Below are 57,671 nucleotides of genomic sequence, written 5' to 3'. Positions count from 1 at the left end.
TGTCTTTGCAGATCCTGATGGACATAAATTTAATGTCTTTAAAATGTAAAAATCTTAAATTTCAATCAAAATCATTTTTGCCCATAAATCCATCTTATTTTCAGTCAGATAGTATAGGTACAGGATGGAAAAACACGGGTTATTTGGACCTTTTATCGTTTTTCTTTATTTGAAGGTATTTTATGTGATTTTGCAGAGATTTTATGGGAGAATAGTCCTTAATTTCACTGGAGAAAACAGGCTGGTGATTTAAAAAACAGCAATATAAATTCAATAGAGATGGGCTAAAGCCCATCTGATAAAACATGACAATCAATTTGGCTTTAGCCAAAACCTACTAAAACAGTTTGAAAAGTTTTAAAGCAAACCGGCCCCTTAAGTTCACTCAAGGGGCCAGTTTGTTGTTCGTATTAGACTACAGAATATTATTTATTCATTCCCAAACTGTTATACAATTGCACCTGCCATATTCCTACGACCTCTTTAAGCATAACAAATGTAAATGCAGCATTATAGCTGTTAGGAAATATTGTTATTTCAGTATCTATAAAATCCGATGCTTTAGGAATAGGTTTTAAGCCAAAGGTTTGAAACAGAGCAACAGATCTTTTCATATGAAACCCCGAGGTCACCAGATATACACTGGATGGCCCCATCTGATTTACTATCTGGCTGGAATATTTTGCATTTTGATAGGTATTCATACTTTGGTCTTCCTTAATCATGTCAGAATCCGGCACCCCCATCTTTTTAAAATTCTCTCTGAATAATTCTGCTTCACTTGTATGTCCTCTTCCTTTTCCGGAAATTAATATTTTACATGGCTGATTATTTTCCCTGTATTCATGATACAATTGATAGGCAGTAACTATTCTGGAATAAGACATGGTATGCAATTTCTCTGTATTGTCAATATCTACCACCCCGCCACCGAGTACTACAATAATGGGATTCTGAGCCGGTGTACTCTTCATCCCTGAAGTACTGATATAGCTTTTCTGCAGATATCCGGAGATTAGTTTACCCAGAAAACCGTTTCCTATAAGGATAATCATGACAACTGCTGATATAAAAATTCCTGTTCTCAGATTTTTACATTTATTTTTTCTTTTCAGCAGAGCGATGATAACTACTGCAAGAAATACTAAAAAATAAGGTTCTGTAAAAAGCTGTAAAACACGGAATAAAAAGTCCAGTAAAAATTTCATCTATGATACTATTGATTAATGCTAAGAAAATATTGGATTTTCAAAGATAAGGTTATTTCATGACTCCTGTTTTTCTCAACAGATTCCAGGGGGCTTCTATCCCAATAAATATAAGATGATGAAGCTGTTAACAAATGATAATACTAAGAATAATGCAGGCCTGCTTTGTTTATAAATATTTTTTATACATTTGCAGTCATAAAATATGACACTATTTAGTGTGTTAACATATATTAATATAAAAAAGTCTCTGCTTTTTTATATAAAATCCGAAACTATAAACTAATAACAATAGCATTGAAAAAGCAAAAGAAAAACACCATTTTTATTACATTATTCCAGATATTTCTAGACAGATATTTTTGTAAGTAAAAAAACTTAGTAACACCTATTAAAGCAGAAATAGCTTACATCATTTTATTCTTAAATAAGTAAAACTATAATTCTTGAATGGTATTTATATTTCAGGAATAGTATGGTTTCGGCGGCCTCCGGCCGCCGAAACCATATCCCCTCACCTTCATCAGGCAAGTTCACTTGCCCACCCTTAGCTCCTTAAAATATACAGCACCATCATAAAACTTTGCGTTTAACCTAAAAAAATATAAATCTCTCGCAGATCAAACAGATTACGCAGATTGTAATCCCCAATCATCTGCTTGATCTCCGAAATCTGCGAGAATTGATAAAAAGAAACAAGCGAAAGAGTTTACTTCTCTTACCATAAAAACATAGTCCCTATCCACTCACCTTCATCAGCAAGTTCACTTGCCCTCCCTTAGCTCCCTAAAATGTACAGCACCATCATAAAAACCTTTATATTCACAAACCTGATAGTATAGCAACAAACCGCATGAGTTTCCAATTCAATAAAATCACTAAATAGTGATAAAACGCATCTTTGCTTACCTTTTTTCACTAGTTTTAAAGCCTTCTAAAAATTACAAAACAATGAAAGAGTTTTTAAACTTCCTGAAAAAAAGTAAAATTTTACAATTTGTAAAAGAATATTTACCTTTTTTTATTATTATTCCACCGTCGTTGGGGGGAATTAAGCAAATTTTTCAGATCAGCATGCATTCTCCTAATCTTGTAAGTAAATGTTTTTCAGTGTCTCAGGTAGTTTTGGATGGCATTTTAATTCTACTCAATATGCCGTTCATGCTGTTTGGTCTGCTCCTGTATTATTTATTTAGAAATTATCCTGAGAAAAAATACAAAATCGGTATAATCCTATTAATAATTGTAGTATTAACGGTATATGCCTATTTGTACTATATTACTAATGACTCATCCGGCCTTATCCAACTTATACTTTACTTAGTTCTGAACGGTGCATTTATACTATGTTACCATTATCAGAAGAAACTATTAACTCAGAAATATGGTAAAGTAGCCTATATAACCTTTATAGCACTGCTCTTTTCATTTCTTAATAATATAATTAGCATAGGAAGTGAACTTCATATCTATAATTTTAGAGTTCTTATAGATAAAGTTAGGTTAAAGCATTCCCAAGCTATGTTTCTATATTCTAATGAAAAGTGTATCCTTTTTGATCTGAATCCGAAAGAAGGTGATTATTTGATTATAAAGTATGAAGACATTTATTTTGATAATAGTGTAACAGAAAGTGAAGAAAAAAAGGCCACTACAGATTCAACTGTTGTGGACAGAACTTATAAAAAATAAGCTGATCTGTTTACTTTTACAATATTACCAAAATAGTACAATCACCATCATAAAAATTTGCATCCAACAAAAAAATAAATCTCCCGCAGATCAAGCAGATTACGCAGATCTTATCCTTTACTTATCTGTATAATCTCCAAAATCTGAGGGAAATTATAAAAAGAAACAAGCGAAAGAGTTTATTTCTCTACTATAAAAACAGAGTCCCTATCCACTCACCTTCATCGGCAAGTTCACTTGCCCACCCTTAACTCCCAAAATATATAGCACTATCATAAAACTTTGCATTCATAAAACGCGTAAGAATAAAATAAACACTAATCTTCATTTTCAATAATAACCACATATATAAAATCTTATTTTCAAATAATTTCCATTTAAAAATTATATTTGTCATTAAAATTTTTCATAAATTAATTCAATGAGCAAACCAATTATATTTGGAGAGATAGAAGGATTCCAAGAAGGACATTTATTCAAAAACCGTCAAGAAATCATGGATAGTAATCTTCATAGAACCTTGCAAGCTGGTATTGATGGGAACATAAAAGAAGGTGCTTCCGTAATAATCCTTTCAGGAGGATATGAAGATGATGTTGATAATGGAAATGAAATCATTTATACAGGCGCTGGCGGCAATGATTCCAATACAAAGAAACAAATAGAAGATCAATCTTGGAGCAACAGAAGCAATGCGGCCTTGTTAGTAAGTATGGACCAAGGATTAGCTGTTCGAGTTATAAGAGGAGAAAAACATAAATCACTCTATTCACCTAAAGAAGGTTACAAATATGCCGGATTATATAGTGTTGTAGATGCGTGGGAAGAAATTGGAAAAAGTGGTTTTAAAGTTTGTAGATTTCTACTAAGATATTCTGGTTCTCAACTTACAGATAATCTATTTCAAGAATTTAATTCTAAACAGCAAAAAATAAGGAAAGAAACCGTAATACTCAGAATAGTGCGTGATACGAAAATAGCTGTGGAAATAAAAAAATTATACGATTTTAAATGCCAAATTTGTAATATTAGTATCCCAACAAAATCTGGTCATTATGCAGAAGGAGCCCATATAAAACCACTTGGAATGCCCCATGATGGAGAAGATAGTATTGACAATATCCTTTGTCTATGTCCTAACCACCATGTTATGTTCGATAAAGGAACCTTTTCTATATTGGATAATTATGAATTGATAGGGCATGAAAATGGAATATTACTTATTCATAAAAATCACAAAATTAAGCCCTCAAATTTGCAATATCATAGAAAAGCTCATGGGTATTAGTGAGTTGTATTTTCTAATATTTCGCCCCTTCTATAGTTTAGTTCATAAGGTTTTTTATTAAAAGTCAATATTTTCTCAAAAAAAAACTTGCGTAGCTAAATAACTACACATATATTTGTAGTCAAATAACTACACAATGAATTTAAGAAGAGATGTTTTTCAGGCGATTGCAGACCCTACCAGAAGATCTATATTGATGCTGGTGGCTGCTCAATCCATGACCGCAGGAGCCATTGCTTCCAATTTCGATACCGCAAGACCTACCGTTTCCAAGCATCTTCAGATCCTTACAGAATGCGAACTGTTAAGATCTGAACAGAACGGCCGTGAAATTATGTACCACCTCAATCCCCATAAAATGAAAGAAATAGCCAATTTTATAGAACCCTTCCGCAAAATGTGGGACGAGAAATTCAATAAGCTTGAAGATGTGATGAAAGCATATCAAAACATAAATAATAAGTAATGGGCAATGAGTAATAAGAGATGAAAGATGAGAGACGAATAGATAATAATATCAATTTTCTCCCACTCTAATACTCTAATACTTTCCCACTCTCAAACCCTAAAACACCAACCTCAAAATATGGAACTTAAAACAAAAATCCACGCAGAAGATGGCAAACAGGAAATCTTCATCATCAGAGAATTTGATCTTCCTGTTGAATTGCTCTTCAAAGCCTATACAGAAGCTGAACTTTTTGAACAATGGATGGGCACCAAAGTGACCAAATTTGAAAACAGACCACACGGAAGTTACCGCTTTGAAACCTTAAATCCTCAGGGAGATGTAGTGTTCAGTGCCAATGGAGCTATTCATGAAATTGTTCAGAATGAGAAAATTACGAGAACTTTTCAGATGGAGAACACGCCTTTTCCTGTTCAGATTGAGTTTTTAGAATTTGAAAAATTAACCGATACTACCAGCAAAATTACGATCCAAACCATTTATAAATCCGTAGACTTCAGAGATCAGCACCTGAAAATGCCATTCGCTCAGGGGATTAATATGGCGCATAACCGTTTACAGGAAATGTTTAGAGAGACGAAGAGATAATAGACGAAGAGAGGAGAGACATGAATACCATAGTTTACATTGTAAGTGCAAATAGTGAATTTTGTTTTGCAAATGAATCGTCAATTAGCAATGAAACAACAACAACCTTGAACATTACACTTTAAACTTCACACGCTCTTACCCTCCCATCCTAAAACACTCAAACTCTCCCACTCTAATACTCTCAAACCCTAGAACTCCAGAACCCTCAAACCCAAAACACATGAATCCAAAAGTTGATTTTTTCTTCGATAAAGCCACGCAATGGAAAGAAGAATTTGAAAAATTAAGAACCATTGCACTAAGTACCGAATTGGTAGAAGATTTAAAATGGGGTTGTCCCTGTTACACCTATGAAGGAAAGAATATTTTCTTAATTCACGGTTTTAAAGAATATTGTGCACTTCTCTTTTTTAAAGGAGCATTGATGAAAGATCCTGACCAGATTTTAATTCAGCAATCTGAAAATGTACAGGCGGCAAGGCAAATCCGTTTTACAGATATTCTACAGATCAATGATCTTGAAAAAGAACTTCGGGCCTATATGTTTGAAGCTGTAGAAATTGAAGAATCCGGGGCAAAAGTTGAAATGAAAAAAACCAAGGACTTCGAAATGGTTGAGGAATTTCAACAAAGATTAGATGAAAATTTGGCATTAAAGGAGGCGTTCGAAGGATTAACACAGGGAAGACAACGGGCCTACCTACTCCACTTCTCCTCTGCCAAACAATCCAAAACCAGAGAAGCAAGAATTGAGAAGTGCATCCCTCAAATCCTGGATGGAAAAGGACTTAACGACTAATCACAAAACTTAATCAATATGGAAACATCAAACCGATCAGAAAAAAGAACAAAAATCATCTATTGGATATTTACCCTTTGGATGGCCCTGGGAATGGTTTCTACAGCTATTGTCCAGCTTATGAAAAACAAAGATGAACTCGCCAACTTCACCAATTTGGGCTACCCCGCTTACCTGATGACCATCATAGGAGTCTGGAAAATTTTAGGCGTTATCACCATCCTTATTCCAAAGCGTTTATTACTAAAAGAATGGGCCTATGCCGGGTTTTTCTTTGTGATGTCAGGAGCAGTTATCTCCCACCTTATTGTTGGAGATACCGCAGCCAGAACACTTCCGGCTGTATTATTATTGGTTTTAGTCCTTATTTCCTGGTATTTCAGACCTGCCAACAGAAAAATTGCTTTTACCAATCATTAATAAAACGATAAAGATGCCATACAATCATTCTGCTATAAGGTTGTTGGAAAAACGCAAAGCCGCAAAGATTAATACAGCAAGACTACTCCAAGACACAAGAAAATCAACGATTTCCAGTAAGGACAACCAAACAATACTGTAAATTTAGATCACCAGCATTAAATTTTATCGCAGATAAAATCCTTGCGTCCTAAAGCAATATTTTTTATAATAATTTGCGTCCTTGCGATTAGCCAACTATTTACTATTAGATGTTGGAAAAACGCAAAGACGCAAAGATTAATACAACAAGGATATTATAAGACGCAAGAAAATCAACGATTTTCAGCAAGTACAACCAAATACAATACTGTAGATTTAGATCAACAGCATTCAATTTTATCGCAGATAAAATCCTTGCGTCTTAAAGCAGTATTTTTTATAATACTTTGCGTCCTTGCGATTAACCAAATAAACATTCATCTTTACAGATGTTGGGAAAACGCAAAGGCGCAAAGATTAATACAACAAGGCGATTGTAAGACGTAAGAAAATCAACGATTTTCAGTAAGTAAAAACAAATATAATATTGCGGATTTAGATCAGCAGCATTCAATTTTATCGCAGATAAAATCCTTGCGTCCTAAAGCTGTATTTTTTATAATACTTTGCGTCCTTGCGATTAATAACCAACTAAAAAATTTATCACAGAAAAAATTTTCACACCTTAAAACCGTATTTTTATGGCAATGAGTGCCTTTAAAGTTAACCCCAAACATTCTCAATAAAACATCATTAAAACGAAATTTAAAATGAAAAAGAAAGCATTAACACCCGAACAAAGCGAAATTCTTTTAAAAGTTTTAAAAACCCGCTTTGAGAAAAATAGGAACCGCCACAACGACCTGAAATGGGAGAAAATACAGCCAAAACTGGAAGCCAACCCTGAAAAACTCTGGTCACTGAACGAAATGGAAGCCACAGAAGGTGAACCTGATGTGGTAGATTATAACAAAAAAACAGACGAATATATCTTTTTCGACTGTTCCCCGGAAAGCCCTAAACGCCGAAGCCTCTGCTATGATTACCAAGCCTGGGATTCCCGAAAAGCCAACAAACCGGAAAGCAACGTCATTGATACGGCTGCTGAAATGGGAATTGAGCTTTTAACCGAAGAACAATACCGCCAGCTTCAGGAACTCGGAAAATTTGATCAGAAAACGTCAAGCTGGGTAAAAACACCGGCTTCTATCAGAGAACTTGGAGGAGCTATTTTCTGTGACAGACGCTATAATACCGTTTTTATGTATCATAATGGTGCAGATTCCTATTATGCAGCGAGAGGATTCAGGGGAATGGTGAAGGTGTAAGAGAGTTTGAGGGTCTCAGGGTGTGAGGGTGTGAGGGTGTGAGAGTTGGAGAGTTGGAGAGTGAAAAAATCAAAGATTTTTTTAAAACTTTAGTGTACTTTATATACGCAAAGTTGGAAACTTTAATAACTTAAGTGTTTAAAGACTTTTGTGACTTTTGTGGTTACAAGAAGGGCCTTATCTACTGCGCTTGGATTCCTACGGAATGACAAACAGAACATATCATACACCACTCTATATAAATCTCAACATTGCAAATATTTAAAACACTTTAGTACACTTTAGCAAGTTTAAAAGAATAGTACATAAGTAAGTACACTTAAGATGAAAATCAAAGATTTTCTTAGAACTTAAGTGTACTTTATATACGCAAAGCTGGAAACTTTAATAACTTAAGTGTTTAAAAACTTTTGTGACTTTTGTGGTTACAAGAAGGGCCTTATCTACTGCGCTTGGATTCCTACGGAATGAAAAATAAAACGTTTAGTCTATTATAAATTACCGGTCTCTCTTTTCCAATAACATTCATGATCCTTTTAGCCATGGAGATTCTACACTCCAGAATATAATATGGACCCCCAGGAAATCCTGAGCATAGCTTACAAATTCTTCTTTGGTAAAAGGTTTCTTTGTTTTCGGATTTTTATATGTTAAGGTGGGTTCCTGAACGGCCATGGCTACCAATGGTAATTTTCCTTTATACTGATGAAAGAATGGATAAGAATTTTTCATCTGGGCATTTTTATTGGGAACAATATCCGGCCCTCCCAATCCTATATTATTTTTGCTCGCAAAATCAAATAAGCGGGACATATACTGATGATCGTTTTCCCATTCACATGGAAAGAAATTGACATACTGTAAAACATAAGATTGTTTGAAAGCATTCCTTGCAAACTTTAGATTATCCAGCTCGGCCTGAAAGTAGGTGTCGCAGCTGAAACCTGTTTTATCTTTTTTCATATCAATATCGATGGCTGTTTCCGGAAGGTTAATGCCCTGGATCTTTCCGTCAAACTTTTTGGCCAACGCTTCTATCAGTTTCTGATACCTCTCCCGAACTGCAGGGTTCCATTGCTGGGTGACCCAACCACTTCCTACGGGTTTATTCTCACCCGGATTGTCATATTGGGCAGCCAGTCCGCCGGTATATACCTTTTCATTTAAAATATAATCGGGAACGTACCTTGCCTGAGGTTCGAAGAACCGATCCTGAAGCTGGATAAAAAGCTTTCTGTCTAAAGAAGTCAGGTAAGCTAAGTCTTTTTCAATACCCGAAAAATCATAAACATCTTTTGATGTTTCCAGTGCTCTCCAGTTATAGACAATCTGCACTCCTCCAATATCTTTTCGCACAATCATTTTCTCAATGTTCTGCAGATCTCCCGACGAGGTATAAATATAGTTTTGGGGCGTTTGTCCCATTAAAAAATGTAATCCTAGCCATACTATTCCTAATCCCAGTATTCTTGTGGTCATTGTCATCGTGATGAATTTAAAAATAATATACTATGAATCATTTTCCGTGCCCAAGTCAGTGATCTTTTTAAACTTTTGAAAAATATTCTTATTTATCTATAATATTCTTTAATATATAAATAGTATCACTAATTTAGCAGTTCAAATTTGATTTAAACAACTGAGGATATGAAGAAATTAATATTACTGAGTGCTGTTTCGGCATTTCTGATCAACTGTAATAAGAAAACAGAAGCTCCTGCTCCTAAAACGGAAGCAGATACCATTGCGGTAGCTGAACCGATAGTAGATACGCTGGGCCCCAAATCATTCTGTTATATAGGTGTGACCGGAAAAGACAGTGTTTTTGCTTCTATTGATGATAATTTAGGAACAATCATTGGGAAATTATCTTATAAAAACAGTGAAAAAGACAGCTCAAAAGGTGATGTCACAGGTTTTAAATCCGGAGATACGTTGAAACTGACTTATGAATTTGCCTCTGAAGGGAAAAAAAGCAAAAGGGATATTTACTTCCTACAGAAAGACAATACATTGACAGAGGGAATTGGGGATCATAAGGAAGAAGACGGACATTCAAAATATGCTGATGAAAAGAAGATCAGCTATCAGGATGGACAAAAACTGAATACAGCAGATTGTAAGGCAGTGAATAAAGGCCTAAAATAATGGTCTCTGATATATAAAAAAACAGCCCTGATTTTGGGGCTGTTTTTTTTATGTTTTATAATTCTCTGTTTATAATTTCTATAAAACTATTCACAGCATCATCTCCTGTATTCCAGGAAGTGATGAGACGGATTGCAGAGAAGTCTTCGTTCACTTTTTTCCAAACAAAAAAATCAAAACTTTCAGACAGTACCTCTATAAGTTCATTGCTTACAATAGGGAAAATCTGATTGGTATAGGTATCTGCAAGAAACTGAACACCCTTGCTGCGGAATGCATTTTTGATTTTCATCGCCTGCTGATTGGCGTGCTTTGCAAGATCAAAATATAAATCATCTTTCATCAGCTCTAAAAACTGGATTCCCAAAAGTCTTCCTTTTGCCAGTAAAGCGCCTTTCTGCTTGATATTAAATGCAAAATCTTCCTGAAGGCTTATCGTATTAATCACGATAGCTTCACCTATCAATGCTCCGTTTTTAGTACCTCCAAGATAAAAGATATCCGTTAATTCCGCTACCCTTTCCAGGGTAAGGTCGCTGATTTCTGAAGTAAGTCCGTGTCCCAGCCTCGCTCCATCCATAAACAGGTATAAACGGTTCTGTCTGCAAAAATCTGAAAGCTCTTCTAATTCTTTAGCCTGGTAAATGGTTCCGAGTTCTGTAGAATTGGAAATATATACCAGCTTCGGCATTACCTGATGGGGTACATTTTTATGGCTTTCCAGCACCGGAATAATATCGGACGGCCTTAGTTTGCCATCCTCCGTTTCAATGCTTAATATTTTGTGCCCTGTTGCTTCAATAGCCCCGGTTTCATTATTTAAAACATGTCCGCTGGATGCGGAAATAGCACATTGATAAGGTTTTAGAATGGAAGAAATAACAATCAGGTTAGCCTGCGTTCCACCGGAAACTAAATAGACTTCTGAATCTGCTTTTTTTATTTTTTCTTTTATGAGTTCTTTAGCTTTTAATGAATACTCATCTTCTCCATAGCCAGCCTGCTGTTCAAGATTACACTGTAAAAGGGTCTGTAATATATTAGGGTGACATCCCTCAGAATAATCGTTTTTAAATGAAAATTTCATAGAGTAAAATTAAAAAAATGTAATAATATTATCCCTATGAAAAAGAGTTAAAATATCAGAAATATCAGGCTTCCGAAACAACTTTCGGAATGATATGTTTTATGGTACAAAATCATTTGGCTGCCCCACCTGATAGTTTCCTTCAGGCTTTATATAGATCTTATATTTCTTTTTGCAGTTTTTATCGAAAGGTTCAATAAAATAAGATTTTCCGTTTTCCAGATAAGCCCCACTCAGTTTGCCGGAAGCAATGGTCAGTGTGATGAGTTTTGTCCCGTCTTCAGACTTTCCTTTAAAACTGTAGATTCCTGCTTTTCTCAGAATATCTGTGGTTTTATTACTCGTTATATATTTTGTTTCCTTACCATAAATATCATACAGATTAAAAATAACTTCCCTATCAGTGATTTCTTTCAATTTATTTTCCTGAATGAATTTTTTAGGATTGAAAGCAAAAACAAAACTCTGTTGTTGCTGTACATGGTAGAACAAGTTAAACAATAAGAATATTATAATATTTTTCATTTATTGGTTTCAGATGTTATTTTCAGAATATAAAAAAAGTAGTCATAGAGCCTGTTTAAAAACGTAAAATAAAAAAAACTAAGCCTAAAAATTGGATAAAAATTGTCATTTTAGAGTTATAAAAACTAAAACTAACCATGTACCCAACTAATTTAACTCAAGCTCAGTGGCAATTTATAAAAAAAACATTGAATTTTGATGAAAGAAAACGAAAATATGATCTTATAATTATCTGGAATGCGATCAGTTACATTGTAAAAACCGGATGCCAATGGAGGCTACTGCCATCAGATTTCCCTAAATGGCAATTGGTTTATTACTATTATTCAAAATGGGCCAATCTTGAAATTTTCGATTTATTACTATCAAAATTAAGAGAAAAAGTACGGCTAAACAGAGGCCAGAAAGCTGAAGCAAGTTTAGGAATTATGGACAGCCAAAGTGTACGCTGGGGAAATAATCGTTCGCTTAATGGCTTCGATGGAAATAAAAAAGTGAAAGGCATTAAAAGGCATGTTGTGGTAGATAAAAATGGCTTTTTATTAGCTGTAATGGTAAGTGTAGCCAATATGCACGACAGTAAAGCGGCTTTATTGCTGATGAAAACACTCCAATATTTATTGATTCCCCTTCAGCTCATCCTGGCAGATGGAGGGTACAGAGGAGATATCGTTGAAGAAATAAAAATTAAATTTAGTTGTATTATTCAAACCGTGATAAGGAATGGTAAACAACATCATGAGTCTGAATCTACCCATCAACGATGGATTATTGAAAGGACATTTTCATGGTTTGATAATGACAGGAGGTTATGCCGGAATTATGAGCTTCTAATGGAATCTTCTGAAAATATGGTCAAATTATCTGCAATAAAATTATTACTGAATAAAATTTAAACAGGCTCTGGTTATATAAAAAAAGGGCTATATAAATATAACCCTTTTTAAATTTCATTTCCTATTTACTTCTTGATAACTTTAGATTGGTTGATCAAGGTTTTGTTATGTAGCAACTTCAACATATAAACTCCGGCAGTAAATTTTGAAAAATTAATCTCGGAATTTATTACACTGTTAGCATCCATTAATCTTCCTGAAGCATCATAAATTTCATAATGAGTGATTTTCTCATCACTATGTATCTGAAGATAATCTTTTACAGGATTGGGAACCAACCCGATCTGTTTCTTAACGATATCACGGGTGGCCAAAGCTGCAGTAATAATTAAAGTAACACTATTGGTACTTAGCTGGTAACACACTTTGCTCTGTGTAAGCTGACCGATAGTCTTATTAAGCAATGCACTTTCAGCTCCTGTAAATGAAATTCCCTGCACCGTATAGGTTCCCACCGGTAATGATGTAAAGTCTGCAGTAGCATTGGTGCTAATTATAGTATTGTTAGCAGAATTAATCGCTGCATACGTATAGTTAACCCCGGCAGGGATATCAATAATATTATAGAATTTCCCAGGCCCCGAAGTACTAAGAACCACACTGGATCCTGCAGGCGTACTACTCAAATTTCTTGTAGTGGCAAGATATTCCACCCCTTTTTCCAAATTGGCACTGAATGATCTGTAATAGGTAAAGCTGGTACCTGTTCCGGAATAAACAGCATTTGACGTCACAAAATTGGCTGTTCCGGTCTGATTTCCTTTAAAGATGGTCACTGCTACTCCACTTGGAGAAGGATAGCTCAACGTATAGCTTCCGGTCTCTGTCACCTTAAATCTAAAAGGAAGCATGCTGGAACCCGACACAAGCAAATGAGGAGCTGTTTGAGTCTGATTGTAGATATACCAGTTTTCCGGGCCCATATTAGCTGCATCAAAAGTCAGCGTTTTAGCATTATAAATATCACTGGATGGTGTTTGTGGCTGCAAATTAAGATTAGCCTGCTGGCTGCCCTGAGCGGCCGTTACCACCTTTGCATTTTCTACAATGATCGTATGGAAGGCATTACAGTTCGAATTGATAATAAAATTGGTATTAGATACATCAAAGAATTCTGCAAAATCATTAATCACTGCAGTCACCTTTATTCTCGCCTTATCGGTATACGGAACGAATGGTAAAGCTACAGCAGCCGTACCATTATTGGGTACATTGGAAGCAAGTGTATAAGGGAAGGTTTCTCCCCCATCCGTAGAAAGAAGAATATTGACCGTATTTTTTAAAACATTGGTCTGGTTAACATCCCATGTTACGTTGATATTAGAATCCGCATTTACGGATACATTTGAATTGGGATAAGTCACCGTTAAAGGCCCTTGGTTGGTCACCGTTACCACTACCTGATCAGAATCTGCCCCTCCTGAAATCACACTGTTATCTCTTACTGTAAATCTCATCTTCATTGTTCTTGCTACCAGAGGAAGCGCTTCTGCTTCATTGGTAGGAGGCGTATTCTGATTGTCCAGGACAAATTTCATCTTCGGGAAATACCTTTCAGTGGTAAGGGTACTCTGCTCTGATCTAAACAAAGGAGCGGTAGTACTGTTTACTGCAGAATATCCGCCGCTTCCGTTGACTGTACTTCCAAATGCCCCTTTATCATTGGCAGTAGCCACATCTACCTGATCCCAGGTGTATGATAAATTGGAGTCTTCAGCATCACTTCCTATTCCTTTCAATTTAAAAGGGGTGTTTTTCGGAATGCTGATGGCTGTATTTCCGGCATTGGCAGAAGGCGGTGTATTCGCTACCGCTACAGAACTAAAGCAGGTAGAAGATACGCTAAGTGTATTTAATACCTGATCAATACTTTTGGCATGGAAGTAATTCAGTCCGTTATTGCCGGTATTCGTCTGATCGTTAGGCGTCGTACAGTTATTTTTATAGGCCATTATCGTAGATCCTGATCCAGGTTCTACCGCCGCTGCGGCATTCCATCCTGAAGTACAGAATGTAGGGCTAGAAGGTGTTCCTCCTACAGCATTATACGTATGTCCTGCCCCAAACTGGTGTCCCATTTCATGAACAATCAGGTTGGCAGACAATGATTTTGGCATAGAAAGCGTCCACTGGCTCCAGGCTCTCGCTTTGAGAGAGGCTGTACAAGGCCTCGGCCCTGCCTGTCCCTGAGCACTTCCGTTAGCTCCCGGCATAATGTTGAAGGTATGTCCAATATCATAATCAGCATAGGGAAGCGTTCCGTTTGTATTGAGAACATCAAATCCAGCCTGTGAGTTGGCTGCAGAAGCAAAAGAAGGATCTACCGTAAAAGGATCTGTAGCTCCATTGGTGAAAATTAAGGTTTTATTGACCGTTTTATCAATCAAAGCAAAGGAAATGGATAATTCCGACTCGTAAATCTGGTTAATAAGATTCATCATAGCTACCAATTCTCCAAGGGCGGCATCCTGATTTCCAAGAGCTGTGGTAAATTCTCCGGTGGTAGCCACTGCCATTCTGAATGTTTTCAAGGTATTTCCATAAGGGAAACCGGTTACTGACTTCTGAACATTCAGCCCTTTGGCTACCGCCTCTAAGCTTTCTCTGAAATCGTTCTCATCAGCTCCACACTGAAATTTTTCACCAAACATTTCAAAAGAATTATAAATCCGGTATTCTCCTTTTTTAGTTTTATAAGGTTCAATAATATAATATCCCTGACCAGACTTGATCATAGCAGAAATTTCATTTCCTACTAATGTAAGCTTTATCTTATCCTGCCTGTCTTTTGAAAATCCGTCAAACGTTATAATGTTATCAAGCCTCTTATTGAGAAGATTATTTTCAGACAGGATAAATTCTTTTTTAGTTCCGTCAATAAGAGTCAATACGATAGACTGATTATTAATTTTTTTCGAATTTTTCCTGTTGGCATCAATATTTCTCCTGAAATTTTCCGTGTTTAAGGTAAAGGTAGTTCCGGGAAGATCATCACTACTCAGGCCATGGGGGCTTAATACCTGTGCATTCATAAGGAAAGATGCACAAATAGAAATGAATGTAATTCTTAGTTTCATTGTTGCAGTTTTTTTAAGCATTAAAGATAAATAATTAATCAATATACAGGGAATAAAATGATATAAAACACTTACATTTAATGATAACTCTTTATTAAAAACTATAAATATTTATCATTCTAAGTGATTTACTGCAAAAAAAGATCATTCCCAAAAATGTTGAAATAACAACTCCATCTTCTCCGTCTGTTTATTTTAATATTTTTTTTTGTTAGATTTGTATTGAAAATCATCTAACATTTTGAAAACAACACTCACAGAAGAAAATTATTTGAAAGCACTGTTTCATTTAGTTGACAATGAAGGAAAAGTAACGATTAATGAGCTCAGCAAATTTTTAAATGTAAAAATGCCGAGTGTCAATAATATGATGAAGAAGTTCGCAGAGAAAAAATGGGTCATTTATGAGACCTATAAGCCTCTGATTGTGACAGAAAATGGAAGACGTGAAGCCGCATTGGTAGTCCGTAAACACAGACTTACTGAAATGTTTTTGGTAAAAAAAATGAATTTCGGTTGGGAAAATGTTCATGAGATTGCGGAGCAGCTGGAACATGTACACTCTCAGATTTTCTTTGATAAAATGGACGAAATTCTGGATTATCCAAAATTTGATCCTCATGGAGAACCTATTCCGGATAAAAAGGGAAATATCATTGCTCAGGATCTGCAGAGATTGAGTAACTGTGAAGTGGGTGAAACTGTAATTTTCGCCTCAGTTACCCTCTCCGATGATGCTTTTCTAAGCTACCTTACCGAAAGAAAACTTCTTCTCAATACCAGAATCAAGATTCTTAAAATTGAAAGCTTCGACAAATCTGTAACTATAGAGATTGAAGGAAAAACAGAAGTACTCAGTAAAAAGGCTACTGAGAAAATACTGGTAAAAAAATAATCATCGGTATAAAGATCAAATAGGTAACCAAGACTTTCACGTCCTATGAGTCTTATTGGAAATTGTTAAAAAACGGTTAAATACTTTTTTACGAAAACTTTGGTGCTTTAAATTTATTAGGTTTGCAAAACTTTCTGCTTGCCACTTCTTTCGTCAAGCAATAAAACATTAATTATTACCCTAAAAATTATGAAAAAAAGCATTCAGTTTTTTATTATTTCCATGTTGCTAAGCCCGCTTGCCAATGCTCAGGTAAGAGATTTTGTTATAGAACCACCTATTAAACCCAACCTGTATATTTACAAAACATTTGGAGTATTTGGGGGAAAGGAATATTCTACCAATGCAGTGTATCTTATTACCAAAAAAGGAGTCGTTTTATTTGATGTTCCATGGCAGAAAACACAGTACCAAAGCCTGATGGACACCATACAAAAGCGTCATAATCTTCCTGTGATTGCTGTATTTGCAACCCACTCACATGAAGACAGAGCCGGAGATTTAAGTTTTTATAACAACAAGGGTATTAAAACCTATGCTACAGAAAAAACAAATGAACTCCTGAAAAAAGACGGCAAAGCAACATCAACTGAAATCATAAAAACAGGGAAGCCTTACCGTATAGGCGGAGAAGAATTTGTGGTAGATTTTCTTGGAGAAGGACATACTGCCGACAATGTAGTGGTATGGTTTCCAAAATATAATATTTTAGATGGCGGATGCCTTGTAAAAAGCAGAAATGCTGTAGATTTAGGGTACACAGGAGAAGCTAATGTAAAGCAATGGCCGCAAACAATGGAAAAACTAAAGGCTAAATATTCTAAGGCTATTATGGTTATTCCGGGGCACGATGAATGGAAAGGAGGTGGACATGTAGAACACACCCTTGACCTTCTGAATAAAAAATAAGATTCAAAATTATATAAAAGGACCTGGCAATTAATTGTCAGGTCTTTTTCTTTTTATATTTGGTTACAGCTTAAGCATCGCAGACACCTTTTCAATTTCCTCCATTGTATTAAAATAATGAGGTGACAGGCGTATAGCCTGATCTACATTTTTTAAGGTAAAGTCAATTAATGCACCATTTTTATTATTTACTTTAAAAATAATATTATTCTCCTTTATTATTTTTTGAATGGTGTCAATCTTTCCATCCTGCTCACAGAAAGTAATAATACTGCTCAATTGATTTCCTTTGTCTAAAATTCTGAACCCATTATCCAGAAGATGGGTTCTCAACGTTTCAGACAATTTTCTGTTGTAGTTTTCAATATTGACCATTCCTATCGCATTGGCATACTTTAAAGCTTCTGTAAGCCCAAGCAATGAAGCATTGGATCTTTCAAAAAATTCAAATCTTTTTGCGGTTTCACTGAGCTGATAATCATCAAATGCAGTCCATTCAGCACCATTACTATCCAGAAATAAAGGGGCCATTTTTTGAGCTAATACATGGTCCGAAACATATAAAAATCCCGTACCTCTCGGTCCCCTTATAAATTTCCGGCCAGTTGCCGTTAAAAAGTCACAATTCATCTTTGTAACATCTACAACCAGCTGTCCTACCGACTGGCAGGCATCTACAAGATATAGGATATCATACTGCTTACAGAGCTTCCCTACTCCTTCCACATTTTGAATTAACCCTGAGTTGGTAGGAATATGAGTCACCGCAATTAATTTGGGGCGGTGCTTTTGGATTAAGTGTTCAAAATACGCAAGGTCCAGCTCATTATCCGGCATATTGACCGCTCTGATCACTTTGATACGATATCTCCTCTGTAAAGAAATAAAAGCAATATGGTTTGATATATAATCATCATTGGTGGTAATGATACAGTCGCCATCTTTAAAAGATATACTTGACAGTGCTTTTGCATACCCATCGGTGGCACTATTCGTAAAAGCAATGTTGGAAGGTTTACTATTAATCAGCTTCGCAGCCTGTTCATAAAACGCATTGATTGGCTCAATGTTTTTCTCTGCCGTGGTATGCCCTCCCAGCTCCTGTTCTTCATATAAATATTCCACCATTCTTTCAACAACAGGCTTAGGCATCAGGGATGAACCGGCACTGTTTAAAAATATCTTGTCTGAACACCCGGGAGTGTCCCGTCTTATTGCATCTAGATTCATTCTATAAGTCGTTATAAATTTGAAAAGTAGTGACTCGGCAAATAGTTTTAATTTGAATAATCAGCATTCACAAAAAATCCCGAATTTTCATCCGGGATTAATATTGTATTACATTAGATGATGTTAATCTAAAACACTCCATCCTCTCTTCGGATTGGTGTTGGTAGAAACTTCCTGTTCATTAACGATAATATTCTCTTTTCTCTGACCGATATAATCAAGTTCGCTTAATTTAGAGAAAATAGTCTCTAAACTTCTTAGCATCTGCTGGATGTAAAGCAAGGGCTCTCCACAATTGTGATGGTCATAATTGGTTTCAGCTACAATAGAAAGCTGGTTCAATAAAGTATGGGGTGCAATTTCGCTCCACTCCAAACTATAATTCAGCATTTCTTCCAGCTCTGCAGGAACCAGAAGCTGAGTCGCGTTGTATAAATGAAGAGCCAGTTTGGCAAAAGACTCAATCAAAAATACTGGGGGCTGCCAAGGGGTAATATTTCTAAACTGGAAATACATATCTCCAAAAGTATTAACCATTGTACTGCATAGAAACTTAACATTCTGTGCCAATGCCGTATTCTGGTTTTTATGAGAGGTCTTTTGAATGATCTTAAATGCATATTGCTGCAGATTTCCAATAGACTTCGCAAAACTACCATAATAATCTACTAAAGCCGGATGACTCTGAACAGAAGTACATGGAGGAATGAAATTCGAATCTACCTGTGCAATATTTCCTTTCAAATCAACTTTACCAATGATCAGATAATTTCCTCCGGAATAACTGCTGTTAAGCGATGTTACAGGAAGTAATTCCAGATGGTGATTCGGTTGGGCATTAGGATGACGTGGTGGAATCTCCTCAGGATCAATATCTCCGAAAGGTACTTTATCAAAAGGGTTAACGGATATCAAAATATAATAATCTCCGTCAGCCTGCTCTTCATTCATCGTTTTGGCCAACGACTTTACACTTATTCTCCTGTCTGTCAGTTCAATACGGTATCCCGCCATGGTCACCGCACTGCATCGCTTGATGACAAGCTGTACATCATTGGTGGCTGTATTATGAACATCAAAAATAGTGCGGTCTGTAATCTCTGTGGAGATAGGTAAAAGTCCGTAATTATATGTAGTAATTCCAAGTGAATTGGAATCTCTGATAGTGTCAATTAAGAAATTATCCTGATCATTAAGGTGTCTTTGGGAAACTTTCATCCCATCTACCCAATTGATTGCAAAATGTTTTATAGGCTGTATCATGTTAAATACTTTTTAGTTTTTTGTGATTATGGTTTTCTTGAAACTCCTTCCTCTTCATGCTGAATGACTCTTTTACAGATCACCACTTCATTCTCAGAAATGCTGTTTGTAGAAATATCCTGGTCAAAATCTATATATTTTCTAAAGCTGAAAAATGATTTCTTGGTATAAAAGATCCAATAATAAGGTTCAGCTTCCTGATCTGAAAGATGGATCACAGAACTTGGATTTTTGTGGTTGTAATCATCTACCACTCTATAAAACCAATCTCCAAAAGTAACTCCTGTCGGAAGTGTTTTGGCTTTAATTCTAAACCTGTTTGTATCTTCTAAATTCTTACTTAATTCAACATTCAGGACCATTAACCTGTCAAAATCTGCACCTTCAAAATCCGGCAGTTTCTGATCCGGAGAATATCTCCATGTCTTGTAAATATCAAAAGGAATACTGATAAGCTGCATATAACAGTAATAGAATACCATTGGAACAACGAAGATCAGTATACTGGTAGCGGCCATCACCGCATATCCTGTACCCTTACTCATCCAGTTGAAAATCAGGGTGAACAGGAATCCTCCAAAAACTATACACGTTAATGAAAGTATAGATTCAAATAAAATGCTCATGGCCAGAGAATCTATGTGCTTTTTGAAATATTTGTGCAGGAGATTAACATGAATAATCCCTAAAATAAGGTAAACAACCTGTGCAATCAGATACCAATACGGATTAAATAAATTTCCGGCAAATCCAAAAACGCCCGGAATAGCCAGACATAAACTGCACAGAAGTACGTATACAATAATTACTTTAATTTTTATCGCAGGTTTGTTTCTCCTGATTATACCAAGTATAACCATCATAATAACTGCGATTAAAGGCATTAAAATATACCTAAAAAAAATACCCTTTACTGAAGAAATTTCCATTTGTTTCTTTTCGAATTTATACTTTGTTGGTAGTTGTAAATATAATAAAATAATTTAGAGAAATGTAGAGTATCCAAGGCGATTGGCATTTCTATCATCATCTTCCAGACTGAATGAATATTCTATTTTTTCTGTAATAAAATTCTCTTCTACATCTACGGTGACAGGCAGAAAATAATCATACAGAACCTGCAGCACTTGTCTGAAAGGATTACCAGGGATATATTTTTTCATCTCCAGATAAGGAATAGGTCCTATATTGACTACCCAATTCCGTTGACCATCCATATGTCTTCCACTGGGAATATAAGTTACTCCCAATCTTGAGTTCCCCAATAACATGGAGTCATCATTTTTCTCCAGTCCATCAATGATATTGGGAGAAAAAGTCACTTCTACCGGTACCTGCAGAAAAGCCGTCATACATCTTTCAAACCATTTTTTATCTCCTCTGATCTGATGAAAAAAGGGTAAAATATGCATGAATATATAAGCATTCTGTTTATCCAGCATATTGATCAGTGGCCAAAGCTCACTTACTGTTTCCAGTAAAGCATCCGTATTGCTGGTGATCTCAAATTCGGCCTCTTTAAGCAATGCGCTTATTTCCGTAAAGAATACCTCCAGCTCAAAAGGACGGAAAAACTTCCGTGCATCTTCCTCTACCCTTTTCTGTTTACGGATTTCCCGTACTACCGTATCAACGTTCTTTCTTGACGCGCCCAGAGACGGTGGATGGAAAAGTCCTTCCGGAAGGTAATCATAGATACCTTCCCTATAGCTTTCTATAGTAAATACTTCTTCATCAAATCCTAAATAGCTGCTCGAAATACTTTTAATATCTTTCAGATAGGCACGGTCATTTACTCCGATCCGCTCAATAAATATATTGCTTACAGCCCTGTGATATCTCAAAAGATTAACTGCCACTGCTTCAGCCTTAAAGTCTGTCTGCAGCTTATTGTAATTCATATCTACAATATTATTCTCATGCATAGTGTTTCCTGTGATTATGACTGGTAAAGATAATATATCTCATAAGTTTGAAAAAATATTTTGCTAATAATTTTATCCTAAAAATACTAATTTATTGACATTAAAAGGAATAATATTAAGTAAATTCCGTAAAAATACGGTAAATACTCACTTCACTCCCTTCTTAGATTTTTAAATTGGCAACTTATAATCAAAGACTTAAAGCCTGCATACTCCTTATTACAGGATATACAACAAAAAAAAACAAAATATCCAACGTCTGATATACCCACCTCTTTTATTTTGATTTACCTGTATTAACAAATATTATAGAATAATTTTTCTATTATTCCATGTTCATTCGGAAACCGGCCGTATCTTTGCAACCTGAAAATTGTTATTTAAAATGAAAAGTATTTATTCTAAAATTCTGATTTTAGCATTCATCTCTTCTTCACTTTATTCTTATGCGTGGGGATTGACGGGTCACAGAGTTATTGCAGACATCGCAGAAAACCATCTTTCGAGAAAAGCAAGGAGGGAAATCAAAAAAATAATGGGGAAAGAGCGTCTTGCTTATTGGGCCAACTGGCCAGACTTCATTAAATCTGATACTACAGGTACCTGGAAGCAAGCTTCATCATGGCATTATGTAAATATTGATCCACAGGCTGATTTCAAAGCTTTTGATCAAAATTTAAAACTTCAGGCAGGCCCAAGTCTTTATACTCAGGTCAACACTTTATCCAGCCAGATCAAGGATAAAAACACATCTGAAAAAGACAGAAAGATTGCATTGATCTTTTTAATCCACATTATGGGTGACCTTGCTCAGCCTCTGCATGTAGGAAGAGCTGAAGATTTAGGTGGAAACAGAATCAATGTTACCTATTTCGGGGATAAAACCAATTTACACTCAGTTTGGGATGGTAAACTGGTAGATTCACAAAAATACAGTTATACAGAATATTCAAAACTTCTGGATATTAAATCTAAGGAAGAAGTGGCACAGATTCAGTCCGGAACACTGGAAGACTGGTTGTATGATTCTCATAAAATTGCCAACAAGATCTATGCACAGACTCCTAACGATTCGAAATTATCTTACGAGTACCAGTACAAATTCAATGATACCCTTGAAAGACAGCTTCTATACGGAGGTTTAAGACTGGCGAAAGTATTGAACGAACTGTTTTAAGGTAAACTGAGAAAATGATCAGGAGTACATCTTAAAAGTCAATTTTAATGATTCATCCTAAATAATAAAAGCGGAACTATAGTTTCGCTTTTTTGTTTTTTAAACTCAAATCTTATTCAGATCTACTAAAATGCAGTTCAAATAAAAAACATAAAAATAGCGTTCCAAGCCGTGAGAGGCACAATTTACAACTAATTTTTGAATCTCAATTTAAATAAATAAAAAATAATTGAAAAAGGTGTAACCTTTTTATATGTTGAAACGTATAATATATAGTAACTCTTTTTTGAGGAAAAAATAGATGAGACAATTAAAAATCACCAAGCAGGTTACCAACAGGGAAACTGCTTCATTAGACAAGTATCTGCAGGAAATTGGTAAGGTAGAACTAATCACGGCGGACGAAGAAGTAGAATTGGCACAAAGAATACGTGCGGGCGACAGAGCTGCACTTGAGAAATTAATCAAAGCCAACCTTCGTTTCGTAGTTTCTGTATCTAAGCAATACCAAAATCAAGGTCTTTCTTTACCCGATTTGATTAATGAAGGTAATTTAGGATTGATGAAAGCGGCAAAAAGATATGATGAAACCAGAGGTTTCAAATTTATTTCTTACGCAGTATGGTGGATCCGTCAATCAATTTTACAGGCGTTGGCTGAGCAGTCAAGAATTGTAAGACTACCGTTGAATAAAATTGGTTCCATCAATAAAATTAATAAAGCTTACGCTCACCTTGAGCAGGAAAATGAAAGACCACCTTCTCCGGAAGAATTGGCTGAAGTTCTTGACATGAGCGAGGAGGATATTAAAGAATCTATGAAAAACTCCGGAAGACACCTGTCTATGGATGCACCTTTAGTAGAAGGTGAAGATTCTAACCTTTATGATGTATTACGTTCTGGAGAATCACCAAGTCCTGATAAAGATTTGATGCTTGAATCTCTTCAAATTGAGATTGAAAGAGCATTGAATACTTTGACTCCAAGAGAGGCTGACTTAGTAAGATTATACTTCGGACTTAACGGAAAGCATCCAATGACTTTAGAAGAAATTGGAGAAACTTTCGATCTTACAAGAGAGAGAGTTCGTCAGATCAAAGAAAAAGCGATCAAAAGACTAAAACACAATACCAGAAGCAAGATTTTGAAATCTTATTTAGGTAAATAATTTTAGAATTATAAAATTCTATAGGCGGAGTCTGTTTTCAGGCTCCGCTTTTTTATATTAAGTTTGTTTAAACTTCACCACAAATCGAAGATTTGATGTTCTGTTTGTCATTCCGTAGGAATCCAACCCTAGTGGATTAAAACTTTCTTGTAACCACAAAAGTCACAAAAGTTTTTAAACACTTAAGTTATTAAAGTTTCCAGCTTTGCGCATATAAAGTACACTAAAGTTTTAAAAAAAATCTTTGATTTTCATCTTAAATGCACTTACTTATGCACTATTATTTTAAACTTGCTAAAGTGTCTAAAAAATAAAAACTTTTGTGGCTTAGTAAAAAGGGGTAAACAGCTTTATTTATATGTTATGAATATAAACATAATTTTCTTTATTGGAGGATCAATTCTATTTTTGATTTTAATTCAATCCGTCGTCTATTTTTATCTTAAACATCAACGGACTATCTTTCTTAATCACATTAAAAACAGACAGTATACCCATATAAAAGATATTGATGCCTGTATCGAAAGTTATTCAAAAATCAGCACCAAAATTACATACCTAAAATCAGATATAATTTTCTTAGACAATGTAATTTTTTTACTGTCCAACAAACCTATTATTGAAATAAGTAACGGCTCGGAAAACTTCCCTTCTATTCAGCAAAGATTTAAACCTTCCACCAAAACAATATCAAATCATATTCTGGAAATAAAAGGAAAGACAAGCATAGGAAATTTCAAAATCACACTAAATTTTAAAAATAAAGACTTTGATATGGATTCAATTATATCAACTGCGTAACAATGTTCAACCTTTCATCAACTAATTAAAATCATATCCGGCAATCTTCATGAAAAGGATTTAAATGTTTACTTTTAATTGTTGAGATCTGATGTAACGATTACGATAACCCATCACTTAATACAATCTATTATGAAAAAAATACTTTTCGCTTCTACCCTGGCTCTGTCCATACTTTCCTGTACAGAAAATAAGCAGCAAAATCCTCCTCTTGTAGAAAATGCTGTCGATAATGCAGAGTCATCCGTTTCAGGCTCTTTTAAAAGCTATCGTGGCAATGGCACAAGTGTAGACAATATCTATTCCGAATTAATTAAGAATGATAAAAATCTGACAGCTCTCAATTCCAGAGTAGTGAAAACCTTTGAGGAAACAGAAAAAGCTTTAGCCGTATATAAAAACATACTCAACACTTCTGAATCTTTTTATCAGGATGCCCATTATCAGACTAAGGCCATTACAGATTCACTGGTAAAACAGCAGATAGAAAAAGAAATTACCTCCAGCTCTGACCGGTACAAGCTTACAGTAAAAAATATAACGGACCGTATCAGTCAAATCACTAAAAATAATGAAACACTGACCAGTACATATACTGCATTCAAAATCAGAAAAACACTTCCCGAAATTGAAAAATACCAAAAAGCTCATCCTTTAAAAACAGATAGTCTGGATAGTTTCATTACCAAACAGAATCAATTGCTGGAAGAATTAAAAAAATTAAAATAATACAATCTCTCATGGAATATAAGACACAATGGCTCACCGATAAAACCCGTATTGAGGAACTGGTAGATTTTTTTATTACCCATAAAACAGATTCCTATATCTCTCACAGTGAAATCATGTATGGCAGAGCTTTAGATTCCCAGCATTGGAATCCGGACCTCAAGGCAATATTTACCGAGCAACTCATGAGCGATTATGACTATGATGGTACTTCAAAATTACATATTTTAATTGTTGAGGACAGCGAAGGGAAAATTGTCGGCATGCTGGTTTTTAATGTGATCAGCAGTCCTTTTAAAAAGTACGCGATTTTAGAAGATATGCTTTTAGATAGTACGGTAAGGGGGCAATCACTGGGAAGTAAACTTTTAGAAAAAGTGATAGAAGAAGCAAAAAACTGGAATATCAGTTTTATTATGCTTGAAAGTGGGGTCAATAATCATGGTGCCCATCATTTTTTCGGCAAATATGGATTCCAAAAGGTATCGGAAAGCTATATGCTAACATTATAACCTAAAGGTGTTTTTTCAATAAAAATTAAATCCGATGAATACTATTTCAATCATAGGAGCCGGTATTGGTGGCCTTACCCTTGGAAACGTACTGAAACAGCATCTCAATGATTTTACAATCTATGAATCTGCTCAGGAAATAAAACCTGTGGGAGCAGGCATTATGATGGCAGTCAATGCCATGCAGGTATTTGACCGGTTAGGCTTAAAGGAAAAAATTGAAAAAGCAGGAAACAAAATCCACAGAATCACCATTGCCAATGAATCCCTCAAACCTATTTCAAAAACGGAGATCCTGGCACTAGAAAAAAAGTATAATTCCTGCAATGTTGCTATTCACCGGGCAGAACTTCAAAGGATTCTTGTAGAAAATATTGGATCAGAACATATTCAGCTCGGCCATTCTTTACTGAAAATTGAAAAGAAAGAAAACTATGCGCTGACGTTTGAAAACGGAATTCAAAAAGAAAGCAGGATCATCTTTGGAGCTGACGGTATAAAATCTCAAATCCGGAATCAGATCTTTAAAACCGGGACTATCCGGAATTCCGGTCAGAAATGCTGGCGTGGTCTGGTAGACTTCAATCTTCCGGAAAAATACCACCAGGAAGCTTTTGAAGTATGGGGAAAAGGGAAACGATTTGGGTTTGTAAAAATTTCTGAGAAAAAAGTCTATTGGTATGCCTGCATCAATGAGAAAAGTTTTGACCCCCATATTACGATAGCTGATATTTTCAATGACTTTGACCCTTTAATTTTAAACCTTATCGGAGCTACTGCTAAAGAAGATATCATCTGTAATGTCATCACCGACCTCACTCCTATTCCTCAATGGTATACAGACAACTTATGCATGATTGGAGATGCTGCCCATGCTACAACTCCTAATATGGGACAAGGTGCCTGCCAGGCTATTGAAGACGCTTATATCATCGGAAGATTACTGGAAAAAAACAAAGATTTTAATGCTGTTTTTGAAGAGTTTCAAAAGATCAGAAGAAAGAAAGTAGATTATATCGTCAATACAAGCCGCAGTATTGGAAAAGTCTCCCAATGGGAACGGGGAAATTCACTGCGCAATTTTTTAATGAGTCTGATTCCGGAAAGCATCAATCAAAAAATGGCTCATAAAATTATAGAGCTGGAAATATAAAAAAATAGCCGGAATTGGTATCCGGCTATTGAAATTTTTCTGATTTCTTTATTTTTCAGTTGGTATAGACTCTATCCAATTAACGATTTCTTCAACCTTTTCCTTAGAGAGCTTTGCGTCCTGATGAAGATACAAGTAGGAAGAAAGTGGCATCTTCCTCTGCTTCACCTGATTCGCTATTGCCTTTAATTTATTGGTTTGTTTACGCTGGCTGTAAAGTCCCCATTCATTAAAATTCAATTCTTTCTTTCCTTTTTGAATATGATTTTCAAGATAAGAGCTTACAGGCTGAACATATGCATAAACAGGGTAATCTGTAGAGTTACTGTGGCAGTCATAACAAGATGTTTTCAAAATAGACTGTACTTTTTGAGGCACTTGATAAATCTTTGAAATATCAGATGAAGGTACCTGCCCATAATCAATATTGCGGGCAGGCTGAATCATTTGAACTATTAAAAAAATAAGGATAAACCCCAAAAGTATTTTTTTAACAGGCTTCATCTGTCTACAATACTTTTTTTATTGATCCACAGTTGATCATTTTGGAACCTTCATAAGGATTCACAATTTCTTTGGACTCACTTATCCAGGCTCCTCCTTTCCCATTATTGTACATTGGGCAAAAATCCTGATATAATTTCAAGCCATCGGTTCCTTTTTCTCCTATTAAATCTGCAATATCATTGCTTAGAGACAGAAGGTGTTCTCTCTGATGGGCAATATCTTCAGAATTTTCACTTATATGCTCTGCATTTTCCGCGGCACTTTCTATAATATCGCGCAACTCAGCATCTTTTTCAGGACTCAGCTTGCTGATATCGACTTTCTTTAAAATAGAAAATAAGCGTTGAGCTGCATCAGAGGCGGCTTTAGAATCATCTTTCGTCAAGGCATTTTTTAAGGGCAGATAGCCTTCAATAATTTGTTTGACTGACACTACTGAAGCGTTTTCGGGTTCTTTTTTATCCTCTACTGCTTTTTCTTTTACTGTTGGATCTGAAGCTAAAACAGGTTTATCTATAGATTGAGGTGTAGCTTTTGTTTCCTTTTTTGATGAATTATTGGGATTATTGCAAGAATATAAAAGGGCTCCCATTACAAACACGGTTAATATATTTTTCATTGTATTCTGATTAGTTTTATAAAAAGTTGTCTGATTAAAAGATTAATAGGTAAAAGTAAGACCGGCTCCCCAGCCCATTTCATTATCATAATTTCCGGAAAGAGATAACCACTTTTGTACAATGTATCTTATTCCTGTTGAGAATTCTCCATCGGAATTAACACTGAAATTACCTCTTAATCTTCTGGACAGCGGGATGTCTTCTCTACTCAGCTCCAATAATACTTTTCCATTGTGGTCAACACTTACATCTGCTGTAATCAACATCGGTAATACATATTGCATCCCGACAATGAAAGCATATTTACTTTTTGAAGCCTTCTGTTGGCCAAACCAGGATTTCTTACCATGAAAATCCATTCCCATATCCTCTGCCATCTGTCTTTCCATGATCTCGTGGTTCTTCTGGATTCTCACTCCCGCATATGGAAGTGCCCATTGGAACTTTCCTAAGAACCTTCCTACTTTTACATTCCCTTCAAAATGATCAAAATTCCAATTGGAATGAAACTCATTGAGATTAGCCCATCTTGGTCCGAACATCGTCATTGTTTCTGCATGCATTTTATTGCTGGCAACATCCAGCATAGCCATAGAGCTGATCATTTTATTGTCCTGCAGGAAGTTCTTCCAGGCCAGTTTTCTATTAGGCAGCTGTGGGTTTGGTTTTGAATTTTCATAACTGAATATTCTTCCCATCCCGGCCATCATATGATACAGGATATGACAGTGGAAAAACCAGTCGCCATCCTGATTGGCTGCAAACTCAATAGTAGTCGTTTCCATCGGCATGATATCCACCACATTTTTCAGTGGAGAGTATTCCCCTTTTGAATTGATCAGCCTGAAGTCATGACCATGAAGGTGCATAGGATGTCGCATCATAGAGTTATTATAGAGTTTGATTCTAAGGATTTCTCCTTTTTTAATCATAATCTTATCTGTTTCTGTGACTGTTTTATTGTCTAAAGTCCACAGATAATGGTTCATATTCCCTTCCAGGGTAAACTTCATTTCACGAACACTGTCTGCCGGAAGAATTGTTTTTTCGGGAGACTTCAGCATATTGTAAGACAGTCTTTTGATGGTCTTTTCTTCCTTCATATCCATTCCTGCATGCTGAGAATGATCTTCTTTTTTATCCTCTTCCTTCGTTTTTACACCCATCATCTCATTCATATGCTTCATGGTCGTTTTCCTTTGGCTTTCAGATAATTCCGGATACATCACTTCATTCATGTCCATCATTTGATTTCCCATCGTCATATTCATCGGCTTCATATTTCCGCTCATTTCCATCATCCCGTTCATCATTTTCATCCCTTCAAAAAGCATTAATCTTGGTAAATTGGGAGCTTCTGTTTTTTCACCTGAACCCAGCCAAAGGGAAGCATGCCCTATCCTGTCTTCTGAAGTGGCCCTGAATTCAAAGCTTTTATTTTCGGGGATGGTGACTTCAATATCATAGGTTTCGGAAACTCCGACAATCAAACGGTCTACTTCTACAGGAACTACGTCATTACCGTCATTTCCTACTACTTTTATCTTTCCACCTCCGTAATTCAGCCAGAAATAAGTGGATGAACCACCATTGGCAACTCTTAATCTTACTTTATCCCCTGCTTTTAGATGGGAATACTCTGAGCTGGGACTACCGTTAATCAGGAATTTATCATAATACACATCACTTACATCCATCGCTTCCATCCTTTTCCATTCATTCAGGGCTTTTGTTCCAAAATTTCCGGATTTGATAGCTTCCCAATAACTCTGAACAGCATTTTTCTTTACGGCATACCAGTCTGTATTTGCCATATGAAGTCTTCTAGCAATCTGCATAGGATCATCATCACTCCAATCTCCCAACAATACCGGTATTTCAGCATTATATTCTGTCTTAGGCTCTCCTTCTCTCTTGTTAAACACCAGAATCCCATTCATTCCTATCTGCTCCTGAAGTGCTTCATGGGAATGATACCAATAGGTTCCATTTTGCGAAACCCTGAATTTGTACAGATGGGTTTCCCCAGGTTTTACAGGCTTTGTGGTAAGGTATGGAACACCATCATGTTCATTGGGTAAAATGACACCATGCCAGTGGAGCCCTGTATTTTCCTTAAGCATATTATGGAGATAGATTTCTGCAGTATCCCCTTCAGTAAAATATAATGTCGGAGCCTGAAGTTTTCCGTTGATCGCAATAGCTCTTCGGTTTTTTCCGGTAAAATTGACGATTGTATCTTTTACGTATAAATCATAACGAACTGTTTTTCCTCCAAAACTAAGTCTGCCATTTTCAGAATTTCTTTTTAACACAGAACTTTCATCTTTTGGATTTTCTGAAGCAATGGGTTGATGCTCTTCTTTTTCCACCAGCTCCATTCCACATTTTGGACATTTCCCCGGCTTATCTGAAATGACTTCAGGATGCATCGGACAAGTGAAGACAGACTGTTGCTGGGATTTTGGCTTGGATACAATTTGATTTTGTGTTGCAGCCTTTACATCAGGCTTTATCACGTTCACTTTTTGAGCTTCATTCGTCTTAGTTGCTTTTTTGATATCAACCTTTGGCTTATTTATTTTAGCTTCTGCCGGTTGAGATTTTGCCACTACTTTGGATATTGATTTTTCCTGTGGTTTTGCTACGACTTTAGGTTTTACGACAACCGTTTTCTTTACCAAAGTCATTTTGCATTTCGGACAGTCTCCAGGTTTTGAAGAGACCACTTCCGGATGCATCGGACAGGTATAATAGGTTTTGGTTGTTTGTGCAAAAGTAAAGACAGAAAACAAAAGCAACAGAAATATGATTAGTTTTTTCATAATATTCCGAACTTTTTAGAAGCTGCATACCTTAAAGCAAATTATAATTTAAGATACGCAACTAATTATTTTAAAGATAAATACAATGTATTATTTAATTTCTGACTTTACACTTCCGCAAGAAAGCATAGCTTTACCATAGTAGGGATTGACAATCTGTTTTTCATCGCTCAACCAGCTTCCGTCAGCCATTGGGCAATATTGTACATACACCGGTTTTTCTGAAAGCTTGAAGTCTTTTGTCAGCGCAATCATATTGTCTGAAAGGTTCAGGAAAGTTTCTCTTTGTGCTGTAACACTTCTTGCCTCAGAGATCGCAGAAGCATCTTTTCTAAGGATATTAAGATTTCCTTCAGACACTACTTTATAATCTACAGCTGAAGCTGTTTTAATGAACTCTGAAGCCGCTTTTGAGGTTTTATCTGCATCATCTGAAGCTAGTGCCGATTTGATGGCAATATAGTTCTGATATAGTTTTGACACCTGAGCGTCTTTTTTAGACTGTGCAGAAAGTGAAAGTACTGAGAATAAAGATAGGGCTGCTGTAATGATATATTTTTTCATTGTTTTAAATTTTAGAATTAATTTTTAATAAAGGATATTAAGGACACATCAGAAAATGCGTCAGAGCGTGTCGTCTGTAACGATATGATCATCATACCGAAAACGACGGACTTATTCTAAATTCTAAAATTACAATGATGAATGTAAATAGGAACCGGTCTGTATTCCGGAGGCCCATTGATCTGAATTTGAGTGAATTTTGAGGCTGAAAAAGATTTGTCTGCAAAGAAAAAATGGTGTGTAACAGGAATTTCAGAAATCTGGCCTAAAAAGTCAATATTAATCAAATCTGATTTTTGAGAATCATCAACTTTTACAACTTTGATTTCTGTTTTACAACATCCTTTCTTCTCTTTAACACCACATTTTCCGCAGATGTCACTTGTTTTCTGGCTTACAGAAACAAATTCCTTCATACAAAAATGAACGCTAAATGCTGCTCCGGAAGAAAATCCAAAGTAGAAAATAGAGAACAATATGGCAAGAATCTTTTTCATTGATAGGACAAAGTTAAAAATATCCGTGAAACCATTGTTATAAAATTCGGTATTGTTGTTACAAAATTCTGGTTTATTAAAAAAGCTCCGGAATATTTTCCGGAGCTTTTAATATTTTTTAGTATTTCATGCGGATTGAGTATATCTACAAAAATACGGCTGACTTCTAAGTTCTACAGTTTAAACTCTAACTTAACATTAAAGAACCGCCCGGTAAGACGTACCGGAACCGGATACATAACATTAGAGTTGTAATCTGTTATCCACTGATTAGCGACCGTATTGTTTATATTGAATGCATTGAAAACCTGAACCCCCAGTGTTAGCTCCTCGAAGTTCCCCCAGAATCCATATCTTTTCTTTTTATCCTTTGGATCAATAAAAACTTTTGATAACCCAAGATCCACTCTTTTATAGGCAGGCAATGTACTTTGATACTGATACGGGTTTGTGAAAACAGGTGCCCCATTCGGAAGTCCCATAGCGTAAACCAATGTAAGGTTAACACGCATTGAAGGGAATCTCGGCATATAATCCTGATAGAACATCGCAAACCTGAAACGCTGGTCCGTAGGTCTTGGAATATTCCCCTGTCCGTCTATATTCTCAAATACCCTTGCATAACTCGCAGACAGCCATGAGTCTACTCCGGGAACAAATTCTCCAAATAACCTAGTATCTATACCATAAGCATATCCGGTAGCATTATTCTGCCCTGAATAACGGATTCTTACATTATCCATATAATAAGGAATCAGGTTATCCATTTTCTTATAATAGAGCTCTGTAGTAAGCTTAAACGGTCGGTCATACATCTGGAATTCATAGTCGTTAGCAAGAATTAACTGTATCGAACGCTGAGACTTTATATTGCTGTTGAAATTCCCATCAAGGTCTTTGATCTCCTTATAGAAAGGAGCCTGATAATAAATACCTCCTGAAACTTTAAATAACATATCAGATTCCCAGTCCGGTTTTATGGCAAACTGGAATCTTGGTGAGAATATTGTTTCTTTATTAAAGCTCCAGTTTGCTACCCTTGCTCCGGCATTGATAAACACTTTACTGGCACCCCAATAAAATTTTTGAGAATACTGTGCATAAGCAGATAATCTTGTGGGCTCAATATTGTTGGCTCCTGCAATATAATACGCCAGCTTAAGATCTCCGGTCCCTCCTCGTGGATCTACAATAGGTCTCGGAAGGCTATACCCTGCCGAATCTACAAGTTTCCATTCGTTGGTAAGATCTTTTAAATTCTCTTTTTCATATTTGAATCCAACTTCTATATCTGTATTGCTATTAGGGGAAAAACGGGCTCTGAACTGCGTTCCGTATGTCCTTACAAAAAGATCATTTCTGGCATGATCTATCTGTGCCCCTGCATCAAAGCTGGGAAGCGGATCTTTTGTAATAGGATCAAAAGTCTGCAGCTTGTAGCCTGACTGTATAGAATAATATTCCTTTTCCCTGTTTTGGTACGCAAAACTATCCAATGTCAGTCTCCATTTATCGGATGGTTTATAATTCATGGAAAAAGTTCCCATCATATTTTTATACTGGTCCTTTTCCTGCCCGTAATAATTGATATATACATTGATAGGCTGCTGAAGTGTCCCAAAAGTAACATCTTTTGCTTTGGGAACCATTTCATAATCATTCTTGGAATAATACCCGATGAATGACATGGAAAACTTATCATTCACGTGATAATTGATATAAGACTGAAAATCCCAATATGTGGGGTTAAAGTCTGTATCTTCATTCAGTGTATTTAAAACAAGATTGGTATTTCTGTATCTTCCTGAAAATAAAGCCGTAAGTTTTTTATTTTTTGAAGCAAGTCCTGTGGTAAGCCTTCCTCCAATTAAACTTGCCTCCCCGGAAAGCTCAAACTTTTCAGGCTCACGGTAATAAATATTTAATGCAGAAGACATTTTATCTCCATATTTAGGTTCAAATCCTCCTGCAGAGAAGTTGACCGTAGAAACCATATCCGGATTAATGATACTCATCCCTTCCTGCTGAGAGTTTCTCACAAGAAAAGGTCTGTAAATCTCAATATCATTGATGTAGATAAGGTTTTCATCATAGTTTCCACCACGCACCATATATTGGGAAGAAAGCTCAGTATTTGAGTTTACGGAAGGAAGGGTTTTAAGTAGCCCTTCAATTCCTCCGCTTATAGAAGCCACTGCTTTAGCTTCTTTGGCTGAAATTTTTACATTGGTAAGATCGTTTGTTCTTCCTGTTGTTTTTTTCTGGAATACAACTTCCTCAATATCGGTTACTTTAGTCACCGTATCCTTTTTTCTGTGTTGGGAGAAAATCAGTACGGGAACTATAAGGCTTAACGGTAAAACTAGTTTTTTCAAAAGAAATATTTTAAGAATTTCTAAAATTAATGTTTTTTTAACAATTACAAAATTGATTCTCTAATTCTTGTTAATTTTTGCAGTAAATCTTCTAATAAATCCAGTCTTAGCATATTGGCCCCATCAGACAATGCTGTTTCAGGTGTAGGATGTGTTTCTATGAAAAGTCCATCTGCTCCTACAGCGATTCCGGCTTTAGCTACTGTTTCAATAAGGTCAGGTCTTCCTCCTGTCACTCCCGAGCTCTGGTTAGGCTGTTGTAATGAATGGGTAACGTCTAAAATGACCGGCGCATATTCTCTCATTGTAGGAATACCTCTGTAATCTACAATCAGATCTGTGTATCCGAAAGAGTTTCCCCTTTCAATGATCGCTACTTTCTGATTATCAGAATCTGTAATCTTCTGAACGGCAAATTTCATGGCTTCCGGAGACAGAAACTGTCCTTTTTTCAGGGTAACACATTTCCCGGTTTTTGCAGCTGCCACCAAAAGGTCTGTCTGACGTACCAAAAATGCAGGAATCTGTAAAACATCCACATACTGTGCTGCCAACGCGGCATGCTCATTTTCGTGAATATCCGTTGTCGTAGGAATATTGAATGTTTCACCTACTTTTTTAAGGATTTCAAGAGATTTTTCTTCTCCAATAGAGGTAAAAGAATCTACACGGCTTCTGTTTGCTTTTTTAAAACTTCCTTTGAAAATATAGGGTATATTATATTTGTCTGTGATCTCTATTACTTTTTCTGCAATCCTTAAGGCCATATCTTCACCTTCAATAATACAAGGTCCGGCAATAAGAAAAAAGTTTTTTGAATCTTTGTGTTGGATATTATCTAAATACTGAATCATTTTGTTGTAATTAAAAAGTTCAGTAAAAATACTGAGAAAGTTTCAGAACTGGAAATTATTTGGGACTTTCATTATTTCTCAGTTACAGATTCTCTTAAATTATAATTAACGGTCTCATAATCTATACTCCAGCGAAGTAAAATTTTATATCTTTATGTAATGAAAGCAAAAGAAACTTTGACAGAATTCTATGCTTTGCATGGAAAAGGGGCTAGCAATATAAGCCCGTTCAATGTGTACCGTAGGGAAAGTTTTGAATGCAGTGCGCATCTGGAACCCGTCTATCGAAGAGATTTTTATAAAATTTCAATGATTTCAGGCGGAACCGGAATATTAAGCTATGCAGACCGGTTTATCAAAATTGACAGGCCCTGCGTTGTTTTTCTCAATCCACTTATCCCTTATTCATGGGAACCTACTTCTGCAGTACAAACCGGTTATTTCTGTCTTTTCACAGAAGACTTTGTCAACCCTTCACTAAAGAATGAGAGCCTTTCAAAATCAGTCTTGTTCAAAGCTGGAGGCGATCACATATTTTTTCCGACTGCCGACAGTATTGAGTTCTTAAAGACGGTTTATGAAAATATGCTTAAAGAAGTACAGTCAGACTATCACCACAAGTATGAGCTTCTGAGGAGCTATGTCCAGATCATCATGCACGAGGTGATGAAAATGCAGCTTCCCCAAACATTTCACAAACACCTGAATGCTTCAGAGCGTATTCATACTTTATTTTTTGAACTCCTAGAAAACCAATTTTTCATCAATTCACCCGATAAAGTACTCTCATTAAAAAATGCCAATGAATTTGCCTCTCAGCTGAATGTACATACTAATCATCTGAATAAAATATTAAAGGAAACTACAGGCAAAACTACTACAGAATGGATTTCCGAGCGTATCATAAAGGAAGCAAAGTCCCTTTTACACTTCAGCAATTGGGATATCAGTGAAATTGCATATTGCCTCGGATTTGAGCATTCTTCAAATTTCATCATATTCTTTAAAAAAAAGACGGGCGAATCTCCTAATCGGTTCAGAAAAAGAGTTCTTTCCATTTCATAATTTTTAGTTTGTTTCGCATAATTATTTTTCTCCCACAGAGCCGAACTTCGTCTTATCTAAATTGAGAAATAATGACACAACAAACTTTAAAAGGAAAAGTAGTTCTTATCACCGGAGGTACCACGGGTATCGGACTGGCTTCCGCAACATTGTTCCTGAAAAGCGGGGCCAAAGTGGTAATTGCAGGACGCAGATCGGAACAAGGTAATGCAGCGATAAAAACATTACAGATCATAAGTCCCGAGGTCCGTTTCATCCAGACAGACGTCTCAAAGAGCAATGAAATCCAGCATCTTATTAATGAAACAGTGAAACATTTTGGAAAGTTGGATATTGCATTTAACAACGCCGGAATTGAAGGTCAGTTTTTGAAGATTGACGAGACTCCTGAAGAAGAATTCGACAGGGTAATGAATATAAACACAAAAGGAGTCTGGCTTGCCTGTAAATATGAAATCACACAATTTAAGAAACAAGGAACAGGCGGAGTCATTGTCAATACCTCTTCCTGGCTGGCCCGGGGAGCATCTGTAGGCTCGGGAGTCTATTCAGCAAGCAAAGCAGCTTTGGACGGATTGGTCAGAGCTTTAGCTGTGGAAACCGCTTCTGAAAACATTCGTATCAATAACATTCAGCCTGGCTATATCCGTACTCCTATGTTTGATAGGTTTTTTCCTGAAGAAAATGCCGAAGAGGCCATAGAGCCTTTTAAGAAACATGCACCCATCGGACGTTTTGCTGCTCCTGAAGAAGTTGCTGAGCTCGTTCTATGGTTAAGCAGTTCTGCTTCATCATTTATTACAGGTGAAAGCATGCTGATAGACGGAGGATTGGCTATTGGAGGACAACGATAATCTATTTAAAAATGAAAAAATTATGCTTTTTATTTTTTTATATGCTGGGATATCCACAGGATACAATGAATGACTTTCCAATTTCAAAGAATATGGCAACAGACACTACAAAAAAAATAACATTATACAACAGGCTTTACCAATATGGAATAGCAGATGCATTTGTTGGGGGACTTTATAAAGGAACATTACCTTTAAAAGATTTAAAGTCAAAAGGTGATTTTGGATTGGGAGCCCCTGACATGCTGGATGGAGAACTCACGATATTAAACGGAAAAGTATACCAAACCAAGGCGACAGGGATTACTATTGAGGCTGGAGATCAATTTAAAACCTCTTTATCCTTTGTTACCTTCTTCAGACCAGACAAGGGGTTCTCTATGGAAAAGGAAGCAGACAAAGAAGCCGTTTTTCAGCTGATAAGCGCGAATCTTCCCAATAAAAATTCAATATATGCTATTAAAATAACCGGAAGATTCAGAATGGTCAAAACGAGAGCTTTCCCACCTGTCAAAGAGGAACCGTTTCCTGTATTAACCTCTATCTTTCATACACAGAAAACTTTTGATTTTTCACATACAGAAGGGGTGCTGGTGGGGTATTATGTTCCGGAATATCTCAATGGCATCAATGTAAAAGACTTTCACTTTCATTTTCTTTCTGCCGATAAAAAACAAGGGGGACATGTTCTCGATTTTGTAGGTGAAAATCTAAAAATTGAGCTTGCAAATTTGAATAGTTTTGAGCTGGAGCTCCCCCAAAATAAGGATTTTCAAAACTTTCAGTTTACTACAAAAAACAATGAAGCTTTACAACGGGTAGAACAAGGAAAATAACTTCCTTATAGAGTTGGTATAAATATCAATGGTTTCATATGCATCTCAATGATCCCTATGAAACCATTTTACTTTTTTACTGCCAAACAATTATAAATGAAAATATCTTGGATCCGGATAACGGAAAATAAAGTCAAGTTCCGAAATTAACTTTGAAGACAGGATTTTCTTTCCCTTCACTTCATCAGCTTCAATATCCGGTAAATCCTTCTGGGCATGAATTACCTGGTTTTTTGACGGATGCATCGGAGCCGTCACATTATAAAGCTTTCCTTTTGATCCCTTTTCTATCATTTCTGAAATCACCCTGACAATATCAGTATAATGAATATGGTTGACTGCAGCATCCGCATTGGTCACAGTATAGTTTTTAAGAAGCCTGTGATCTCCCATCAGACCTCCCAATCTTAAAATATTCACCTGTGGATATGTATTTCTGACCAATCGTTCTCCCGAAACCTTTTCTACAGGTACATCTTCTTCGGTTAAGTCTTTTGAAATATCCGGATAAACACCCGTAGAGCTCATCAAAAACATCTGCCCTTTGAAATCGCCAATAAATAATGACAAATTCTTAATTCTGTTGTATAATGAGCTTACACAGCAGCTTTTCTCTGAAACCGGAATCGTAATAATCAAAGCATCCATATTTTGAATTTCTTCCCATTGCGGGTAGGGCTCTGTCAGCTGATAATCCATAAAATGAGCAACCTTTGCACAAAATCCTTTAGCATTCAGTTCATCTGCTTTATCCTGTGTAGTGGTGGTGGCACATATTGTATATCGATCAGACATAGCTGTTGCAATTCTTTCTCCCAGCCATCCGTAGCCTATAATTCCAATCTTTTTCATAAGTCTGATTTTTTTTGAGAAGAAAGCATTTCATCCAGGACAGCTGTTAAAACAGTTTTTGTTTCTTCATTGAGATGGATGCATTGCTGAACCGCTTCCGGAATATGTTTTGCCTTTTCCTGAAGCGCCTTTCCTTTTTCTGTAAGGTGTATAAGCACTACCCTTTCGTCCTCTGTGCTTCTGGTTCTCGTTAAAAGTTCATGGGTTTCCATTCGTTTCAATAAAGGAGTCAGAGTTCCGTTATCCAGATGAAGGTGTTCTCCTATTTTACCGATATTCATCCCTCCATTCTCCCATAGAACAACCAGAACCAGATATTGAGGATACGTCAGTGAAATTTCATCCAGATAAGGTTTGTACAATCCTGTGATATATCTTGAAAGAGCATATGTTTTAAAACATATATGTTCGGAAAGAGCCATCATAATTTTTTATTAAGCAACAAAAGTAGTATAATTATTTTGTGCACAATATTTTTGTGTACAAATTTTTAGGATATGAATAAAAATAGTAATCTGTCACGAAATACCACTACACTTTAGTGTAAAATTACTATCATTCGTTTATTTTATTGCCTGTTTCTTATTTACACCTTCGTTTTTTTATTAAATTCGCAATGAATAAACCTTTAAAAACTAAGATTAAGCATGAAAAACACTAAGCTCTCCGGTCTGTCTATTGACGAACTCACCAAAGAAGACAAAAAACGTTCAGCCATTTTTATTTCATACTGTATTATTATTGGAATTATGATTGGCGCTTCCATCTATGCCACGATCAAAAATGGATTCAGCGTCATCAGCCTCCTTTCTATATTTTTCATTCCAATGTATCTAATCATATGGAATAATCATAGAGAGGTACGCAAAGAAATCAGATCCCGTAAATCCAATTAAAAACTTTACGAAATGCAGAATACATGTTTAAACTGTAGTCAGGCCGTCACTACAGTGTATTGCGGCAGCTGTGGACAAAAAACCAGTACCCATAGATATTCTCTTAAACATTTTATAGAGCATGATTTTATCCATGGCGTCTGGCATGTGGATAAAGGTCTTTTGTTTACAGTAAAAGAATTATTTACCAGGCCTGGTCATAGTGTAAGAGAATATATTCAGGGAAAAAGAGTTAATTATTTTAGTTTTATAACACTCTTAGTACTTGCGATCACGTTCTCTGCACTCATTTCACATTATTCTCATATCAATTTTGGAGATCTGGTTCCGGAATCGAGTAAATCTACCATGAACTCTTTTCAGAAATTTACGTCTGCTTACCCTAAAATAGTAATGCTCATTACCATACCTATCACTTCTTTTTTCAGTTATATCTGGTTTCGGAAGGCCTCTTTTAACTATTCTGAACATCTTGTTCTCAATTGTTATAAAATGGCCGCTGAAATGATTGCAGGCATGGTATTTACTTTAATTACCTTGTTTTTTGATAACAGCAAGACTCTTACTTATCTGTATTTGTTAGCGACTTATCTTGTCAGCCTAACTTATGGAACTTGGTTTTATTTCCAATTCTTTTTTCAATCGGGATATTCCAGAGTATCCGTACTTTTCAGGAGTCTTATGATTCCCCTTACTTTTATGCTCTTTGTAATGGTTATTGGATATTTATCGGGTGCTATTGCTGCTGCATTACATTAAACTATAAAACCCTATTATAGAAAAAGGGCTTCCAAATTGGAAGCCCTTAATACCATATCACATATAATAAAAACTTTATTATTCAAATTAAAACTCATTAATCATGACGTAAAAATGTCCCGAGTACAAACTATTTGCATTTCCGGAAATATTGGTAAGATTAATGGTAACACTGGAAGTTGAGGTCATTCTCGGATTTGAAATTGAAAATGATGAATTTCCGGCAAAGTCTCCTGCTGGAGATACCACTACAACTGCTCTTGTAGAAGCAGGCTGAAATCCTGCCGGAACCGGTATTTCCAATGTTACAGATTTCCCCGGAGGCAGATTATTGATTGATACTCCCGGCCATGATTCAAAATTCATCTGATTTTTCTGTATACTTCCCTTTTCTCCCAGTTTAAACTGTCCGTTTACATCCAGCTTAGCAGAAGAGTTCGGAGCAACAGTACCAATCCCTACATTCGCATTATTATTTCCCAAAACAATGGCATTGGCCTGTGAAGTGGTTGCTCCATATCCTACAGCTGTTGAATATTGTCCCAGAGCATTAGCTCCAGAGCCCACAGCCGTTGAATTTTCACTATTGGTAACCGCATTATACCCTAGAGCGGTTTCACTATTGGTATTTGTTTTTGCATTATACCCTACTGCCAATGACTGAAAACCTCCTGCAGAGGAGTTGTTTCCAATAGCTGTAGATTCATTTTTACTGGTTTGGGCATTGTGTCCGATTGCTGTAGACTTAAATGCACCTGCTGATGATTTATTTCCTATGGCCAGCCCCTCATTTGCTGAAACTGAAGCAGCACTCCCAATGGACACTCCCTGGAATGCCGAACTTGAACTTCCGATAGCAATTCCGTTTTGGCCGGCATTGGCTCCCTGTCCAAAACTAACAGAATTATCAACCCCAAGTCTACCGGCAGTTAATGAATTAACTTTAAATATCAAATCATCCATCGTCTTTGTTCCCAAGAATAAATTGGTATTGGCTCCGCCATAGTTTCCCACATTGGTACCGGTAGTATTCCAGCCGTTTCCATCATCTTTAACCATACTTCCGACTGCTGTCGTTGAAATTTTATTCCATTTGGAAGCATACCAATAATAAAATCCGGATTCCGGTAAACCTGCTTTCCCGTTATTCCATACTATAAGTCCGTCAGCAGGAAACTGTATAGTAGTTTGGTCTGCTATAGATTCAAGACTAATACTTGGCAGCAGTACTCCTTTATCTTTTGAATTGATTTGCAGCATTGCAGAACGGTCAGGATCAGGTGTACCTATCCCTACTTGTGCGAATGTAAAACCAGCAAATAATAAAAAAAGAAGACTGAGTTGAAATTTAGAATTTTCCTGCATCACCATGTTTTTTTTGGAGGCGCAAAGATACAAATATTTTAACAAATCAGCAATTTTATTAAAAATAACATAATTAAACACACACAAAAGTGATTAAATTAAACTTTACTCACACTTGAATGAAAATTATTTATATATCAATACTTTAAACAAAAACCATTGATAACCCTCAACAATAACTCTACTATAAATATACCAAAACCTACTTAAAGTATTCTTAAAAATAACCTTATAAAAATGATTTAACCAAAATTACTCACAATCTAATGAAACAACTTTCAATATGATCATTGACCATTCCCGTGGCCTGCATATGAGCATATACAACGGTAGATCCCATAAATTTGAATCCTCTTTTCTTCAGATCCTTAGATATACGGTCTGAAATTTCGGTTGTTGCAGGAACATCCGACAAAGTCTTAGGTTGATGATCTATAGGTTTTCCACCTACAAAATCCCATATATATTGAGAAAAGCTTCCGAATTCTTTTTGTACCCCCATAAACTTCTGAGCGTTGGTTACAGCAGCCAGTATCTTCAGCCTGTTTCTGATAATTCCGGAATCATTCATTAATTCTTCTATTTTATGATCAGAATATAAAGCCATCTTTTGATAATCAAAATGATCAAATGCCTTTCTGAAATTCTCTCTCTTGCTGAGAATAGTATACCAGCTAAGTCCTGCCTGAAAGCTTTCAAGAATCAAAAATTCGAAAATAGTCTTATCATCATATACAGGCCTTCCCCATTCCTGATCATGATATGCTCTATACAGATCATCTTTTTCGCACCATCCACAACGAATTTTTTCCATAGATTAAAAATTTATAGGTTAAAGTTAATACCCATTTTAGAAAAAATAAAAAAAGATTATGAAAAATTTAACAATATCACATCTTTTTAGGAATGGTTATTGTTTATTTACTAACACACAATTCAAATTACAAAATATAATATTATGAACAATTCAGAGTATAACAAAGCGGAAAATGCAGTGAATAATGTAGAGAACTCTTTACAAAATGCAACAGATCAGGCCAAGTGGAAAATCAATGAATTGGCAGACAGAGCCAAAGATTATATTAATGAGAAAAGGGGTAACGATCAGGAAGCTAATCAAGAAGATTGGTTAGACAGGGTAAAAGCTAATGTTTCAGATGCCTGGGAAGATATAAAAGATAAAGCGGATGAGGCATGGGAAAAAACCAAAGATGCGGCAGAGGATGTAAAAGCAGAATGGAATAAGAAAACCAACTAATAATTTCAGTCATATAAATATTTTCAATAAAATGGAGTCTTAAATCGATAAGGCTCCATTTTTATTATGTCATAACCACAATTATTGCTACATTTGTATTTCAATAAACATTAAAAAATTATGTCATACGGTTTACTTAAAGGCAAAAAGGGGATTATTTTTGGAGCCCTTAATGAACAATCTATCGCATGGAAAGTTGCTGAAAGATGTCATGAAGAAGGTGCGGAATTCATCTTATCTAACGCTCCTATCGCTTTGAGAATGGGAGAGCTTAATGGGTTAGCAGAAAAAACAGGTTCTGAAGTGATAGCTGCAGATGCTACTTCTATAGAAGACCTTGAAAAGCTTTTTGATGCTGCGACAGCAAAATTCGGGAAAATAGATTTTATCCTTCACTCTATAGGCATGTCCGTAAATGTAAGAAAAGGAAAACATTATACTGAAATGAATTATGACTGGTTAGAAAAAGGTTGGGATATTTCAGCTGTTTCTTTCCATAAAGTAATGCGTGTAGCTTGGGAGAAAGACTGTATGAATGAGTGGGGAAGTATTTTGGCCCTTACTTATATTGCAGCTCAGAGAACTTTCCCTGATTATAATGATATGTCTGATAACAAAGCTTATCTTGAAAGTATTGCAAGAACTTTCGGTAATTACTGGGGAGCGAGAAAAGTACGTGTAAACACAGTTTCTCAGTCACCTACCCCTACTACGGCAGGTAGTGGTGTAAAAGGTTTCGGAGGTTTCCTTGGATATGCTGAAGATATGTCTCCACTAGGAAATGCTACAGCTCTTGACTGTGCTAACTATTGTGTAACTTTATTCTCTGACCTTACTCAAAAAGTAACTATGCAGAACCTTTTCCATGATGGTGGTTTCAGCAGCTCAGGGGTTACTCAGAAAGTAATCAGCAAGTATGATGTTGAATAATTAAGAATATTATTTTTACTTATAAAATAAGAATCGGCGGCCTCAAAGAGGCCGCCGATTCCGTTAAAAATAATATTAATATGAAGTTATAAAATTACAGTCTGTATAGAATGGGCAGGTGCATTCAGTTTGGCAGCCATTCCTTCTATCCACAGATTTGTGTCGATATCATTGTCTGAATCATTCATAATTACGGTTACCAGTTGTCCGTTTTGATTCATGAAAGCAGTAGACGTAAGGGCAGCTCTGTTAGAAGAACTTCCGATTCTCTGGGCATTTGGTTTAATAAATTTTGATACATGTCCTACGTAGTAATATTCATAGGTATAATGTACTTCTCCGGTTTTGGTATCTGCAATAATTGGGGCAAAGCAGAAATTTCCTTTATGATTAGGGCCTCCGGTTTCATCCAGCAGGATATTCCAGTCTGTCCATAATGCATTTCCTTTGTTGAAGTCGTTAAGCATATTTTTCCCGTACAGCTCACCTAAGCTTACATCATAGATCTGATCCATTTTGAACTGTTCTTTACAGCCTTCGGTAAACGCCAGAAATTTATCTGGAAAAGCTCTGTGGGTTTCTGCTAAATTATCAAAAAGCTGGGTTTTATTATTCCATGTTTCATACCAGTGATATCCAATTCCATGAGCATATTTTGAAGTTTCAGGATCACTCAGGGTGGTGGTTGCTCTTTGATAGATCAGATCTCTGTTATGATCCCAGATCATTACTTTTTTATCTTTATATCCATTTTTCCAAAGGGTAGGTCCCAGATTGTTTTTCAGAAATTCACCTTCCTCTTCTGCTGTGTAGATACATGATTCCCAGCTTTGTGTTGCCATAGGCTCATTCTGAACAGTTAATCCCCACACATTAATACCTCTTTTCTCATATTCTTTGATGAATTGGATATAATAATCTGCCCAGGTTTGATAATACTGATTTTCCAGTCTTCCGCCTTTGTATAAACTCTTATTAGACTTCATCCAGGCAGGTGGACTCCAGGGAGAAAAATAAAAGGTAAAGTTATTGCCTATCGCATTTTTCGCTTCTTTAATCATAGGAATCTTATACTTTTCGTCATGGGCAATATTGAAAGACTTCAGAGAAGTATCATTATCTGCCACATAGGTATAAGAGTCGCTGGAAAAATCACAGGAGTTCATATTGGTACGTACCACGGTATATCCCAATCCATCTTTACCAAAATAAGCGTCTAAAATTTCTTTCTGCTTATTTTTAGGCATTTTGTAAAAAGTTTCAGCCGAAGCATCAGTGATCGCCCCTCCTATTCCTATTAATTTTTGATATTTAAAACTGGGAGCCACAAAAATACAGGCTTCCGTTTCCTTAGGCTGTCCGAATTTTTCAAACTTTACAGATCCTTTATCGGTCATTTTTTCATTGACCTTAGAATTGGTAAGAATTACTTTAGCTGTTTTTCCTTCATTTTTCTTCCAATAGTTTTGCGCATTGGCATTGAAAACAACACCTACAACAAAACAGCTTACAATTAGTTTTCTCATATTTTTTTCTGTTTTTGGACTTATCGTCCTCATTTTCGCTATTTATTTTGATAGACTCTTACATAGTCTATGTAATACTTCTGTGGAAAAACAAGATCATCAATCCCCTCTTTTCCACCCCACATTCCTCCTACTGCTAGATTTAAAATAATGAAGTAAGGCTGGTCAAACGGCCATGCTCCATAATTTTTTTCTTTATTTTCGTAGGTGAAAAATTTGCGTTCATCTATATAAACGTCTATTTTTTCCGGTGTCCAGTCTGCTTTATAGACATGGAACGTTTCACTTACATCCTTTACAAACAGGGTGTCCGTTTTCTGTGTTCCCTGAATATGGTTGTATTTTTTAGTGTGAACAGAAGCATGTACATACCCCTGATTAAAACCCACGTGCTCCATGATATCCAGTTCACCATCATCCGGCCATTTTTTCATATTTTCGCTCATCATCCAGATTGCCGGCCATGTTCCGCGGCCCTTGGGAAGTTTTGCTCTGACTTCTATTGTTCCATACTGAAAAGCAAATTTTCCTTTGGTTAAAAGTCTTGCAGAAGTATATTTATTGTTTTCCCAATTTTCTTTTTTAGCTTCAATGATGAGATTTCCTTTTTCCATTCTGACATTCTCAAGCCGGTTTTTAGTATAAAACTGAGCTTCCTCATTTCCAAAACCGCCCCCTCCGGTATCATAATTCCATTTTAATGAATCCGGAAGTCCTTTACCATTAAATTCATCATTCCATATAAGGGTTCTGCCAGAATCCGGTATGTTTGAAGCACAATTGACAACAGAAAGGAAGAAAGCTCCTACTGTACATATTTTGATAATACTTTTAGCTTTGAGGTTCATATGGATTAGGTTTGTTTCGGCTAAAGCCATTTTCTGACATTTTACTAAGCGGGCTAAAACCCGTTCCTATCGAATTGAGCTTATTTCACCCAATTAATTCTTTTTGTCTGAACATTTTGAGAATGGGTTCCGATCATTATATCAAATTCCCCACTTTCCCAGTCAAAGTTCAGATCCTCATCAAAAAATTTCAGTTCTTCAGGTGTCAGCTTAAAATCTACTTTTTTGCTTTCTCCCTTTTTGATGAATATTTTCTGAAAGCCCTTCAGTTCCTTCACAGGTCTCACTACTTTTCCGAAAAGATCTCTGATATAAAGCTGTACCACTTCTTCACCATCATATTTCCCTGTATTGGAAACGGTAACACTAATGTTCAGTGTCTGATTTCCGGTAAGGCTTACTGCGCTTAAAATCATATCAGAGTATTTAAAATCTGTATAGCTCAGGCCATATCCAAACGGATATTTCGGATCATTATCAAGGTCTATATAGGCGGAAACATAGTTTCTGTCTGTATTATTTTTCGCAGGTCTTCCCGTATTAAAATGATTATAGTATACAGGGATCTGCCCTTCTGTTCTCGGAAAGCTCATCGGAAGTTTTCCTCCAGGATTTACGGTACCAAACAGAACATCTGCAATAGAGTTTCCTGCTTCCGTTCCGAGCCACCATGTGTACATAATCGCAGGAATATTGTCTGATGCCCAGTTGAAAATCAGAGGCCTTCCGGCATTAACCATCAAAATAATAGGTTTTCCTGTTTTGGCAATTTCTTTCAATAAATCTTCCTGAACGCCTGTAAACCCGATATTGCTTCTGCTTTTTGCTTCGCCGCTCATCGCATGGCCTTCCCCCAATGTCATAATGACAACATCAGCTTTTTTTGCAGTCTCTACTGCTTCCGAAAACTGACTTTTATCCTGATCATCCACATTACAGCCCTTTGCATACATTAAAGTGGAGTTTTTATCGAGTTGATTTTTAATTCCATCAAATTGTGAAACGATTCTTTGGTTATCATCTTTGAAAGCAATAGACCAAAATCCGTGATTGGCTACAGTTTCTTTAGCAAAAGGACCAATCAAAGCAACCGTTTTTACCGTTTTTGAAAGCGGAAGAATATTCCCCTGATTTTTAAGAAGAACAATACTTTTGGAACCAAATTCTCTTCCGAATTTTCTATTCTCCTGATTGTCGGTTTGTTCTTTCTGCCTTTTTTCATTGCTGAATCGGTAAGGATCATCGAAAAGACCCATTTCAAATTTTTTGGTTAAAATTCTCCCTGTGGCATCATCTACCAGTTTTGCATCTACTTTTCCTTCTTTAACCAGTTTGGGAAGTTGTGCCATGTATACACGGCTTTCCATATCCATATCACTTCCTCCCTGTATAGCTTTTTCTGCGGCTTCGTTAGCATCTCTGGCATAGCCGTGAGGAATCATTTCCCCAATGCTTCCCCAATCTGAAACTACAAAACCTTTATAATTCCATTTTCCCTTTAAAAGGTCTCTCTGTATATATTGGTTGGCTGTAGCCGGAATTCCGTTAATGTCATTAAAGGAATTCATAAAAGTAGCTACTCCCGCTTCTGCAGCAGCTTTGAATGGTGGAAGATAAGTTTCATTCAGCTGTCTGAGGCTCATATCTACAGAATTATAATCTCTCCCACCTACAGCCGCTCCGTATGCTGCAAAATGTTTTGCACAGGCCATTACGGCATCAAGACTTCCCAAACCTCTGCCCTGAAATCCTTTAATCCTTGCTAATCCTATTTTTGTTCCCAGGTAAGTATCTTCACCAGAACCTTCCATTACCCTTCCCCATCTCGGATCTCTGGCGATATCCACCATTGGCGCAAATGTCCAGTGAATACCATAAGCAGCCGCTTCCGTAGCTGCGATTCTTTCTGATTTTTCTATCATTCCCAGATCCCAGCTTGCCGCCTGTCCCAGATTCACAGGAAAAGTAGTACGGTATCCATGGATAACGTCCTGTCCGAATAGCAAAGGAATTTTCAGTCTCGACTGCATTGCCAGTTTCTGAAATGCCCGGGTTTCTTCCGATCCTGCCACATTCAGCATGGAACCTACTTTACCTTTTTTAATTTCCTCTAAAACAGCTGCAGAATTAGACTGCTGAGGTCCTGTAGCATATTCGAAACCACTATACTGAACCATCTGTCCTACTTTTTCTTCAAGGGTCATTTTAGCCAGCAGCTCTGCTACTTTCTGATCAATTGTTTTCTGTCCGTAAGTGCTCATTCCCAATGTGGAAAATGCCAGTAAGAAATAAACTCTTTTCATGATATCAAATTAAAAAATAAAGGTTGCTGTAGAACGTCCTGAAATTGTTGCAGCAGCGGTTTTCCCGGCAAATTTAATATTAAAATTTTCATCTGCTTGATTATCGTTCTGAACAATTAAAACTATTTTCCCAAATTGAGTCTTAAAAGCTACTGTGGAAAGTTTATCGGTCTGTGTGGAAGCGATACGCTGAGAACCTGCAGGAACAAATTTCGAAGCGTGTGCAATAATATAGTAGGAAACATTTCTTGTGAAATTTTCACTGTCAGATACGGTAATTGCTCCCTTACATTCTGTACATCCGCCATCTGTATGGGGTTTATACTGAGGATCATTTGCCAGGTTCCATTCCAGAGCTATTTTACTCCAGTTTCTCATAGAACCGATGATCACATTTTTTGTATGCCAGTTCAGGTCTTCATTAAAAGTTCCCTTTGCACCGGTCCACTGCTCCGTAAAATACAGATTTTTATCAGGGAAAGCATCGTGCACAGTACTTAAAGCAGAGATTTCACCTTCATATAAATGAAAAGCAGACCCGTCAATATATCGATACGCATCAGGATCTTTCAGAATGTCAATGGCATACTCGGGTTTATTACAATTATGGTCATAGACTACAATTTTAGTATGGATTTGATTTGTTTTAAATTCCGGACCTAAATGATTTTTGATAAAGTCTCTTTGCTGCTCAGATGGCATATATAAACTGGGATTATTTCCCGGATGCAGAGGTTCGTTCTGAGGCGTAACCGCATCAATATGAATCCCCTCTTTCTTCATTTCCTGAATATACTTTACAAAATACCGGGCATAAACACCATAGAATTCAGGTTGTAAATTTCCTCCTTTTGATTTTCCATTATCCTTCATCCACACCGGGGCAGACCACGGCGCTGCAATGATCTTAATTTTAGGATTAATAGCTAAGATTTCTTTTAACATAGCAATCAGAGCTTTATCCTTTGCCAGACTGAATTTTGAAAGACTGGCATCCGTCTGCCCTTCCGGAAGGTCATCATAAGAAAATACCTCACCATCAAGATCTGAAGCTCCTATACTTAACCTTAAATAGCTTACAGAAATCGAATTTTTATCGTTTCCAAAAACCTCATTGAGTAGAGCTTTTCTTTTTGAAGGTGATAGCCGGTTGATCACTTCCACACTTCCCCCTGTCAATGTATATCCAAATCCATCAACATATTGAAACTTTTGAGAACCATCAATTTCAATATTTTGATCATTATTGGAACCATTTCCAAATTTGAAAGGAGTCTGAAGCTGTAATTTTACGCTTTCATCGCCTTTTGTCAGCCAATACTGGACCTCATCGCCTTTAACCTCAGCAACCGATGTGCAGGATAAAGGAAAAAGTACCACACCACAAAGTAGTGCGGTACCTCTAAAGAAACTATATAAGTTGTGAAACTTCATGTTTAATAGCCTGGGTTTTGCTTGATCAGTGTATTAAGAAGTTCGTTATAAGGAATAGGTAAAAGCTCATTCCTGTTAGCCTTGAAACCTCTTGATGCCAATTTGGACGGCGCATCTCCCCATCTTACAAGATCGAACCAACGGTGTCCTTCCCCAGCCAGTTCTCTTCTTCGTTCATCTTTTACTGCCTGCAGGGAAACCGGAACTGACGACAAACCAACTCTGGCTCTTACAGCATCCAGTAACGCCTGGGCTCTTGCTCCTGAACCATTAAGTGCTTCTGCTTCCATAAGATAAGTATCTGCAAGTCTTATTACGATGTAATTTCTGCTGTAATTAAGCTCCGGAGCTCCCGGAAGGTTAGATACTTCGTCTCTTGAAGGGAGATATTTATTCAGAAAATAGCCTGTATCGTTATGAGCCGGAGAATATTTAATCTCACCATTAGCAGCCAGTTGTTTTGCATTCAATATAGTAGATTTTACCCTTGGATCACTGGCCATGAAATTGTAAAGATCTTCAGTGGCAGTATTAAAAGCCCAACCGGATACAATATCCGGTGCTGAAGTCTTCAGCCTGTCATATCCTCTTGGCCCGATCATGATGCATATAGAATTCCCCTCATCTTTCCCCTGTCCCCAGAAAGGCCAGTCGGAATTTCCTTTATTGGTGTGCATAACTTCAAGAATAGATTCTGAGGTAAATTTATTTCCAGCCTTCCACAGGTCGTCGTAGTTGGCTACTAATTTATAACCATATTGACTGAACTGCCCCGGCGTTCCGTTTACCTCTGCAAATTGAGCTGCAGCCTGAGCTTTTTTATTGTTATACAGATATATCTTACCCAGAATAGCCCGTGCTGTTCCCTGACTGATCCTTCCCACCTCAGCTTTGTTGGTAGGAGCTATAGCTAACGGAAGATCATTAATGGAAGCCTCAATATCAGATTCAATCTGGCTGTAAACAGCCTGAGGGTCTGCCTGAGGAATATTATAATAATCGTCTGTAGCCGTAATAGGTTTTAGAATCAAAGGAATATTTCCGAACATCTTCAGAAGTTCAAAATAATACAATGCTCTTAGTGTTTTAGCTTCAGCAATGAACCTGTTTCTGGTCTGGTCATTCATTTTAGCATCAGGAATACGCTGAATCAAAAGATTGGCTCTGGCAATTCCCTGGTAAAAATCATTCCAGTAGGTTTTAGGAACCGATATCTGATCAATGGAAAAGTTAGAAAAACTTTGTATACCGGCGCCGTCTGTAGGGCTTCCTCCTCCTGAATAGAAATCATCAGAACCTGCATTAAAGAAAGTTACTGTATTTTCAAAACCTCCGGAATATTTTCTGAGAAGATCATATACCGATACCAAAGCACTGAAAGACTGCTCTTCATTCTGGAAATAGTTATTGGAGTCAAAAGCTCCTTTATTCTGTACATCTTCGATGAATTCATCACCACATGAAACGGAACTGAATCCGATCCCTGATGTAAGAACGACTAATAATATTGTTTTATAGAATCTGTTTTTCATGTTGTTTTTTTTAGAATTGAATGTTAGCTCCAAATAAGAATGTTCTGGCTTGCGGATAGTAAGCTCTATCGATACCGTAAGAATCATTTACTGCAATTTCAGGATCATATCCTGTGTACTTTGTAAATGTAAACAGGTTTTCCCCTGTTACGTAAAATCTGATCTTATTGGCCCCGAAGCGTTTGGAAACATCTCCCGGTAAGGTATATCCCAGCTGTACCAGCTTAATCCTCATAAACCCTCCATCCTGAAGATAATAATCGGACATTTTCGTATAGTTTTTATTATCGTCGTTAGCATCCAGTCTTGCCACAGTATTCGAAGTACCCGGGCCTGTCCATCTGTCCAGAATTGTAGTCTGGTAATTGCTGTAGAATAGGTCAAGTCTTCTTAATCCCTGGAAAATTTTATTTCCACCTTGTCCCTGAGCAAATATCATCAGGTCTACATTTTTATAGTTAAGATTCACGGTAAGCCCATATGTAAATTTGGGTACGGAACTTCCTAAATATTCGTAATCTTCATCACTGATTTTACCATCACCATTCACATCCGTTCTTCTAAAATCACCAGGTTTAGCACCAGGCTGAATCAGATCGCCATTGGCATTTCTATAGGCATCAATTTCTGCCTGCGTCTGGAAAATACCTGCATTTTTATATCCAAAAAAAGCACCATATGGTGATCCTACCTGGAATCTTGTCACAGGTCCCATAGACTGGAATGTAGCAAAATTTTCATAAATTTTATCATCCTCAAGTCTGGTTACCTCATTCTTTAAATAGGAGAAATTCCCATTAACAGAAATTCCGAAGTCATTCCAGTTCTTTTTATATCCTAAAGCGATCTCTACTCCGGTATTATCCATATCTCCAACATTTCTCCACGGTCTTTCGGGAGCTCCCACATACCCGGGAATATCTACCTGGCGAAGGATATCTGTTGTCTTCTTTTTAAACCAGTCTACCGTTAAAGTGAAATCCTGCAATAGTTTCAAATCTGCAGCAATATTCAGCTGTGAGGTTTCTTCCCATCGAAGATTCGGGTTTTCCAAAGTTGTTGGAGCGTATCCGATGACAATATTATTGTCACCATAGGTATAGTTGCTTCCTGATTTAAGGAAATTGGCAAATCTGAAGTTCTCGATGGCATCATTTCCTAAAACACCGTAGCCTCCTCTAAATTTTAACGTGTTTACAATTTTATTTTCAGGCCAGAAGTTCTCATTAGAAACGTTCCATCCCAATGAAAATGCCGGGAAATTTCCCCAGTGCTGCCCTTTTGCAAATTTAGAAGACCCATCTCTACGGATTGTTCCCGTAAAAAGGTATTTGTCTTCGTAATCATAGATCACCCTTGCAAAATATGATGCTTTATGGGTCTGAACCCCATCATTGGCAACGGTAGAACGGTTCTCCTGAGGAACATCAAAGTTGAAAGAAGCATCTTCCCAGCTATTAATCGGAAGATTGATATAAGTCGTATTGTTTCCTGAGCCAATATTATAGTAGTAAGCCCCCTGGCCTATCAATACACTTAAGCTATGCGCTCCCCATTTATTCTGATAGGTCAATGTATTTTCAGTATTCCATTCCAGCTTTCTGTTACTCTCTCTCAAAAAGCTGTTGAAAACAGTATTTCTGGAGTTGGTATTCAGATAGTATTTAGGGGTAAACTGCTCTTTGCCCCAATAGGAAAGTTTACCGTTTAATGTCGTTTTGAATGTAAAATGATCCAGAAACTTCAGTTCCGCAAACACATTGGCTACAAAATCATCTGACCAGTTGTATTTTCCCAGCTGCGTCTGTCTGAATGCCAGTGGATTGGTCATTTCATTTTCCACAATAGTAGATACTCCGTATGGATTTCCGAAAGCATCCCTGATCAGGTAAGGAGAAAGTCCGGAGTTGTTATACGGGCTTGTATTCAGTAAAGCAGGGTCTGTCACCACTACAGGTGTTATAGGATCAAGGTTGATCACAGAGCTTAAAGGACCTCCATACTCATCATTGGCATTAATACCTTTGGTCTTTTGGTGGGTATACGATAAGGTCTGCCCAATGGTAAGAAAATCGAAGACTTTATGCGTGGAATTTAACCTAACATTCATTCTTTTATAATTGGAAATATCTCTCAGGACAATTCCGTCCTGCTCATAATAGCCAAATGAAGAATAAAAAGTTGATTTATCATTTCCACCACTGATACTGAACTCATGAGACATTCTTTCAGCTGTATTAAAGGCGACATCCTGCCAGTCTGTTCCGGCACCAAAAGATTGAGGGTTGGTGAACCTTGGGTCTTTTCCTGCATTGGTCAGAGCTTCGTTGATAATTGTTCCATACTGGCTGGCGTTCAGAAGATCAAGTTTCTTGGCAGCTGATCCTACACCATAAAAACCATTATAGCTTAAGTTCATCTTACCCTTCCTTCCCTTCTTAGTCGTTACCAGGATAACTCCTTTCGCTGCGGAAACACCATAGATAGCAGAGGATGCACCGTCTTTCAGAATTTCTATATTCTCTATATCCGACTGGTTAAGCCATGCAATATTATCTACCACAATACCGTCCACTACCCATAAAGGATCATTACTTCCGGCTCCAAAGCTGGTTACACCACGAACTCTTACTGTCGCTGCAGATCCCGGCTGCCCGGAATTGGTAACTACAGAAACTCCGGCTGCCCTTCCCTGAAGAACCTGTTCCGGCTTACCAGAAGGAATATCTTCAATATCCTTGGCCCTTACACTGGATATAGCTCCGGTTACATTACTTTTTTTCTGACTACCGTAACCGATCATTACGATCTCGTCTATTTTGTTTTCTTTAGAAAGCGTGTCCTTCACCTTAGTCTGGGCACTGAAGTTGGCCGTAAAATAGAGGACGGCAACCAACCCTAAGCTTCTTGATATTCTTACATTCATATACAGTTATTATTTTAATTCTCAAATTGAGACAATAAAAATATATTTTTTTTCAATTAATTAACATTACATTAATAAATATTTTAATTTTTCGTTTATTTTTAAGGGTTAGAAGCGTTATCTTCGCACTAATATTTCATAAAAAGTAATAAAAACCTAATAAAATTAATCCCCAAAATGACCGTCAAGCTTTCCAATATTTCTCTTCCGTTAAAATTGACTTTTCTTATTTTTTCGATGGTATTGAATTGCATGGGGCTTATTATTCTTCAGCTTTCTGAGGCTAAAATTACCTACAGTGAACTGGGACTTCTGGAATCATTCAAGGATTTACCTATCGCATTCATTTCTCTGTTTGCCGTAGGTTTCATTAATAAAACAGGAACGAAAAAAGCATTAATTATGGCTTTGAGTATTGTAGGAATATGTTCCTGCCTTCTCCCGTTTATTGAAGTATTTTGGTTTTATAAATTATGGTTTGCCATCATTGGGGCATGTTTTGCTATCGGTAAAATTTGTGTTTTTGGAATTATCCGGAATAATATCTCAGATGAAAAATCGCTGGCTAAAACCATGAATAATGTGGAAGCTTCCTTTATGATTGGAATATTTGTAGTCAATACAGGTTTCGGCTGGCTGATTTCAAGCTCCTATTCCCAATTCTGGAAATTTGGATTCTTACTTATAGCACTGGTCTGCATCATCACCATTATTTTATTTGCAAAAGCTGATATTTCAGAGGCAAAGCAACAGGAAAATAAAGGGATGATCTCCGAATTATCGGGATTTGCCACCCCACAGGTACTGCTCTTTCTGGGAGTCGTATTCTTTATCGTATTTGTGGAACAGGGATTCAACTCATGGCTTCCGTCATTCTATAAAAACCACCTAAAGGTTAATTCATTTTTTGCCCTTCAGGCTACGTCTTTCCTGGCACTTTTTTCTTACGCCGGAAGAACTGTAACCGCCAATATTATCAGAAGGTTTTCATTACCCGGTTATTATATTTCATGTATATTTTTAATCCTTGCCATTCTTATAGCCATTGTCGGCATACAGTATTTTGGTTCGGAAAATTCAAGCCTGCTGCTGTTTTTGTTTCCGGTTATCGGGTTGTTTTTATCACCCCTCTACCCTGTTATTAATTCAAAAATGATTGCCCAGACCGATAAAGAGAAAGTAAATCTTTTTACTTCACTCATCGTCATATTCTCTTCTTTAGGCAGCTCTGTAAGCTCTATCATCATGGCTGTCCTTTTTGGAAAACAACTCTTACATTTCTATCCTTTATACATATTATGCTCTGTAATTGTGCTTTTTATGATTAGTTTGTTTTATTTTAAAGTATCTAAAAAGAAAATATAGAAAATAATTTTATTTTTACTCCCATGAAAATCAAAGACACAAAAAATAAAGAAACCCTTCGGGAACTTATTGATACAAAAGATTTTGTAGCTCATATATCTGTAGACTGCACCATATTCGGATTCCATAATAATATTTTGAAAGTATTGCTTCTGAAATATCATGATCTTGATTTGTGGTCACTACCCGGTGGTTTTGTATTCAATGATGAAGATCTTCGGGAAGCTGCCGAAAGAGTCCTGTTTGAAAGAACACACTTAAAAGGATTGTTCTTAAAGCAGTTTCATACTTTTGGAAGAATTGACCGTACAGAAAATAATGTCCATCAGATCCTTCTTCAGAACAAAGGAATTGAAGTCCCAAAAGACCACTGGATTTTCCAGAGGTTTATTACAGTGGGATACTGCAGTCTTATTGATTTCTCAGTAGCCAATACCTTTCCGGATGCATTCAATGAGAGTTGTGAATGGTTTGAAGTCAGTAAATTACCGAAAATGGCTTTCGATCACGACAGGATTATAGAAACCGGTTTGGAATATCTCCGTATGAACATCAATACAGAAGTAGCTGCCAGTAATCTCCTTCCTGAAAAGTTTACCATGAAAGACCTTCAGGCCCTCTATGAAACTATTTTAGGTCAGAAATTCCGAAGAAATAATTTTCAGCGGAAGATTTTAAGCTTAAATATCCTTGACAGGCTGGAGAAACTTTATGATGGCTCTGCTAATAAGGCTCCATACCTGTATAAATTCAAAAATGAAGTCCACAATTCTACCAATCAGTACCCTATATCTAATGATGAGGAGGAATAAAAAAGGAGCATTCTTTTATAAAAATCAAAAAAACAACACTATATTACTGAAAATCAGCATTAATCTAAGTTTTTAAAAAAATTTTTTTAACCACCCGAAAAATGCTATTTTTAACAAAATCAAAAAAATCATGTCATATTATCCTCTTACAAGCATTCCTGATTACTATGGAATTGATGCTTTACTTACTGAAGAACATAAACTGATCCGCCAATCTGTAAGAGACTGGGTTGAAAGTTATGTAATGCCGCAGATTGACCAGGCAGCTCAAAATCACACCGATCTTCCCGGCCTTATGAGAGAATTGGGAAAAATTGGTGCTTTAGGTCCTTATATCCCGGTTGAGTATGGCGGTTCCGGATTAGATCAGATTTCTTATGGTCTTATCATGCAGGAATTGGAAAGAGGAGATTCAGCAGTACGTTCTGCTGCTTCAGTACAGAGTTCTTTGGTGATGTTTCCTATAAACGAATTCGGTTCTGAAGAACAAAAAATGAAATATCTTCCAAAGCTTGCTGCCGGAGAAATGATAGGATCTTTTGGACTTACTGAGCCTA

Annotated in this window: 54 protein-coding genes (2 of these 54 cut by a window edge); 28 read left to right on the top strand and 26 right to left on the bottom strand. The window is 36.6% G+C overall.

Annotation, left to right across the window (positions count from 1 at the left end; translation table 11 throughout):
* A protein-coding gene (locus B8967_RS01885; RefSeq protein ID WP_084084132.1) for a VOC family protein crosses the window boundary here: on the top strand, positions 1–49 show its 3' portion. Its footprint begins 347 nt before the window's first position; the window shows 49 of its 396 coding nt (coding positions 348–396); the start codon falls outside the window, past its left edge; its stop codon occupies positions 47–49.
* A gap of 376 nt (positions 50–425) precedes the next feature.
* Here the strand turns inward: B8967_RS01885 and B8967_RS01880 are convergent, their stop codons facing one another.
* Complete coding sequence (locus B8967_RS01880; RefSeq protein WP_084084131.1) at positions 426–1,208, bottom strand: YdcF family protein; 783 nt, start codon at positions 1,206–1,208, stop codon at positions 426–428.
* 951 nt (positions 1,209–2,159) lie between these two features.
* Here B8967_RS01880 and B8967_RS01875 point away from each other — a divergent pair.
* The 7 genes from B8967_RS01875 to B8967_RS01840 all read left to right on the top strand — a co-directional run bounded on the left by B8967_RS01875 (position 2,160) and on the right by B8967_RS01840 (position 7,816).
* Positions 2,160–2,900 carry a hypothetical protein gene (locus B8967_RS01875; RefSeq protein ID WP_084084130.1) on the top strand — a complete coding sequence of 247 codons (741 nt, stop codon included), beginning with the start codon at positions 2,160–2,162 and terminating at the stop codon, positions 2,898–2,900.
* A gap of 421 nt (positions 2,901–3,321) precedes the next feature.
* Complete coding sequence (locus B8967_RS01870; protein ID WP_084084128.1) at positions 3,322–4,188, top strand: YDG/SRA domain-containing protein; 867 nt, start codon at positions 3,322–3,324, stop codon at positions 4,186–4,188.
* Between the two features lie 136 nt (positions 4,189–4,324).
* Positions 4,325–4,654, top strand: coding sequence for an ArsR/SmtB family transcription factor (locus tag B8967_RS01865; protein WP_084084126.1), 330 nt, complete (start codon positions 4,325–4,327; stop codon positions 4,652–4,654).
* Between the two features lie 120 nt (positions 4,655–4,774).
* Positions 4,775–5,245, top strand: coding sequence for an SRPBCC family protein (locus tag B8967_RS01860; RefSeq protein WP_084084124.1), 471 nt, complete (start codon positions 4,775–4,777; stop codon positions 5,243–5,245).
* 223 nt (positions 5,246–5,468) lie between these two features.
* Positions 5,469–6,047: a YdeI/OmpD-associated family protein gene (locus B8967_RS01855; RefSeq protein WP_084084122.1), complete on the top strand. Its 579-nt coding sequence runs from the start codon at positions 5,469–5,471 to the stop codon at positions 6,045–6,047.
* 18 nt (positions 6,048–6,065) lie between these two features.
* Complete coding sequence (locus B8967_RS01850; RefSeq protein ID WP_084084121.1) at positions 6,066–6,467, top strand: DoxX family protein; 402 nt, start codon at positions 6,066–6,068, stop codon at positions 6,465–6,467.
* Positions 6,468–7,258: 791 nt separating this feature from the next.
* Positions 7,259–7,816, top strand: coding sequence for a DUF4256 domain-containing protein (locus B8967_RS01840; RefSeq protein WP_084084117.1), 558 nt, complete (start codon positions 7,259–7,261; stop codon positions 7,814–7,816).
* Positions 7,817–8,341: 525 nt separating this feature from the next.
* Here B8967_RS01840 and B8967_RS01835 read toward each other — a convergent pair.
* Positions 8,342–9,295 (bottom strand): hypothetical protein, encoded by a 954-nt coding sequence (locus B8967_RS01835; protein ID WP_228405983.1) that lies wholly within the window; start codon positions 9,293–9,295, stop codon positions 8,342–8,344.
* Between the two features lie 168 nt (positions 9,296–9,463).
* Between B8967_RS01835 and B8967_RS01830 the strand changes: the two genes are divergently transcribed.
* A complete protein-coding gene (locus B8967_RS01830) occupies positions 9,464–9,964 on the top strand; it encodes a hypothetical protein (RefSeq protein ID WP_047495365.1) in 501 nt (166 codons plus the stop codon).
* A 55-nt stretch (positions 9,965–10,019) separates the two neighbouring features.
* Here the strand turns inward: B8967_RS01830 and B8967_RS01825 are convergent, their stop codons facing one another.
* Together B8967_RS01825 and B8967_RS01820 are read right to left on the bottom strand one after the other, a co-directional pair.
* Positions 10,020–11,051, bottom strand: coding sequence for a threonine aldolase family protein (locus B8967_RS01825; RefSeq protein ID WP_084084115.1), 1,032 nt, complete (start codon positions 11,049–11,051; stop codon positions 10,020–10,022).
* A gap of 99 nt (positions 11,052–11,150) precedes the next feature.
* The gene (locus tag B8967_RS01820) at positions 11,151–11,576 is read right to left on the bottom strand and encodes a hypothetical protein (RefSeq protein ID WP_084084113.1); all 426 of its coding nucleotides are present in this window, start codon (positions 11,574–11,576) and stop codon (positions 11,151–11,153) included.
* 137 nt (positions 11,577–11,713) lie between these two features.
* Between B8967_RS01820 and B8967_RS01815 the strand changes: the two genes are divergently transcribed.
* Entirely contained in the window at positions 11,714–12,472 is a 759-nt protein-coding gene (locus B8967_RS01815) for an IS5 family transposase (RefSeq protein ID WP_084084111.1), read from the top strand.
* A 65-nt stretch (positions 12,473–12,537) separates the two neighbouring features.
* Here the strand turns inward: B8967_RS01815 and B8967_RS01810 are convergent, their stop codons facing one another.
* A complete protein-coding gene (locus B8967_RS01810) occupies positions 12,538–15,549 on the bottom strand; it encodes a reprolysin-like metallopeptidase (protein ID WP_179140017.1) in 3,012 nt (1,003 codons plus the stop codon).
* 241 nt (positions 15,550–15,790) lie between these two features.
* Between B8967_RS01810 and B8967_RS01805 the strand changes: the two genes are divergently transcribed.
* The gene (locus B8967_RS01805; RefSeq protein WP_047495380.1) at positions 15,791–16,444 is read left to right on the top strand and encodes a metal-dependent transcriptional regulator; all 654 of its coding nucleotides are present in this window, start codon (positions 15,791–15,793) and stop codon (positions 16,442–16,444) included.
* A 189-nt stretch (positions 16,445–16,633) separates the two neighbouring features.
* Positions 16,634–17,353, top strand: a complete 720-nt coding sequence (gene blaIND / locus B8967_RS01800) for an IND family subclass B1 metallo-beta-lactamase (protein ID WP_084084107.1) — start codon at positions 16,634–16,636, stop codon at positions 17,351–17,353.
* Between the two features lie 63 nt (positions 17,354–17,416).
* Here the strand turns inward: blaIND and B8967_RS01795 are convergent, their stop codons facing one another.
* Both B8967_RS01795 and B8967_RS22740 read right to left on the bottom strand, forming a co-directional pair.
* Complete coding sequence (locus B8967_RS01795; RefSeq protein ID WP_084084105.1) at positions 17,417–18,583, bottom strand: aminotransferase class V-fold PLP-dependent enzyme; 1,167 nt, start codon at positions 18,581–18,583, stop codon at positions 17,417–17,419.
* 123 nt (positions 18,584–18,706) lie between these two features.
* Positions 18,707–19,327 carry a hypothetical protein gene (locus B8967_RS22740; RefSeq protein WP_143330446.1) on the bottom strand — a complete coding sequence of 207 codons (621 nt, stop codon included), beginning with the start codon at positions 19,325–19,327 and terminating at the stop codon, positions 18,707–18,709.
* 75 nt (positions 19,328–19,402) lie between these two features.
* On the opposite strand from B8967_RS22740, the gene B8967_RS22735 reads away from it, so the two are divergent.
* The gene (locus tag B8967_RS22735) at positions 19,403–19,699 is read left to right on the top strand and encodes a hypothetical protein (protein ID WP_143330445.1); all 297 of its coding nucleotides are present in this window, start codon (positions 19,403–19,405) and stop codon (positions 19,697–19,699) included.
* Positions 19,700–19,872: 173 nt separating this feature from the next.
* Here B8967_RS22735 and B8967_RS01785 read toward each other — a convergent pair whose 3' ends face one another.
* Positions 19,873–20,775, bottom strand: a complete 903-nt coding sequence (locus B8967_RS01785) for a TssN family type VI secretion system protein (protein ID WP_047495390.1) — start codon at positions 20,773–20,775, stop codon at positions 19,873–19,875.
* 54 nt (positions 20,776–20,829) lie between these two features.
* Positions 20,830–21,747, bottom strand: a complete 918-nt coding sequence (locus B8967_RS01780; protein WP_228405981.1) for a type VI secretion system baseplate subunit TssG — start codon at positions 21,745–21,747, stop codon at positions 20,830–20,832.
* A 409-nt stretch (positions 21,748–22,156) separates the two neighbouring features.
* Between B8967_RS01780 and B8967_RS01775 the strand changes: the two genes are divergently transcribed.
* From B8967_RS01775 to B8967_RS01750, 5 genes are all read left to right on the top strand, one after another.
* The gene (locus B8967_RS01775; protein ID WP_047495395.1) at positions 22,157–22,948 is read left to right on the top strand and encodes a S1/P1 nuclease; all 792 of its coding nucleotides are present in this window, start codon (positions 22,157–22,159) and stop codon (positions 22,946–22,948) included.
* A gap of 301 nt (positions 22,949–23,249) precedes the next feature.
* Complete coding sequence (locus tag B8967_RS01770) at positions 23,250–24,116, top strand: sigma-70 family RNA polymerase sigma factor (protein ID WP_002979276.1); 867 nt, start codon at positions 23,250–23,252, stop codon at positions 24,114–24,116.
* Positions 24,117–25,049: 933 nt separating this feature from the next.
* Positions 25,050–25,646, top strand: coding sequence for a hypothetical protein (locus B8967_RS01760; RefSeq protein ID WP_084084099.1), 597 nt, complete (start codon positions 25,050–25,052; stop codon positions 25,644–25,646).
* A gap of 11 nt (positions 25,647–25,657) precedes the next feature.
* Positions 25,658–26,158, top strand: a complete 501-nt coding sequence (locus B8967_RS01755; protein WP_084084097.1) for a GNAT family N-acetyltransferase — start codon at positions 25,658–25,660, stop codon at positions 26,156–26,158.
* A gap of 34 nt (positions 26,159–26,192) precedes the next feature.
* Positions 26,193–27,311, top strand: a complete 1,119-nt coding sequence (locus B8967_RS01750; protein ID WP_084084095.1) for an FAD-dependent monooxygenase — start codon at positions 26,193–26,195, stop codon at positions 27,309–27,311.
* Positions 27,312–27,359: 48 nt separating this feature from the next.
* Here B8967_RS01750 and B8967_RS01745 read toward each other — a convergent pair whose 3' ends face one another.
* The 7 genes from B8967_RS01745 to kdsA all read right to left on the bottom strand — a co-directional run bounded on the left by B8967_RS01745 (position 27,360) and on the right by kdsA (position 35,553).
* Entirely contained in the window at positions 27,360–27,815 is a 456-nt protein-coding gene (locus B8967_RS01745; protein WP_084084093.1) for a heme-binding domain-containing protein, read from the bottom strand.
* 4 nt (positions 27,816–27,819) lie between these two features.
* Positions 27,820–28,437, bottom strand: a complete 618-nt coding sequence (locus B8967_RS01740) for a DUF3347 domain-containing protein (RefSeq protein ID WP_084084091.1) — start codon at positions 28,435–28,437, stop codon at positions 27,820–27,822.
* Positions 28,438–28,479: 42 nt separating this feature from the next.
* Positions 28,480–31,263: a multicopper oxidase domain-containing protein gene (locus tag B8967_RS01735; RefSeq protein WP_143330444.1), complete on the bottom strand. Its 2,784-nt coding sequence runs from the start codon at positions 31,261–31,263 to the stop codon at positions 28,480–28,482.
* Between the two features lie 90 nt (positions 31,264–31,353).
* Positions 31,354–31,827: a DUF3347 domain-containing protein gene (locus B8967_RS01730; protein WP_047495415.1), complete on the bottom strand. Its 474-nt coding sequence runs from the start codon at positions 31,825–31,827 to the stop codon at positions 31,354–31,356.
* Between the two features lie 116 nt (positions 31,828–31,943).
* Positions 31,944–32,324 (bottom strand): HYC_CC_PP family protein, encoded by a 381-nt coding sequence (locus B8967_RS01725; protein WP_228405979.1) that lies wholly within the window; start codon positions 32,322–32,324, stop codon positions 31,944–31,946.
* Positions 32,325–32,497: 173 nt separating this feature from the next.
* Positions 32,498–34,699, bottom strand: a complete 2,202-nt coding sequence (locus B8967_RS01720) for a TonB-dependent receptor plug domain-containing protein (RefSeq protein WP_084084090.1) — start codon at positions 34,697–34,699, stop codon at positions 32,498–32,500.
* Between the two features lie 44 nt (positions 34,700–34,743).
* The gene (gene kdsA, locus B8967_RS01715; RefSeq protein ID WP_047495421.1) at positions 34,744–35,553 is read right to left on the bottom strand and encodes a 3-deoxy-8-phosphooctulonate synthase; all 810 of its coding nucleotides are present in this window, start codon (positions 35,551–35,553) and stop codon (positions 34,744–34,746) included.
* Positions 35,554–35,712: 159 nt separating this feature from the next.
* On the opposite strand from kdsA, the gene B8967_RS01710 reads away from it, so the two are divergent.
* From B8967_RS01710 to budA, 3 genes are all read left to right on the top strand, one after another.
* Positions 35,713–36,618, top strand: a complete 906-nt coding sequence (locus B8967_RS01710; RefSeq protein WP_084084088.1) for a helix-turn-helix domain-containing protein — start codon at positions 35,713–35,715, stop codon at positions 36,616–36,618.
* A 71-nt stretch (positions 36,619–36,689) separates the two neighbouring features.
* On the top strand, positions 36,690–37,472 hold the full coding sequence (locus B8967_RS01705; RefSeq protein WP_084084086.1) for an SDR family NAD(P)-dependent oxidoreductase: 783 nt from the start codon (positions 36,690–36,692) through the stop codon (positions 37,470–37,472).
* An 11-nt stretch (positions 37,473–37,483) separates the two neighbouring features.
* The gene (budA, locus tag B8967_RS01700; protein WP_228405977.1) at positions 37,484–38,308 is read left to right on the top strand and encodes an acetolactate decarboxylase; all 825 of its coding nucleotides are present in this window, start codon (positions 37,484–37,486) and stop codon (positions 38,306–38,308) included.
* Between the two features lie 90 nt (positions 38,309–38,398).
* On the opposite strand, the gene B8967_RS01695 is transcribed toward budA, so the two are convergent.
* Together B8967_RS01695 and B8967_RS01690 are read right to left on the bottom strand one after the other, a co-directional pair.
* On the bottom strand, positions 38,399–39,160 hold the full coding sequence (locus B8967_RS01695; RefSeq protein WP_084084084.1) for a Rossmann-fold NAD(P)-binding domain-containing protein: 762 nt from the start codon (positions 39,158–39,160) through the stop codon (positions 38,399–38,401).
* Positions 39,157–39,585, bottom strand: a complete 429-nt coding sequence (locus tag B8967_RS01690) for a MarR family winged helix-turn-helix transcriptional regulator (protein WP_143330443.1) — start codon at positions 39,583–39,585, stop codon at positions 39,157–39,159. Before B8967_RS01690 ends, B8967_RS01695 begins: the two co-directional genes overlap by 4 nt.
* Positions 39,586–39,807: 222 nt before the next feature.
* On the opposite strand from B8967_RS01690, the gene B8967_RS01685 reads away from it, so the two are divergent.
* Together B8967_RS01685 and B8967_RS01680 are read left to right on the top strand one after the other, a co-directional pair.
* The gene (locus tag B8967_RS01685; RefSeq protein ID WP_084084082.1) at positions 39,808–40,056 is read left to right on the top strand and encodes a hypothetical protein; all 249 of its coding nucleotides are present in this window, start codon (positions 39,808–39,810) and stop codon (positions 40,054–40,056) included.
* 12 nt (positions 40,057–40,068) lie between these two features.
* The gene (locus tag B8967_RS01680) at positions 40,069–40,815 is read left to right on the top strand and encodes a DUF3667 domain-containing protein (RefSeq protein ID WP_084084080.1); all 747 of its coding nucleotides are present in this window, start codon (positions 40,069–40,071) and stop codon (positions 40,813–40,815) included.
* A gap of 87 nt (positions 40,816–40,902) precedes the next feature.
* Here B8967_RS01680 and B8967_RS01675 read toward each other — a convergent pair whose 3' ends face one another.
* Both B8967_RS01675 and B8967_RS01670 read right to left on the bottom strand, forming a co-directional pair.
* On the bottom strand, positions 40,903–42,180 hold the full coding sequence (locus B8967_RS01675; RefSeq protein ID WP_179140015.1) for a hypothetical protein: 1,278 nt from the start codon (positions 42,178–42,180) through the stop codon (positions 40,903–40,905).
* 256 nt (positions 42,181–42,436) lie between these two features.
* Complete coding sequence (locus tag B8967_RS01670; RefSeq protein ID WP_084084076.1) at positions 42,437–42,994, bottom strand: DNA-3-methyladenine glycosylase I; 558 nt, start codon at positions 42,992–42,994, stop codon at positions 42,437–42,439.
* Positions 42,995–43,138: 144 nt separating this feature from the next.
* On the opposite strand from B8967_RS01670, the gene B8967_RS01665 reads away from it, so the two are divergent.
* Both B8967_RS01665 and B8967_RS01660 read left to right on the top strand, forming a co-directional pair.
* Positions 43,139–43,438: a DUF883 domain-containing protein gene (locus B8967_RS01665; RefSeq protein WP_047495450.1), complete on the top strand. Its 300-nt coding sequence runs from the start codon at positions 43,139–43,141 to the stop codon at positions 43,436–43,438.
* A 120-nt stretch (positions 43,439–43,558) separates the two neighbouring features.
* Entirely contained in the window at positions 43,559–44,368 is an 810-nt protein-coding gene (locus B8967_RS01660; RefSeq protein WP_047495453.1) for an enoyl-ACP reductase FabI, read from the top strand.
* Positions 44,369–44,454: 86 nt separating this feature from the next.
* On the opposite strand, the gene B8967_RS01655 is transcribed toward B8967_RS01660, so the two are convergent.
* Genes B8967_RS01655 through B8967_RS01630 form a run of 6 tightly spaced genes read right to left on the bottom strand, consistent with a single transcriptional unit; the run spans position 44,455 to position 54,937 of the window.
* The gene (locus tag B8967_RS01655; RefSeq protein WP_047495893.1) at positions 44,455–45,894 is read right to left on the bottom strand and encodes a glycoside hydrolase family 30 protein; all 1,440 of its coding nucleotides are present in this window, start codon (positions 45,892–45,894) and stop codon (positions 44,455–44,457) included.
* 38 nt (positions 45,895–45,932) lie between these two features.
* Complete coding sequence (locus tag B8967_RS01650; protein WP_228405975.1) at positions 45,933–46,772, bottom strand: glycoside hydrolase family 16 protein; 840 nt, start codon at positions 46,770–46,772, stop codon at positions 45,933–45,935.
* 50 nt (positions 46,773–46,822) lie between these two features.
* Complete coding sequence (locus tag B8967_RS01645) at positions 46,823–49,045, bottom strand: glycoside hydrolase family 3 N-terminal domain-containing protein (protein ID WP_084084074.1); 2,223 nt, start codon at positions 49,043–49,045, stop codon at positions 46,823–46,825.
* A 9-nt stretch (positions 49,046–49,054) separates the two neighbouring features.
* Positions 49,055–50,479: a glycoside hydrolase family 30 protein gene (locus tag B8967_RS01640; protein WP_084084072.1), complete on the bottom strand. Its 1,425-nt coding sequence runs from the start codon at positions 50,477–50,479 to the stop codon at positions 49,055–49,057.
* Positions 50,480–50,481: 2 nt separating this feature from the next.
* Positions 50,482–52,011 (bottom strand): RagB/SusD family nutrient uptake outer membrane protein, encoded by a 1,530-nt coding sequence (locus B8967_RS01635; RefSeq protein WP_084084071.1) that lies wholly within the window; start codon positions 52,009–52,011, stop codon positions 50,482–50,484.
* A gap of 10 nt (positions 52,012–52,021) precedes the next feature.
* Complete coding sequence (locus B8967_RS01630) at positions 52,022–54,937, bottom strand: SusC/RagA family TonB-linked outer membrane protein (RefSeq protein WP_084084069.1); 2,916 nt, start codon at positions 54,935–54,937, stop codon at positions 52,022–52,024.
* Between the two features lie 177 nt (positions 54,938–55,114).
* Between B8967_RS01630 and B8967_RS01625 the strand changes: the two genes are divergently transcribed.
* The 3 genes from B8967_RS01625 to B8967_RS01615 form a co-directional block, all read left to right on the top strand.
* Positions 55,115–56,302 carry an MFS transporter gene (locus B8967_RS01625; protein WP_081989214.1) on the top strand — a complete coding sequence of 396 codons (1,188 nt, stop codon included), beginning with the start codon at positions 55,115–55,117 and terminating at the stop codon, positions 56,300–56,302.
* 23 nt (positions 56,303–56,325) lie between these two features.
* On the top strand, positions 56,326–57,114 hold the full coding sequence (locus B8967_RS01620; protein WP_052188786.1) for an NUDIX hydrolase: 789 nt from the start codon (positions 56,326–56,328) through the stop codon (positions 57,112–57,114).
* A gap of 130 nt (positions 57,115–57,244) precedes the next feature.
* A protein-coding gene (locus B8967_RS01615) for an acyl-CoA dehydrogenase family protein (RefSeq protein ID WP_047495482.1) crosses the window boundary here: on the top strand, positions 57,245–57,671 show its start. Its footprint extends 752 nt past the window's final position; 427 of the gene's 1,179 nt are visible here — the first part of the coding sequence; it begins with the start codon at positions 57,245–57,247; the stop codon falls past the right edge of the window.

It is taken from the genome of Chryseobacterium sp. YR221 (genome assembly GCF_900176315.1).
Taxonomy (GTDB): Bacteria; Bacteroidota; Bacteroidia; order Flavobacteriales; family Weeksellaceae; genus Chryseobacterium; species Chryseobacterium rhizosphaerae.
The sequence above is the reverse complement of the archived record's forward strand: the minus strand, read 5'-3'. Positions and strand labels throughout refer to the sequence as shown.

Bases quoted from the DNA above. Each gene is read 5' to 3' on its own strand.
- B8967_RS01860 (WP_084084124.1), top strand. From the start codon at position 4,775: ATGGAACTTAAAACAAAAATCCACGCAGAAGATGGCAAACAGGAAATC.
- B8967_RS01760 (WP_084084099.1), top strand. From the start codon at position 25,050: ATGAAAAAAATACTTTTCGCTTCTACCCTGGCTCTGTCCATACTTTCC.
- B8967_RS01785 (WP_047495390.1), bottom strand. From the start codon at position 20,775: ATGGAAATTTCTTCAGTAAAGGGTATTTTTTTTAGGTATATTTTAATG.
- B8967_RS01660 (WP_047495453.1), top strand. From the start codon at position 43,559: ATGTCATACGGTTTACTTAAAGGCAAAAAGGGGATTATTTTTGGAGCC.
- B8967_RS01840 (WP_084084117.1), top strand. From the start codon at position 7,259: ATGAAAAAGAAAGCATTAACACCCGAACAAAGCGAAATTCTTTTAAAA.
- B8967_RS01690 (WP_143330443.1), bottom strand. From the start codon at position 39,585: ATGATGGCTCTTTCCGAACATATATGTTTTAAAACATATGCTCTTTCA.
- B8967_RS01855 (WP_084084122.1), top strand. From the start codon at position 5,469: ATGAATCCAAAAGTTGATTTTTTCTTCGATAAAGCCACGCAATGGAAA.
- B8967_RS01730 (WP_047495415.1), bottom strand. From the start codon at position 31,827: ATGAAAAAATATATCATTACAGCAGCCCTATCTTTATTCTCAGTACTT.
- B8967_RS01650 (WP_228405975.1), bottom strand. From the start codon at position 46,772: ATGGCTTTAGCCGAAACAAACCTAATCCATATGAACCTCAAAGCTAAA.
- budA (WP_228405977.1), top strand. From the start codon at position 37,484: ATGAAAAAATTATGCTTTTTATTTTTTTATATGCTGGGATATCCACAG.
- B8967_RS01645 (WP_084084074.1), bottom strand. From the start codon at position 49,045: ATGAAAAGAGTTTATTTCTTACTGGCATTTTCCACATTGGGAATGAGC.
- B8967_RS01770 (WP_002979276.1), top strand. From the start codon at position 23,250: ATGAGACAATTAAAAATCACCAAGCAGGTTACCAACAGGGAAACTGCT.
- kdsA (WP_047495421.1), bottom strand. From the start codon at position 35,553: ATGATTCAGTATTTAGATAATATCCAACACAAAGATTCAAAAAACTTT.
- B8967_RS01635 (WP_084084071.1), bottom strand. From the start codon at position 52,011: ATGAAAAACAGATTCTATAAAACAATATTATTAGTCGTTCTTACATCA.
- B8967_RS01710 (WP_084084088.1), top strand. From the start codon at position 35,713: ATGAAAGCAAAAGAAACTTTGACAGAATTCTATGCTTTGCATGGAAAA.
- B8967_RS01835 (WP_228405983.1), bottom strand. From the start codon at position 9,295: ATGACCACAAGAATACTGGGATTAGGAATAGTATGGCTAGGATTACAT.
- B8967_RS01815 (WP_084084111.1), top strand. From the start codon at position 11,714: ATGTACCCAACTAATTTAACTCAAGCTCAGTGGCAATTTATAAAAAAA.
- B8967_RS01705 (WP_084084086.1), top strand. From the start codon at position 36,690: ATGACACAACAAACTTTAAAAGGAAAAGTAGTTCTTATCACCGGAGGT.
- B8967_RS01830 (WP_047495365.1), top strand. From the start codon at position 9,464: ATGAAGAAATTAATATTACTGAGTGCTGTTTCGGCATTTCTGATCAAC.
- B8967_RS01665 (WP_047495450.1), top strand. From the start codon at position 43,139: ATGAACAATTCAGAGTATAACAAAGCGGAAAATGCAGTGAATAATGTA.
- B8967_RS01680 (WP_084084080.1), top strand. From the start codon at position 40,069: ATGCAGAATACATGTTTAAACTGTAGTCAGGCCGTCACTACAGTGTAT.
- B8967_RS01620 (WP_052188786.1), top strand. From the start codon at position 56,326: ATGAAAATCAAAGACACAAAAAATAAAGAAACCCTTCGGGAACTTATT.
- B8967_RS01745 (WP_084084093.1), bottom strand. From the start codon at position 27,815: ATGAAGCCTGTTAAAAAAATACTTTTGGGGTTTATCCTTATTTTTTTA.
- B8967_RS01865 (WP_084084126.1), top strand. From the start codon at position 4,325: ATGAATTTAAGAAGAGATGTTTTTCAGGCGATTGCAGACCCTACCAGA.
- B8967_RS01675 (WP_179140015.1), bottom strand. From the start codon at position 42,180: ATGCAGGAAAATTCTAAATTTCAACTCAGTCTTCTTTTTTTATTATTT.
- B8967_RS01880 (WP_084084131.1), bottom strand. From the start codon at position 1,208: ATGAAATTTTTACTGGACTTTTTATTCCGTGTTTTACAGCTTTTTACA.
- B8967_RS01740 (WP_084084091.1), bottom strand. From the start codon at position 28,437: ATGAAAAATATATTAACCGTGTTTGTAATGGGAGCCCTTTTATATTCT.
- B8967_RS01755 (WP_084084097.1), top strand. From the start codon at position 25,658: ATGGAATATAAGACACAATGGCTCACCGATAAAACCCGTATTGAGGAA.
- B8967_RS01850 (WP_084084121.1), top strand. From the start codon at position 6,066: ATGGAAACATCAAACCGATCAGAAAAAAGAACAAAAATCATCTATTGG.
- B8967_RS01695 (WP_084084084.1), bottom strand. From the start codon at position 39,160: ATGAAAAAGATTGGAATTATAGGCTACGGATGGCTGGGAGAAAGAATT.
- B8967_RS01870 (WP_084084128.1), top strand. From the start codon at position 3,322: ATGAGCAAACCAATTATATTTGGAGAGATAGAAGGATTCCAAGAAGGA.
- B8967_RS01640 (WP_084084072.1), bottom strand. From the start codon at position 50,479: ATGAAGTTTCACAACTTATATAGTTTCTTTAGAGGTACCGCACTACTT.
- B8967_RS01810 (WP_179140017.1), bottom strand. From the start codon at position 15,549: ATGAAACTAAGAATTACATTCATTTCTATTTGTGCATCTTTCCTTATG.
- blaIND (WP_084084107.1), top strand. From the start codon at position 16,634: ATGAAAAAAAGCATTCAGTTTTTTATTATTTCCATGTTGCTAAGCCCG.
- B8967_RS01820 (WP_084084113.1), bottom strand. From the start codon at position 11,576: ATGAAAAATATTATAATATTCTTATTGTTTAACTTGTTCTACCATGTA.
- B8967_RS01630 (WP_084084069.1), bottom strand. From the start codon at position 54,937: ATGAATGTAAGAATATCAAGAAGCTTAGGGTTGGTTGCCGTCCTCTAT.
- B8967_RS01725 (WP_228405979.1), bottom strand. From the start codon at position 32,324: ATGAAAAAGATTCTTGCCATATTGTTCTCTATTTTCTACTTTGGATTT.
- B8967_RS01825 (WP_084084115.1), bottom strand. From the start codon at position 11,051: ATGAAATTTTCATTTAAAAACGATTATTCTGAGGGATGTCACCCTAAT.
- B8967_RS01625 (WP_081989214.1), top strand. From the start codon at position 55,115: ATGACCGTCAAGCTTTCCAATATTTCTCTTCCGTTAAAATTGACTTTT.
- B8967_RS01775 (WP_047495395.1), top strand. From the start codon at position 22,157: ATGAAAAGTATTTATTCTAAAATTCTGATTTTAGCATTCATCTCTTCT.
- B8967_RS01875 (WP_084084130.1), top strand. From the start codon at position 2,160: ATGAAAGAGTTTTTAAACTTCCTGAAAAAAAGTAAAATTTTACAATTT.
- B8967_RS01670 (WP_084084076.1), bottom strand. From the start codon at position 42,994: ATGGAAAAAATTCGTTGTGGATGGTGCGAAAAAGATGATCTGTATAGA.
- B8967_RS01655 (WP_047495893.1), bottom strand. From the start codon at position 45,894: ATGAGAAAACTAATTGTAAGCTGTTTTGTTGTAGGTGTTGTTTTCAAT.
- B8967_RS01685 (WP_084084082.1), top strand. From the start codon at position 39,808: ATGAAAAACACTAAGCTCTCCGGTCTGTCTATTGACGAACTCACCAAA.
- B8967_RS01780 (WP_228405981.1), bottom strand. From the start codon at position 21,747: ATGAATTACAATAAGCTGCAGACAGACTTTAAGGCTGAAGCAGTGGCA.
- B8967_RS01735 (WP_143330444.1), bottom strand. From the start codon at position 31,263: ATGAAAAAACTAATCATATTTCTGTTGCTTTTGTTTTCTGTCTTTACT.
- B8967_RS01795 (WP_084084105.1), bottom strand. From the start codon at position 18,583: ATGAATCTAGATGCAATAAGACGGGACACTCCCGGGTGTTCAGACAAG.
- B8967_RS01750 (WP_084084095.1), top strand. From the start codon at position 26,193: ATGAATACTATTTCAATCATAGGAGCCGGTATTGGTGGCCTTACCCTT.
- B8967_RS22735 (WP_143330445.1), top strand. From the start codon at position 19,403: ATGGTGATTCGGTTGGGCATTAGGATGACGTGGTGGAATCTCCTCAGG.